This is a genomic window from Burkholderia sp. MSMB1072, from assembly GCF_001524725.1.
Lineage (GTDB): Bacteria > Pseudomonadota > Gammaproteobacteria > Burkholderiales > Burkholderiaceae > Burkholderia.
The window spans coordinates 1-57671 of the sequence record NZ_LOYC01000033.1 but is presented as its reverse complement, the minus strand read 5'-3'; the positions used below and the strand labels follow the sequence as shown (position 1 = coordinate 57671).

Here is a 57671-nt window from a genome sequence, read left to right as displayed (position 1 = left end):
TCAGGCGCTATGCCTATTAACCCTCAACGCACTCGTCAAGCCGGAGAACTCTCATGCAACTGAAAGGCATTCTGCCCGCCCTCGTCACGCCGTTCGATGCGTCGGGCGCGGTCGATCACGACACGCTCGCGTCGATCCTCGAATATCAGCTCGCCGCGGGCGTCAGCGGTTTCGTTCCGCTGGGGTCGACCGGCGAGTACTACGCGCTGACGAACGACGAGCGCCGCGCGGTGATGAAGACCGTGCGCGAAGTGGTCGGCAACCGCGGCACGCTGATCGCCGGCGCGAACGGCTCGTCGACGCGCGAGGTGATCGAGCAGGTTCGCCAGGCGCGCGACGCCGGCTACACGAACATCCTGATCGCGCCGCCGTACTATGCGCTGCCGTCGCAGGACGAACTGATCGGACACTACGACGCCATCCTCGCCGCGGTGACCGACGTGAACGTGATCCTGTACAACTATCCGGTACGCACGAACGTCGAGGTCGGCTTCGGCGTGCTCGACGCGTTCAAGGATCACCCGCGCGTAATCGGCATCAAGGAAAGCAGTGGCAATCTGCTGCGCGCGATCGAGATCGGCGGCAAGTACCGCGAGCACTATCAGCTGTCGTGCGGCTCGGACGACCAGGCGCTCGACTTCTTCCTGTGGGGCGCGACGAGCTGGATCTGCGGGCCCGCGAACTGCTTCGCGAAGCAGGTCGTGAGCTTCCACGACAAATTCTCGTCCGGTGACGTCGCAGGCGCGCAGAATGTGATGCGTTCGCTGTTCCCAGTGATGGCGAGCATGGAAGCGGGCAAGTTTATCCAGAAGGTCAAGTACGGGTGCGAACTGGCGGGCTTCAAGGTCGGCAACGCGCGCATGCCGCTGCAGCCGCTGACCGACCAGGAAAAGGCCGACTTCCGCGCGATCTTCGAAGCGTCGCAGGCGTGATGCGCGCACGTACCGGCGCCGCGCGGCGCCGGTACGCCGACCGAGGAAACCTGAACATGACGATGCACAGCTTCACCTGTATCGAAGGCCATACCGAAGGGATGCCGGTGCGCATGGTGATCGGCGGCGCGCCGGCGCTGCAGGGCGCGACGATGAATGCGCGCCGCGAGGATTTCGTCGCGCATCACGACTGGGTTCGCCGAACGCTGATGCTGGAGCCGCGCGGCCACGCCCATATGTCGGGCACGATCTTCTACCCGCCCATCAGCGACAACGCCGATTTCAGCCTGCTGTTCATCGAAACGTCGGGCTGCCTGCCGATGTGCGGTCATGCGACGATCGGCTCGATCGCGTTCGCGATCGAGGAGCGGCTCGTCGTGCCGAAGCAGCCGGGAACGATCACCGTCGACGTGCCGGCCGGGCAGATCGTCGCACGCTACGAGATGGACGGTGAGCGCGTGACGTCGGTACGCTTCACCAACGTGCCGAGCTTCCTGCTCGCGCGCGACGTCGAGATTGCCATTCCAGCGCTCGGCACGCTTGCGGTCGATATCGCGTACGGCGGCAACTTCTATCCGATCGTCGAGATTCAGCCGAACTTCCCCGGTTGCGAACACTTCACGCCGGACGAGCTGCTGGCGTGGGGGCGCGACGTGCAGCGCGCGGTCAACGACGCGATCGACGTCGTGCACCCCGACCATCCGGCCATTCGCGGCGTCCGGCACTGCATGTGGACGGGCAAGCCGCTCGCCGGCGACGCGCACGGCCGCGCCGTGGTGATCGCCGGCGACAGTCTGATCGACCGTTCGCCATGCGGTACCGGCAGCTCGGCACGCGTTGCGCAGCGCTTCGCGCGCGGCTGGCTGAAGGCCGGCGACACGTATTGCCACGAGAGCCTGATCGGCAGCCACTTCATCGGCCGCGTGGAATCAGCCACGCGCCTCGACAGCGGGCTCGACGCCGTGCGGCCGAGCATCGAAGGACGCGCGTGGGTCACCGGGCGCGCGCAGTATCGCGTCGATTCGTCCCAACCCTATGCGCACGGGTTCAGCCTGCAGGAGTTCGTCAATTGAACGCGATTGCGCAACACCATGCACCCGCCGCATCCGGCACCGCTCGCGAGGAAACGGCGGCCGTGATCGGCGGCGGAATCGTCGGCGTGTGCTGCGCGCTCTATCTGCAGCGCGACGGCCATGCCGTCACGCTGATCGATCCGGCCGCCCCCGGCGACAGCACCGCAAAATGGAGCTGCGGGCAGATGGCCGTCAGCGAGGTCATTCCGCTGTCGAAACCGGGCATCCTGATGAAGGTGCCGCGCTGGCTGATGGACCAGAAGGGGCCGCTTGCGCTACGGCCCGGCGCGCTGCCCGGCATCCTGCCGTGGTTTTTCCGGTTCGTCGCGTCGGCCCGTCACGCGAAGATCGTGTCGATCGCGCAGGCGATGGCCACGCTCACGCACGACGTCTACCCCGACTACGCGCCGCTGCTCGACGCGTGCGGCGACCGTGCGCTGCTGGGCCAGCGCCCCGTGCTTGAAGTGTTCGACGACCCAGCCGGCATCGCGCACGAACAGCAGCATCTCGACCTGCGGCAGTCGCTCGGCTTCGCATCGCAGCGGCTGACGGCCGCGGAGATCAGCGATCTGGAACCAGCGCTCGCCGGCCGGTTCCGGCACGGGCTGCTATTTCCGGACTGGCGCGCGGTCAGCGATACAGAAGGGTTCATCGCGGCGCTGACGGCCAGCTTCGAGGCGCAAGGCGGGCGCCGCATCCGTGCGAACGCCACGCGCATCGACGAGGCATCCGGGCGCGCGACGGGCGTAACGCTCGCCGGCGGCGAGCGCATCGCGGCCGATCACGTGGTGGTCGCGGCCGGCACCGGCTCGCGGCCATTCTTCAACCAGCTCGGCGTGCACGTTCCGCTTGAAGGCATCGCCGGCTACCAGGCGCTGCTCGCCGACCCGGGCGTCGAGTTTCGCCATTCCGTGATCTACGCGGACGGCGGCTTCTGCTTCACGCCGATGACGCGCGGCCTGCAGATCGGCGGCACCATCGAGTTCGCGGGCCGCAATGCGCAGCCGAATTTCCGGCGCGCGGACATCATCCTGGAAAAAGCCCGACGTATCCTGCCCGAGCTGCGGACCGCGCGCGTCGAATACGGCGTCGGCTACCGGCCGTTCCTGCCCGACACCAAACCGGTGATCGACCGCTCGCGGCGCCTGCCCAACACGTACATGGCATTCGGCCACGGTCAGCTCGGCCTCACGCTCGGCGCGACGACCGGCCGCCTGATCGGCGACCTCGTCGCCGGCCGGCCGACGCGGCAGGACCTGTCGCCGTTCAGCGCATATCGCTTCGCCTGACATTCGAGACCCTTCATGCAATCCTACGAACGACTTTTCATCGACGGCCGCTGGGTAGCACCCGTTCGCGGACACACCTTCGACACGATCGACCCCAGCGACGAAACCGTGATCGCGAAAGTGGCGGCCGCCTCCGCCGAAGACATCGACCTCGCCGTCGACGCGGCGCGCCGCGCATTCGACGACGGCCCCTGGCCGCGCATGACCGGCGCGGCGCGCGCCGCCGTGTTGCGCGCGATCGCGCAAGGTATCCGCGATCGCCTGCCGGAGCTGGCAGCGCTCGAAGTGCGCGACAACGGCAAGCCACTGCCCGAAGCAATGTGGGATCTCGGTGATGCCGCCGGCTGCTTCGATTTCTATGCGGGGCTTGCCGAGCAGCTCGACGGCAATGCCGAAGCACCCGTGCCGCTGGCCGACGAGCGCTTCAGCACGGTGGTCCGTAAAGAGCCGATCGGCGTGGCCGGCGCGATCATTCCGTGGAATTTTCCGCTGCTGATGGCCGCGTGGAAGGTCGCGCCCGCACTCGCGGCAGGCTGCACGATGGTGCTCAAACCGTCCGAGCTGACGCCGCTCACGGCGCTGGAACTGGCCGGCATCGCCGAGTCGGCCGGGCTGCCGGCCGGCGTGCTGAACGTGGTGACGGGCCTCGGCGCGGACGCCGGCGCGCCGCTCGCCGAGCATCCGGGCGTCGACAAGCTCGCGTTCACCGGCAGCGTGCCCACCGGCAGCCGGATCATGCAGGCCGCCGCGCACGACATCAAGAACGTGAGCCTCGAACTCGGCGGCAAGTCGCCGTTCATCGTGTTCGGCGACAGCGACCTCGAAGCGGCCGTCGAATGGATCCTGTTCGGCATCTTCTGGAACCAGGGCGAAGTGTGTTCAGCCACGTCGCGCGTGCTCGTCGAGCGCTCGCTGTACGCGCCGCTCGTCGAGCGGCTGGCGCAGGAAGCGCGCAAAATCACGATCGGCAACGGCCGTGACGACGGCGTGCTGCTCGGCCCGCTGGTCAGCCGCGGGCAGTACGACAAGGTCCGGGCGGCAATCGCGCGCGGCCGCGAGGAGGGCGCGCGGCTCGTGACGGGCGGCGGCCGGCCGGCGCATCTCGACCGCGGCTACTTCATCGAGCCGGCCGTGTTCGCCGACGTGCCGGAAGACAGCTGGATCTGGCGCGAGGAGATCTTCGGGCCCGTCGTATGCATCCGGTCGTTCGATACGGAAGAGGAAGCGATCCGGTCGGCCAACGATTCGCGCTTCGGCCTCGCGGCGGCGGTCATGTCAGCCGACCTGCCGCGCTGCGAGCGCGTCGCACGCGCGATGCGCGCCGGCATCGTGTGGATCAACTGCTCGCAGCCGACGTTCACCGAAGCGCCGTGGGGTGGTTACAAACAGAGCGGGATCGGTCGCGAACTCGGCGAGTGGGGTCTGAACAACTACCTCGAGATCAAGCAGATCACGCGCTACGACAGCGACAAACCCTGGGGCTGGTACATCAAGTAGGAAGGCGAATCGATCATGCGATGGAACAAAACGCTGCAGCTCGTCGACGTGCATTGCGAGGGCGAGATCGGCAAGGTCATCACCGGCGGCGTCCTCGACGTGCCGGGCAAGACCATGCTCGACAAGATGAACTATCTCAACGAGACCGACGATAGCTTGCGGCGCCTGGTCGTGCTCGAACCGCGCGGCTGCCTGCAGATGTCCGTCAATCTGCTGCTGCCACCGACGCGGCCGGAAGCGCATGCCGGGTTCATCGTGCTGCAGGCCGACAAGGCGCATCCGATGTCGGGCAGCAACTGCATCTGCGTGGTGACGGCATTGCTCGAACTCGGGATGGTGCCGATGCAGGAACCGGAGACCACGGTCGTGCTCGACACGCCGGCCGGGCTCGTCACGGCGCGGGCTGCATGCCGCGACGGCCGCTGCGTCGGCGTCTCGCTCGACATGGTGCCGGCATTCGTCGAACACCTCGACGTCGCCGTCGAAACGGACGCGTTCGGCACGATCAGGGCCGACATCGCGTTCGGCGGCGTCTACTACGCACTCGTCGACGTCGACCAGATCGCGCTCAAGATCGCACCGGGCAACGCGCGGCAGCTCGCGACGCACGGCGTGCGGCTCAAGGAGATCATCAACCGGCAGGTTACCGTCCAGCATCCGCTGTACCCCGAGATCAACGAAGTCGCGTACGTGATGTTCCGCAACCGTCTCGACGACACGGTCTACCAGACCTGTACGACGCTGCCGCCCGGCCGCGTCGACCGCTCGCCGTGCGGGACCGGCAGCTCGGCCAATCTCGCGACGCTCGCGGCACGCGGGCGCGTGAAGGTCGGCGACCGCCTCACGTCGCGCTCGACGATCGGTGGGGAATTCGGTGTCGAACTGCTGGGTATGACCGAGGTCGGCGGCCGGCCGGCCGTGCTGCCGCGCGTGACCGGGCGCGCATGGGTGTTCGGGTTCCAGCAGCTCGGCGTCGATCCCGACGATCCGCTGGCCGCCGGATTCATGCTGAGCGATACCTGGGGCGATGGATTCGGGCCCTCGGCGCCGTCCGGCACGTGAGGACGCGATGCTAAACTCCAGAGCGCGCCCGGCGACCCGGGCCGATTACAGGAAGGGTAGCGAGATGAGCAAAGAGGCCGTTGAAACCGAAGGTGGCGGCCGCCGGCACGGCGGGCGGTATGTGTATGAGGAATTGCGCAAGCAGATCCTGACGCTCAAGCTGAAACCCGGCGTGCAGCTCGACGAAATCTCGCTGGCCGCGCAGTTCGGGCTGTCGCGTTCGCCGGTGCGCGACGCCATCGCGCGGCTGAGCAGCGAAGGGCTCGTCACGATCCTGCCGAACCGTACGACGCTCGTCACGCCGTTCGAGATCGAGGAATTCCCGAAGTACATCTCGGCGCTCGACCTGATCCAGCGCGCGGTCACGCGGCTCGCGGCCACGCAGCGTACCGACGCGGATCTCGCGAAAATCCGCAAGGCCGACGACGTCTACATGGAGGCCGTCGCGGGCGGCGATTTTCAAGCGATGTCGGAGACCAACAAGGCGCTGCACATGGTGATCGCGCACGCAGCAAACAACCCGTATTTCGTCGGCTACTACGAACGGCTGCTCGGCGAAGGGCAGCGTCTGCTCCATCTGCACTTCGACTTCACCGTGAGTTCACCGACGGCCGCAAAGCTCGGGCGCGACCACGACGAACTGATCGACGCGATCGCACGACGCGACGCCGAAGCTGCCGAACGGGCCGCGCACGAGCACACGATGCTGTTCCAGAAGCGCTTCCTCGACTACATGAAGCAGAACATGACGGAATCGATGGCGGTGCTGTAACGCATCGGCATCGGCGCGCTGCAGGCCGGAACGCGCGCCCCCATCCAGCTAAAATACCGGCCTGCCGCGCGTCCCGCCGCGGCCGGAGGATTTCAATCATGACCGCACGTCGCGGTGCCGCGGTCGCCATCGCGCCCGGCCACGAGACAGCCAGCCTGTCGAAAGCCCAGAAAACGTTCAATACGCTCGTCGAGCACATCGAAAGGCGCCGCGAGCGGCTCCGCGCGTGGGAAGCCGTGATGCCGGCGTTCCAGAAGAAGTTCGTCGACGCTCTGTTGCCGCTCGAACAGGAAGCGACGGCGCTGCGCATCCGGCTGATCCATCTGCTCGACGACGCGTTTCTGCAGAAGGGCTTGAGCAAGGCCGAGCAACGCACGCTGTCCGGGTTGATCGCCGATATGGCGGGCGATTTGCCGAACCTGAGTGACGACCCGGCGTTGAAGGTGATTTACAACCGGCATGTCGAATCCGACCACGTCGGCCACGCAACGGCCGCTCCCGAGCCGACGAAACCGAAACGGGAACCTGAATCGCAACCGCCCGAGGATCTCGACTCGCTGTCCGCCGACGAACTTGCCGAGCGGATGCAAGCCGAACTCGACGCCCAGTTCGAACGCGACATGGCCGCTCACGCGGCCCGCGAGGCGCAGCGCGCGAAGCGCAAGAAAGCACCGAAGCAATCGGCCGCGCAAGCCCGGATCGAAGCGGACCGGGCCGAATCGAGCAAGTCGATCCGCGAGATCTATCGCAAGCTCGCGAGCGCGCTGCATCCCGACCGCGAAACCGATCCGCACGAGCAGCAACGCAAAACCGTGCTGATGCAACGGGTCAACCGTGCCTACGAAAAGGGCAACCTGCTGCAATTGCTGGAACTGCAGCTGGAAATCGAACAGATCGACCGGCATGCGATCGACGGCCTCGGCGAAGCGCGGCTCACGCGCTACAACGGCATCCTGGAGGAACAGTTGCGCGAGCTCGATCGGGAGATCGTGCACGTCGAGAACGATTTCAGGGGCACGTATGGCATCGCGCCGTCCACCAAGGTCGCGCCCGATACCGTGCTGCGCATGCTGACGCGCGACATCGCCGGCATGCAGCGCAGCAACCAGGACCTGGCCGTCGCGCTGCGCGAATTCGAGGATCCGGATCAGGTCAGGCGCTGGCTAAAGGACATGAAGCGCCGGCCGGCGTCGTCGCGCTTCGACGACGAGCCGTGCTGACGAAACGACGGCACGCACCTGCACGGCGCTCCCTCACCGCCCCTCCTCCATCCCGCCCATCAGCGTCATCAATTGCTCGCGCAACCACCGGCTGCCCTGATCCTGATCGGCGCTGCGATGCCAGTAGCAGAAGTAGTCGAGCCCCGGCATCTCGAACGGCAGTTCGAGAATCCGCGCCGGATAGCGCCGCAGCAGCCGCAGCGGCGCCGTCAGCGCGAGATCGCCGCGCATCGCGATCAGCGGCGCGACCATGTAATGCTGCACGCGCATCTGGATGTTGCGGCGCAGCCCGAGTCGCGTCAGTTCCGCGTCGACGTGCCCGCTGCCCTTGCGGCGGCTCGATACGTGGATGTGGCCCATCGACAGGTAGTCGTCCATGGTCAGCGTGTCGCCCTTGAACGGGTGATCGTCGCGGATCATGCACGCGTAGCGGTCCTGCACGAGCAGCGCCTGGTGCAGGTGCGGATCGCCGATCAGCGGCGCGTCGATCGCGAGGTCGACCGACCCGTTCGCGAGCGCGGTCGCGACTTCGCGTCGATCCATCGTGTAGCTGCGCACGTGCATGCCGGGCGCATGCGTCTGCAGCAACTCGCCGAGCGCCGGCAGCAGCAGCGCTTCGGTCAGGTCGCTCATGCTGAGCCGGAATACGCGCTCGGACGAAGCCGGATCGAACACGTCGCCTTCGTGCGCGCTCGAATCGAGCAGTTGCAGCGCCTCGCGCACGCGGCCGACGATGTTCTCGGCCATCGGCGTCGGCATCATCCCGGCCGGCGTGCTGACGAACAGCGGATCGTTCAGCGTCTTGCGCAGCCGCGCCAGCGCGTTGCTGACGGCCGGCTGCGTGAGGTTCAGCACCTCGGCCGCGCGCGTCAGGTTGCGCTTGTTGTAGATCGCCTCGAATACGACGAACAGGTTCAGATCAATCTTCGAAAGGCGCATCGCCGGATCTCCTTGCCGAGATCTTACGGCGGGCGCCATTCGTTCGTCCACGTCGCCCCGCTCAGCCGCGCGGCGGCGGCGTCAGGTACGGCGTCGTCGCACCGGGCTCGCCGTCCTTGATCTCCATCCGCGCGATCGCCTGCAGGTGCACCTCGTCCGGGCCGTCGGCGAAGCGCAGCGCGCGGCCCCAGGTCCACAGGTCGGCCAGCGGCGTATCCGGGCTCAAGCCCGCTGCGCCGAATACCTGCATCGCGCGGTCGCACACGTCCGTATAAACGGTCGGCACGAGCGCCTTGATCATCGAGATTTCCTTGCGCGCGGCCTTGGCACCGACCTTGTCGATCATCCACGCGGCCTTCAGCACCAGCAGGCGCGCCTGGTCGATCTCGATGCGCGAGCGCGCGATCCATTCGCCGACGGTGCCGTGCCGGTTCAGCGGCTTGCCGAACGCGACGCGCGACTGCGCGCGGTCGATCATCAGCTCCAGCGCCAGCTCGGCCGCGCCGATCGAACGCATGCAGTGGTGGATGCGGCCCGGCCCGAGGCGCGCCTGCGCAAGCGCGAAGCCGCTGCCCTCCTCGCCGAGCAGGTTGCGCGCCGGTACGCGCACGTTGTCGAACGTGATCTCGCAGTGCCCTTCCGGCGCGTGGTGATTGACCACCGTGATGTTGCGCACGACCGTCACGCCCGGCGTGTCGCGCGGCACGAGGATCATGCTTTGCTGCTGGTGCGATTCGGCATCGGGATCGGTCTTGCCCATCACGATGAAGATCTTGCAGTTCGGATGCGCGGCGTTCGTGATGAACCATTTGCGGCCATTGATCACGTACTCGTCGCCCACGCGCTCGATACGCGTCGTGATGTTGGTCGCATCCGACGACGCGACGTCGGGCTCCGTCATCGCGAACGCCGAGCGGATCTCGCCGCGCAGCAGCGGCAGCAGCCACTGTTCGCGCTGCTCGGGCGTCGCGAACATGTGCAGCAGCTCCATGTTGCCGGTGTCCGGCGCGTTGCAGTTGAACACTTCCGACGCCCAGCTCACGCGCCCCATGATCTCGGCAAGCGGTGCGTATTCGAGGTTCGTCAGGCCCGTGCCCGGCTCGTCGTCCTTCAGGTGCGGCAGGAACAGGTTCCACAGCCCTTCCGCTTTCGCGCGCTCCTTCAGCTCCTCCATGAACGACACCGGATACCGGCCCGCGTGCACTTCGTCGTTCCACTGGCGGATGCGCGGCACGATGTGCGCGTCCATGAACGCGCGCACACGTTCGCGCAGCGCTTCCACTTTCGGGGTGTAGCCAAAGTCCATGATCGACTCCTCGAGATTGTCGTGATCCGTTCGTCCGGTTCAGAAGGCCGAGACGCCGCCGTCGACGGCGACGGCCTGCCCGGTCAGATAGGTGTTTTCCTTCGCGCACAGCATCAGCATCGCCGCGACGACTTCGTCGGGCCGGCCGAGCCGCTTCATCGGCGAGCCCTTTGCGAGAAAATCCTGGCGATCGCCGATATCGCCGTCGGTGACCATCGGCGTCGTGCTGTAGAACGGGCACACCGCATTCACGCGGATACCATGGCGCGCGTATTCGAGCGCGGCCGTCTTCGTGAGCCCGACCACCGCATGCTTCGACGCCGCATACGCGGCCAGCTTCGGCGCACCGCCGAGCCCGGCCATCGACGCGACGTTCAGGATCACGCCTTCGCGCTGCGCGAGCATCTGGCGGATCTGATGCTTCATCCCGAAGAACACGCCTTTCGCGTTCACCGCGAAGCTCAGGTCGAGATCGGCTTCGTCGGTGTCGATCAGTGCCTTCATCGGCGGTGCGATGCCCGCGTTGTTGATGCCGACGTCGAGCCGCCCGAAACGCGCGACGGCGTCATGCACCAGCACAGCGACGTCCGTTTCGACACGCACGTCGCAGCGCTGCGCGAGCACGTCGGCGCCGGCCGCGCGCAGCGGTGCGGCCACGCGTTCGAGCGCCTCGCCGTTCAGGTCGCCGAGCGCGAGCCGCGCGCCCATCGCGGCGAGTTCGCTCGCGAGCAGCGCGCCGAAGCCGCTCGCGGCGCCGGTGATCATCACGGTCTGGCCGGCATAGCTGTCGAGTTTCATCGCGTGCTCAGATCGTCAGGCCGCCGTCGACGACGATGCATTCGCCGTTCGTGTAGCTCGCCGCGTCCGACACCAGATACAGCACGGTGCCGGCCATTTCTCGCGGCTCCGCGTGGCGACGCAGCGGAATCTTCGCCTTCCACGTCTCGTAGATGTCCTTGTCGGCGAACAGCGCGCCCGCGAACTTCGTCTTCGTGAGGCCCGGCAGCAGCGCGTTCACGCGGATGCCGAGCGGCCCGCATTCCTTCGCGAACGCCTTCGTCATGTTGACGACGGCCGCCTTCGTGATCGAGTAGATGCCTTGCCGGTCGCCCGGTTGCAACGCATTCACCGACGCCGTGTTGACGATCGCGCCGCCGCCGTGCGTCTTCATCAGCTTGCCGGCCTCGACCGACATGAAGAAGTAGCCGCGAATGTTCACGTCGACGGTCTTCTCGTACGCGGCGAGATCGGTATCGAGGATGTGCCCGAAATACGGGTTCGCGGCCGCGTTGTTCACGAGGATGTCGAGGCGGCCGTGCTTGCCGCGGATGTGGTCGAACGTCGCGGCGATGTCCTCCAGACGCCCGACGTGGCACGCCAGCGCCTCGGCGCGGCCGCCCGCGGCGACGATCGCATCGGCCACGGCCCGGCAGTCGTCGAGCTTGCGGCTGGATACGATCACGTGCGCGCCCTGCGCCGCGAGCAGCTTCGCGATTTCCTCGCCGATGCCGCGGCTCGCGCCCGTCACCAGTGCGATCTTGCCCGTCAGGTCGAACAGGTTCGTTGCCATGTTGCTGTGCTCCTCCATTGATTGGAATGTCGTGCCGCCGCGCGGCGATGTCAGCGATGCGCGTCTATCACGCCGACGGCCATGTCGGCCAGCCGGCCGGCCATTTCGCCGACACGCAGCGCCTGCTCGCTCGATGCGTTTCCCTGCAGCGCGCGCGCCTTCACGCCCTGCGCGATCGCCGCGAGCCGGAAGAAACTGAAGGCGAGGTAGAAGTGCCAGTCGCGGATCGGCGCGATGCCGCGCAGCTCGCAGTAGCGCGCGACGAGCGCCGCTTCGTCCGGAATGCCGAGCGCCGCGCGATCCTGGCCCGCCAGCCCGCGCACCTGCCCGCCGGACGGCAGCCGCAGGCACATGCAGAAATACGCGAGGTCGGCGAGCGGGTTGCCGAGCGTCGACAGTTCCCAGTCGAGCACGGCCTGCACGCGATAGTCGTCACGCGCGAACATCAGGTTGTCGATCCGGAAATCGCCGTGCACCAGCGCCGGCCGGCCCGTGTCCTCGGGGCACGCTTTGGGCAGCCAGTCGATCAGCGTCTCCATCGCGTCGAGGCGCCCGGTTTCGGCCGCGCGATACTGCTTCGTCCACACGCCGATCTGGCGTTCGAAGTAGTTGCCCGGGCGGCCGTAGTCGGCGAGGCCCACCGCGTCGACATCGACGTCGTGCAGCGCGGCCATCGTCTGCAGCAGCGCGTCGTAGCAGGTCGCGCGCTCGGCCTTCGGCAGTTCCGGCAGTGCGGGATCCCAGAAAATCCGGCCATCCTCGAAACTCATCACGTAGAACAGGCTGCCGATCACGTCGCGGTCTTCGCAGAGGTGATACGGATGCGCGACCGGCACCGCGGTACCCGACAGCGCGCTCAGCACGCGGAATTCGCGGTCGACCGCGTGCGCGGATTTCAGCAGTTCGCCCGGCGGCTGGCGGCGCAGCACGTAGCGGCCGCTCTTCGCCTTCAGCAGGAAAGTCGGATTCGACTGGCCGCCGGCAAACTTCTCCATGTCGACCGGGCCTTCGAAGCCCGGCACGTGCGTTTCCAGATAACGCGTGAGGCGGGCTACGTCGAGTTGCGGGGAAGGGTTCGTCATCGTCGCGATCGTTCGTGGGTCAGCCGTAGGTCCGCAGCGCATGTCGTTCGGGATCCTCCAGATGCGGGATGCCGTTGAACGACGCGAGGTGGAACGCGTCGGCGTTGAAGAAAAACTGCGAAAGACTGCTGTTGCGGATCTGCAGGTTCAGCGCGATCGCGCTCGACGGCGGCGCCGCGAGCACCTGCTGCACGGTGACCGCGATCGGGCCGCCGGAGCTCACCGCCAGCACGCGCTGGCCGCCGCCGTGGCGGATCGCGGCGCGCGCGTCGGCCACGCGCTGCTGGAAACTGGCCCAGGTTTCGGGGGCCGCATCGCCGAGCTTGTCTTCGGTCCACAGGTGCAGCACCTGCCGCAGCGCGCGAAAGTGTTCCTTCATCGAGCCGGCCGCGAGCCGCGCGATCTCCGGGTAGTCGCTGGCGGCTGCCGCGAACAGCCCGTGGAAATCGTATTCGTTCAGGCCCGGATGGCGGTCGACCGCGACGCCTTCGCGGCCCATCCCGCGCAGGATCGCGGCGACCGTCTGCGCATGGCGGTTCATCGTGCCGCAGATCACGCGGTCGAACGTCAGGCCCTGCCGCGCGAAGTATTCGCCGAGCCAGACGCCCTGCTGGTCGCCCGCAGCGGAAAGCCGGTCGTAGTCGTCGGTGCCGAACGACGCCTGCCCGTGCCGTACCAGAAAGAGTTCAGCCATTGCGCTCGCCTGAGGAAAACCGAAGGCCCAGCATAGCGACCGGGCATACATTTTTGAAATTTATTTTCTGAATCGATCGGTATTCATCGCATGAATTCGCGGAATTCGAACAATGCGCTTGCACCGACTTTCACCGGCACCCGCGTCGCGGCACGCGAATTGCGTCGGCGCATACCGTGTCGAATAAATCCAGGAGGGATGCGATGCTCGGTACGATCCTCATCATCGTTCTGATTCTGCTGCTCATCGGAGCATTTCCTTCATGGCCGCATAGCCGAAGCTGGGGTTATTGGCCATCGGGGACCGTCGGGCTGATCGTCGTCATTGTCGTGATACTTGTGCTGCTCGGTCGCATCTGAGTACGGACGCGCGTGCCGCTGGATGGGCACGCGCGTTCCGTCCCGGCGTGTCGATCCGGCCGCCGTAACGTCCGCCGTGTCTTCTTTACACGCGAAAGTAAGCCGTAACGGAAAGCCCGGCCGCACGGCCCGTTTGGCCTGTTTGGCCCGCGCTTATTCGCGCGTCCACCCGTTCTCGTAAAGCTGGCCCGCCAGCACGCCGAGGCGCGACGCGAGGATGTAGTTCTCGCCATCCTCGATCAAGGCCGAGCGCACGTCGCGGAACAGCTTCTCGATCGGGAATTCACGCGTGGTGCCGTTGCCGCCGAACAGCTGGAATGCCTCGTGCGTGATCTTCATCGCCTCCTCGGTCACGCTCACCTTTGCTTGCGCGGTCGCATACGGATGGCTTTGCGGCGACATCCGCGAGAACGCGAGGCTGCGGCGCGCGATCGCGCGCGCCATCTCGAGCCGGCGCAGCATCTCGCCGATGCGCAGGTGCGTCATCTGGTGATCCATCAGCAGCGCGCCGCCCTGCTTGCGCTCGTGGCAATACGCGAGCGCCAGTTCGAACGCGGCCCGCGCCGCGCCGACGAACACCTGGCACATGTGCGTGCCCGCATACGACCACGTCGATGCGAGGTTGCCGAGATAGTCGTCCTTCAGCGCGATCGCGAAGCGCTTCGGTACCTTCACGTTGTCGAAATAGATCTCGCCCTGCGGCAGCGAGCGCTGGCCGATCTTGTCGAGCGGCTTGCCGCGCGACACGCCGGGCAGATCGAGCGGCAGGATCATCGCGATGCCGTTCGTGAACGCGCTGCGCTCGCCTTCGCCGTAGAAGCCGTCGCCGTAGTCGGCCGCCATGTACGCGAGCGCGACCTGCGCGACCGAGCCGTTCGAGATCCACGCCGAGCTTTGCCCGTTGATCACGATCTCGTCGGCGCCGACCTTCGCGGTCACGTTGCCGACCGGTTGCCGGCCGTTCCCGGCGAGCTCCTGCCGATACAGGATCGCCGCATCCGACCCGCGATCGGGCTGCGTGTTCATCCAGCAGCCGACCTTGCCCGCGCACATCTCGATCAGTTCGGCGTTGCCGACCGTGTGCGCCATCATCAGCGGCATCGTGGCCGCGCCGATCGACACGGCGAGGCCCGAATCGCCCCAGCCGAGTTCCTCGCCGATCAACGACTCGATGCGCACGGCCGTCTCCGGCGGAAACTGCGCGATCAGTTGCGGATCGAGCCCGAGCTTCGCGCTCTCGACGATCGCGGCCCAGTACGGCGAGCCCGGGGCGATCACGTCCTCCGCCGTCATCCGGTCGAGCTCGCGGCCGATCGGCCGCAATACGTCGCGCGCAAAACGATGAACCGTGTGCTGGATTGCGCGTTCCTCTTCGCTCAGCGGCGTCTCGAAGCCGGTCATGCCGACCGCGGGCAGCGCCGCGGACTTGTTCAGACGAATCATCTCCGTTCTCCTCCTGGACTCGAATCATGTCGGCCCGGCAGCGGACGCGCCCGGCCATCCCACATCTAGTAATACATACCAAACATAGGTCATCATGACAAACACAGGAAGCAAAAAAAAGACAGGGTATTCCCCTGTCCCGGTTCGCTTGGCCGCTGCAGGCTCGTGCGGTTACTTGCCGGCCGGAACCATCAGCGTGCCGTAGGCGATCGCGCGCGACGTCGCAAGGAAATACGCTTCGAGCGCCGGCGTCTGCCGCCCGGTGCCGTACTGCATCGCGAGGCCGTCGGCCAGCGCGATCAGCATCGTCGCCGCATGCCGGCTATCGGCCGCGCTGAACGCCGGATTGACGGCGCGCAGCAGTTGCGCGAGGTCGCGCGTCAGCGTCGTGTACCACTCGTCGTAGAGTTTGAAACACTCGGCATCGGTAGCCGCAAACGACAGCAAATGCCGGAACAGTGCGTTGTACTTGGCATCCTTCGCGTCGGCGATCGAGCGCTGCATGATCTCTTCGAACACGTCGCGCGGGGACGCTTCGCTGCTCATCGCGCGCTTCATGTCGTCGAGATAGGTGTCGATGACCGGCTCGATGACGGCCCGCAACACGGCGATGCGGGTCGGGAAGTAGTACTGCAGATTGCTGACGCTGATGCCTGCGGCCGCGGCAACCGCGCGCTGCGAGAATTCCAGCGGGCCGCCGTCGAGCAGCAGCTTGCGTGCGACGCGAATGATCGTGTTGCGCGTGCGCAGACCCTGCGCCCGCAAGCCGTCGGTGTTGCCCGTTGCGGCGGTGGGAGTCGAGGTGCGTCGCTTTCTCGTGCTGCGCGGCTCGTTGGACACTGTCATCGTGCTCGTCGTGAAGATGGCGTTTCGGCTTCGTCGAATGGACGCTCCGTCCCTTACGGAGCGCCAACGACTATACCCGATGCGAGCTGCATTTTCCATCGAGCCGCCCCTTCCGTCGGGGGGCCCGGCCGGATGCGCGTTTTCGCGTCGCGACGATCGCATGCGCCGCTACATCGTCCGCACCTTGCGATTCACGCGTTCGTCGAGCAGGTTCGCGACGCCGAGCATCGCGGTCATCGCACACCACCGCAGCGGCTCGGGCGGCACCGAAGGCGTCTTGTGCGTCAATGCGTCGAGCAGCGGCGATCGCCCGTCGTGAATGCGCTCGGCCAGCACGCGGCCGATCAGCGATTGCGTGCCGACGCCGTGCCCCGAGCACCCGGCCGTGTAGAACACGTTGCCGTGCGCGCCGGCCGCGCCGACCACCGGCAACGCATCGCCCGCGAACGAGATGTAGCCGCTCCAGCATGCGCGCACCGGCACGTCGCCGAGTTGCGGAAAGCGCGCGTGCAGCGTCTTCAGAAGCGCGCGATACGTGTCGCCGTCCGGCACGTTCGGCGTCTGCGAGCCGTAGACGTAATGCAGCCGCTTGGTCGTCAGCAACAGCGTGTTGCGCGCGGTCAGGCGATGGCTCTCCATCGTCAGATGCGGCGTGACGATGCCCTCGCGATTCGGCCAGCCGAGCGCCTCGAGCTGCGCGTCGGACAGCGGCTCGGTCTCGAGCGCCGATACGCGCAGCGGCATCACCTTGTCGGCGAGCAAGCCGAGTTGCGGCGTGTACGCGTTGGTCGCGAGCACCAGCACCGGCGCACTCGCGCTGCCGCGTGCGGTGCGCACGCGCACCGTCTCGCCGGCGTCGAATTCGAGCAGCGCGGTGTTCTCGTAAAGTCTCACGCCGGCCGCGAGCGCAGCCCGCCGCAAGCCCGTCACATACTTGCCGGGATCGAGCGTGCCGCCGCCCGGCACGTACGCGCCGAACAGGAACGCCGGCGGAATCCCGCGCTCGCGCATCGCCGCGCCATCGAGAAACTCCGCAGGCGAGCCGAGTTCGATCCCGATGGCCATGCTCTCGCGCAGGCGCTTCCCCTGCGACGGATGCACGCCCGCGCGAATGATGCCCGACGCGCGGTAGTCGCAGTCGATCGCGTATTCGGCGAGCTTGCGTTCGACGTACGCGACGCCTTCGTCGTAGAAGCCGACGATCCGCTTCGCCTGTTCGTGGCCGACCCGCTTGAGAAACAGCTCGTATTCGAGCCCCTGGCCGCCGGCGAGATAGCCGGCGTTGCGCCCGCTCGCGCCGAAGCCCGCGAACTCGCGTTCGAGCACGACGACGCTCGCGCCGCGCGCGGCCAGTTCCAGCGCGGTCGACAGGCCGGCAAAGCCCGCGCCGACGACGATCGCGTCCGCCTGCACGTCGCCTTCGAGCGCCGGTTGCGCACGCTCGGGCGGCTCGATCCAGCCGCCGACGGGGCGATATTTCCGCAACGCGGCGTCGGCGCGAATGCCCTCGCCCCAGCGCGCGAGCGGCCCGCCCGCATCGGTGCCCGCCGCCTGCATCGCCGCTGCCGAACCGACCCCGCCCGACGCCGGTCGCGTTGCCTGCCCTGCCTGCGCTACTTGCCCGAGCGCCATTGCGCCGTGTGCGTCGCCCATGTCCGTCTCCGTCAATCCCTGCTGAGAATGTGAATCGCCAGTGCCGCCTCTTCGACGCCCTGCAAGCCACCGCCGTTTTCCTGGATCGCATGACGCGCGCCGTCCACCTGCCGTGCGCCCGCTTCGCCGCGCAACTGCGTGACCAGTTCGTATAACTGACCGATGCCGGTCGCGCCGAGCGGATGCCCCTTCGATTCGAGGCCGCCGGACGTGTTGATCGGGATGCGCCCGCCGAGCGTGAACTCGCCGCGCTCGGCGGCCGGACCGCCTTCGCCGAGCGGCACGAAGCCGAGGTTCTCGGCCTGGATGATTTCACCCATCGCCGACGCGTCGTGCACTTCGGCCACGTCCATGTCCTCCGGCCCCACGCCGGCCTGCTCGTACGCCTGGAATGCGGCGAGCCGGCCGATGTGCTTGTGCGGCTCGTCGATGCGCCGCCGCGTGAAGCTGCGGATCACGCTCGCGGCGATCCGGATGCAGCGGCTGCGGTCGGCGCCGATGCGTTCCAGCCCTTCTTCCGTACAGAGGATCGCGGCCGCCGCGCCATCCGACAGCGGTGCGCACATCGGCAGCGTGATCGGGTACGTGATCGGTGCGGCCGCCAGCACCTCGTCGATCGTGAACGGCTGTCGGAACTGCGAGTACGGGTTGTGCACCGAATGCCCGTGGTTCTTCGCCGACACGGCGGCGATCTGCCGCTGCGTCGTGCCGTACGTGCGCATGTGATGCCGGCACAGCGCCGCGTAGATCTTCATGAAGCGGCTGTACGGGCGGTCGGATTCCGAGCCGGGCGGCGGCTCGATTCCTTCGCCGAGCCGCGCGAGCATCGCGAAATTCTCGTCGACGCGCGACACGTCCCAGCCGGCCTCGAACAGCGCGAACGATTTCGCCTTGTCCGCGACGTTCATCTTTTCCGCGCCGAGCGCGAGCGCGACGTCGCATGCGCCCGACTGCAACTGCCGCACGGCGAGGTGCACGGCCGTACTGCCCGACGCGCACGCATTCTCGACGTTGAACACCGGAATGCCTTCGAGGCCGATCTTGCTGAACACGACCTGGCCGGGAATCGACAGCTGCCCCTGCAGCGCGCCGTTGGTGATGCCCGCGTAGAACGCGGCGCGGATCGCATCGGCGTGGCAGCCGGCGTCCCGCAATGCGCGCTGCAGCGCCTCTCTCGCCAGATCGTCGAGGCTGCGCTCGAGATGCCGGCCGAACACGGTCATCGCGATGCCGGCGATGTAGATGTTGCTCATCGTATGGAATCCGTATGAATCAGGTTCAGATCCTGCGTTGCTGGCCTTGCCAGTACCGTTCGCGCAGGTCCTTCTTCAGCACCTTGCCGGCCGTGCTGCGCGGCAGCGCGGCGACGAAGTCCACGCTCTTCGGCGCCTTCACCGAGCCGAGCTTCTCCTTGCACAGCGCGACGAGTTCTTCGGCGCTCACCTGCTGCCCGGCGTTGAGCTCCACCACGGCCTTCACCGCCTCGCCCCACTTGTCGTCGGGCACGCCGATCACCGCGCAGTCCTGCACGGCCGGATGCGCCCAGATCACCTGCTCGATCTCGCTCGGATAGACGTTGAAGCCGCCGCTGATGATCATGTCCTTCTTGCGGTCGGTGATGTGCAGATAGCCGTCGCGATCGAGATGGCCGATATCGCCGGTGTGCAGCCAGCCGTCGACGATCGTCTCGGCCGTCTTGTCCGGCGCGCGGTAGTAGCCCTTCATCACGAGATCGCCGCGCACGCAGATCTCGCCGGTCTCGCCCTGCTTCAGCAACTCGCCGCGCTCGCCGACGATCTCGACGCGCACCAGCGGATTCGGGCGGCCGACCGACGCGAGTCGCGTGTCGGGCGCCAGCTTGCCGTCGACGAAATGCTCGGCCGGCGTCAGGTACGAAATCGACGCGGGCGCCTCGGTCTGCCCGTAGCCGCCCGTCATCACGGGGCCGAACACGTCGATCGCGCGCTTGAGCTTCTCGACCGACATCGGCGCGGCGCCGTACAGGAAGTAGCGCAGCGACGAGAAATCGACCTGCTCGATGCCGGGGATATCGAGGAGCCGATAGATCACGGTCGGCGGCAGGAAGAATTCGGTCACGCGATGCTTGACGATCGCGCCGAGCAGCAACGCCGGGTCGGGCTTCGGCAGCACGACCACCGTGCCGCCGCGCGCGGTGCACGGCAGCGACATCATGCCGGCCGTATGCGTCATCGGCGCCGCGGCAAGATTCACGGGGCGCACATCGTCGTACGTCATCGCGATCATGAATTGGGCGAAGTACGTCTGCAGCGAACGATGCGTGTTCATCACGCCCTTCGGCGCACCCGTCGTGCCGCCCGTGGCCGACAGCGCGACGACGTCGTCCATCGCGTAATCGACGGCTGGCTGCGTCGCCGGCTGGCGCTCGCTCCACGCGGCCAGCGACGGCGCCCACGGCAGGTCGGCGTCGAGACACACCCACAGCCGGATCTTCGGCAGGCTCGGCCGCAGCGCATCGATCGCGTCCGCGAACGCGCGATGGAAAAACAGCACTTCGCAGTCGAACGCATCGAGCACGTATTGGTTCTCGGCCACCGCGTTGCGGCCGTTCACCGGGATGTACGCGAGCCCGGCGCGCCACATCCCGAGCGCGCAGCTCCAGCCGATCACGTCGTTGTCGGCCCACACCGCCGCCTTCGCCTCCTTCGCGAAGCCGGCGGCGAGCAGCCCGTTGGCGATGCGGCACGACAGCTCGCCGATCTCCTGGAACGTGTAGTTGCGCTCGTCCTGGATGTACGCGATGCCGTCGGGATTGAGCCGCCACCCGCGGTCGTAGAAATCGATAATGGCCATGTCACAAGTTCCGTTGGATCTGTACCGATGCGGCGGCGGCCGTCACAGTTGCGTGACCGTCGCGCGAGCGAGCCCGCGCTGTTCGAGGAAGCCGAGCAGGTAGCGATGGCCGAATGCCTTCGAGCCGGACGCGAAGCCCGTGCGCGCGATATCGCCGTCGAGCAGCTTCAGCACGCCGGCCGCATGAATCGCGCCCGTCGAGATGTACGGCGTGACGCCGTGCACGGTCGCGCGCACCGCCGCGAGTTGGCCGCGGCCGATCGCGAAATCGACGCTGCGCTGGATCGTCGTGCGCTCGCGCGGCGGCATCGTCGGCGTGGTCGACGCGACGACCTGCTTCAGCACCTCGTCCTGCTGCTCGCGCGGCAAGTGCTTGTATTCGGCTTCCCACTTCTGCCCGAACTGGTGCACCAGCTTCATCACGTTGTTGTCGTAGAAGCCCACGCACGAGATGCAGCTGCGCACGCGCGCATCGTGCTCGAAATAGACGGGCAGCGACGTGCCGCCCCACGGCAGGCAGAACACCGGCTGCATCAGCTCGGGCGTCGCGACGGTGAACGACGCGTCCGCGGCGTGCGGCACGAGCGCCTTCTCCCACAGGTAGCAGGACTCGTGGCGGGCGCCGTCGAAGATCGTCGCGGTCGAGCCGATGCTCACGCCGGCCGCACCGCGCGGGCCGCGCGTCAGCGTGGCCGTCTCCAGCGCATCGATGCCCGGCGTTTCGAGCGCGAGCTCGGCGGCGATCTCGGCGAACGTGTACATGTAGGCGTTCGACGACGACACCAGCAGGCCGGCCTGGCGATACTGCTCGCCGAATTCGTCGCGCACCGCACGGATGTACGACTGCTCGCCGGTCGTATCGAGGTGGTGGCAGCCGGCCTTCAGCGCGGCCTCGACGCCGACGAGCCCGAAGCTCGAGAACGGTCCGACCGTGTTGCACACCACCTTCGCACCGCGGAAAGCCTTCACGAGCGCATCGACGTCGTGCTCCGCTTCGATGATTTCGTATTGCGCGGATTCGAGCCGCACGACGCGCTGCGCCATCATTTCCTTCGCGCGGCCCGCATTGCGCGCGACCGCCGTGAACGGGATGTTCTGGTCGATCAGCCAGTCCATGATCAACATGCCGGTGTAACCGCTTGCGCCATAAACGACGACGGGGTGCTTAGCCATGGTTGTCTCCTGAAACGTGAGTTGTCGAGAACCGGTTCGGTTCGAGGTCGGGTACTGCTGCTTCGTATCCGGCGCGTCCTTTTGTAGAACACATTACCAATCTTAGGTCACTATGACAAAGTAAAAGGCAAAGAAAAAGGCAGGGTATTCCCGGCCCCGACGCGTTTTGCGCATCATTTCGCCGCTCCGCCCGGCGACAGACCGGCCAGATAATGCGCAACGGCACGCGTGTCGTCGCCCGACAACGTCGCGGCCAACGCGTTCATCGCACCGGTCGGATCGTGCCGCTCGCCCGAGCGGAACGCCGCCAGTTGCGCTTCCAGGTAAAACTGCCCCTGGCCGGCGAGGCGCGGGGCCGAATCCTTACCCGTCAGCGCCGCGCCGTGACACGCGCGGCAGCTTCGCGCGTCGACCAGCGCCATCCCGCGCTTGTCGAGCGCTGAGTCGGCCGGCACGGGTTCGTTGCGCGCCGGTGCCTGTCGCGCGAAGTAGGTCGCCAGCGCGTCGATCTTCGCGTCGTCGAGTTCGCGCGAAAGCGGCCCCATGTACGCGTTGCTGCGCTGGTCCGTGGCGAACGCGCGCAATTGCGCGGCGATATACGGGGCCGGCTGGCCGGACAGCGACGGATACCACGCGTTCTGCGACTGTCCGTGCGCGCCGTGGCAGAAGAAGCACGTCTCCTGAGGCTGCGGCCACGCGCCGCCGTTGGCCTTGTCGGCTTCGCCGATCGCGGCCATCGCCTTCTGGTAACGCATGCCGTCGACGAGGTCCGGTCCGTACAGCACGCCGGCCGCCACGCCGCCCGCCAACAGCAGCGCCGCGCCGATCATCCAGGTTCGTTTCACTCAGGCCTCCCCGCCGCGGCCGGCCAGCTTGCCGAGCGCCTGCAACGCCGCGCGATGCCCGGAGCGCACCGCGCCGTCCATCGCGCCGGGCCACAGGTCGGCCGTCTCGGTGCCCGACCAGATCAGCCGGCCGGCCTCCGGCCGCAGGAACTTGCCCCATTTCGTCCAGAAGCCGGGCGGCAGCGGGTGGATGCACTGCAGCGTCCACGGATCGACGCGGCCCCAGTCGTAGTCGTGGAACTGCGTCGGATGCAGCGCCTTGTCGCCGAGCGCACGCGCAAAGATGGCCGACAGCGTTCGCTCGGCCGCCTTCGGTTCGGCCGGCAGCGCGCCCGGCGCGACGAACGCGGCGAGCACGCCCACCGAGCCGTCCGGCGGCGAGTTGTCGTACGCCATGAACACCGGGCCGCCGACCTCGAAGATCTGTCCGTTGTAGCCGTCGTCGCGCCAGAACGGCCGGTCGTACACGTGCACCGTCTTGCGCATCGGCGCATTCGCCGGCCAGTTCCGCTGCAACTGCGCGCGCCCCTCCGGCAGCGGCGGATCGAACACGATCTGCTGACACAGCGCCGGATTGAGCGCGACGATCACGCGCCGCGCGCGCAGCACGCCGCGATCGGTCTGCACGTCGACCACGTCGCGATCCCAGCCCGAGATCTTGCGCACCGGGCAGGACAGTCGCACCTTCGCGCCGAGTTCGCTCGCCATCCGGAGGCTCAACACCTGCGAGCCGCCGACGAAGCGCGTTTCCTGTGCGCCGCCCGTGGTCGATTCGAGCTTCGCGTAGTCGCAATCGGCGCTGTTGATCATCGACAGGTAGTGCAGCAACCCGAGCTGCGCCGGTGCGCCGCCGAGCGACAGCTTTGCCGCGAGGCCGAGGAAGTAGCCGTCCTCGTAGGTCACGCCCTGCTTGAGCAGCCAGTCGCCGTAGGTGAGCTTGTCGAACTCCGCCGCGCGCTGCGCGGTCCACGGTTCGCGCGACGGCACGCCGCGTGCGAGTGCGCCGAGCTTCGCGCCGATCGCGTCGTCGCCGCCCGAGCCGCCGTGGAAATCCTGGGCGACGCGCGTGTCGCCCGCCAACACGACGGTCTTGCCCGCGTAATACGTCGGGAACGTATCGACCCCGAGTTCGCGCGCGAGATCGGCGATCGCCGTCTGCCCCGGGCCAATCCACTGGCCGCCGGCTTCGGACACCACGCCACGGCCGAGGTCGTGGTTGTAGGTCCGTCCGCCGACGCGATCGCGCGCCTCGACCACGACGAACGATTCGCATCCGGCGCGCTTCAGGTCGCGCGCGGCGGTCAGCCCCGCGAGCCCTGCACCGATGACGACGACATCGAACACGCCGCGATCGGCCGATGCCGACGCCGCGCCTTCGGCGAACGACACCTCGCCGGCGGCGAGCGACGCAGCGCCCGCGGCTGCGCCCGCGGCCGCAGCGCGCAATATCCGCCGCCGGGCCTGCATGTCCGGCTTGTGCTTGCGATTCATTTCAACGGCTCCATGTTTCCTCGTTTTTCTCGATCGATTCGACTCATGGCGCGGCCAGCACGCCATCCTGCGAAAACAGCACCGGCTTGCCGCGCGCGTCGATCAGCGCGGCGGTCAGCGTCGCGCGATCCGCGCGCTGCGCGACGTCGAACGGGCCGCCTGCCACGCGCTGCGTCAACACGAGGCCGTCCAGCCCGACGCCGGTCAGGCCGCCACCGGTCGCGACGAGATCGGTGATCGAGCTGCGCGTGCCGGTGTGCTGCGCCGCCCACGTCGCGCCGCCGTCGCGGCTCTCGAACAGGCTGCCGAGCAGCCCGCCCACCACGATCCGCCCGTCCGGCATCGCGACGCCAGACCACAACGTGCCCTTGCCGCCCGTCGGCAGATAGGTCCAGTTCGCGCCGCCGTCGGCCGACTTGAGCACCATTCCCTGTTCGGAGACGATGTAGAGCGCCTGCGCGGCGTCGGCGAACACGTGATAGAGGTTGCGGTCGGCCTTGCCGCCGCCCGGCGGCTTCGGCAGCGTCGTGCGCGCCCACGTCTTGCCGCCGTCGTGCGTCTGCAGCATCAGCGACCACAGGCCGACGGCAACGCCGTCCCGCGCGTTCGTGAACAGCACCGAGAACAGCGGCTGATCGACCGACGTATCGAGCCGTTGTGTGACCCACGTGTCGCCGCCGTCGTCGGTCGCGAGAATCGCCCCCCACTGGCCGACGGCCCAGCCGTGCTTCGCGTCGGCGAACGACACGGCCGACAGCGTCGCCGATACCGGCACGCGTCGCGCTTGCCGCCAGGTCTTGCCGTCGTCGTCGGACAGCAGCACGATGCCGTGCTCGCCGACCGCGACGATCCGCGCGCCGGCGCGCGCCGCGTCCATCAGCATCCGGTGCGTCGGCGCGGCCCATGCATGCGCGGGCTTCGCGGCCCAGGCCGCCACCGTTCCGTCCTGCGGTTGCGCAAGGGCCGCGGCGGCCGCGCAGAGCGCGGTACAGGCAACGAGTGTCTTGATCATCGATGAACCTCCGTGGTGGTATGCGCGGGCATCAGTGGCTGAACAGCGCCGACCAGCCGGCATGCGCGACGCCGAGCGCGACGACGGGGGGCTTGTCGGCACCCTGCTCGGCCGCCGTCTGACGTCCGGCGTCGCCGTCATTCGACGACGGAGCCGCAGCCGTTTCGTCACCCGTCGCGTGACGCACGCTGACGCGTTTCACGTCGGTCGAGAACGCGTGGGCCGGCGCAGGCTGCTGCGCGGCCGTTTCATGAAAGCGTGCGAAGGCGGCCGCCGCGAGGCAAAGCGTGCCGCAAACAGCGAAGGTCTTGACCATGACCGTATCTCCGTCGGAATGTTCGTCGGCTTCAGTGGCTGAACAGGCCCGGCGCGCGAGCCGGCTTGCGGCGCGGGAACCAGCGCTCGAGCAGCGACGCGAGCGCGGGCAGCGCGGTCATCGCCATCACCAGGTTCACGATGAACATGAACGCGAGCAGCTTGCCCATGTCGGCCTGGAACTTGAGCGCCGAGAAGCTCCACGTCGCGACGCCGATCGCCAGCGTGATCGCAGTGAAGATCGTGGCCACGCCCACTTCGAGCATCGCGTGCTGCACGGCCTTCACGATGTCCTGCCCGCCTGCGAGATGCACCTGCAGCCGGTTGTAGATGTAGAACGCGTAATCGACGCCGATCCCCACCGCCAGCACCATCACCGGCAACGTCGCGACCGTCAGCCCGATCTGCAGTTCCTTCATGAACCAGTAGCCGATGAAGGTCGCGACCGACAGCGGTACGCAACAGGCGAGCATCGCGCGCCAGTCGCGATAGGCGAGGAACACCAGCACCAGGATCGCCGCATACACGTAGAGCATCATCGGCAGCTCGCTCTTCTCGACTTCGTCGTTCGTCGCGGCGAGCACGCCCGCGTTGCCCGCGGCCAGCCGCACCGTGATGCCCGGGAACGGATGCGATGCGCGGTATTGCTTCACGTCGTCGAGGATGCGGTTGATCGTCGTCGCCTTGTGGTCGGTCAGGAACAGGTGCACGGCCGTCATCCCGCAGTCGCGGCTCATGAAGCCCTTCACGCGCGACACGTCGACCGACACCGCGCCGTAGTTCTCGGGCGCGATCGGCACGACGTTCATCTTCGGGAAGTCCTCGTTGTAGCCCTGGTTGTACGCGCGCAGCATCGCCGAGTACGACTGCACCGACACGACGCCCGGCTCGGTCTTCATCGCCGCCGAAAAGTCGTCCTCGTACAGCCCGACCGCCGGGTTGTCGCACGCGTTGCCGGTCGATTCGATCGCCACCGTCAGCCAGTCGAGGCCCATGTCGTAGTTGCCGGCGATCGACGTCGCGTCGCGGTTGAAGCGCGCGTCCGCGCGCAGCTCCGGCGCGCCCGGCTGCAGCGTGCCGATCACGCGGTCGCGGCTCTGCCACGCGGCGAGCGCGAAGATCGCCACCGTCAGCGCGACGGCGACGCCTGCGACCTTCGGCTCCGCCACGCGGGCGAGCACACGCAGCGGCTTCGCACGTTGCTGCGCGCGCTTCAGCGAAGCGTCCGCATAGGTTTTCGTGAAGTTGAAGCACGATGCCGCGACGGGCAGCAGGATCAGGTTCGTCACGATCTTGTACGCGACGCCGAGCGACGCGGTGATCGCCAGTTCGCGCACCATCGGGATCGGGATCAGCAGCAGCGTGATGAACGACACGAACGCAGTAATCAGCGCGAGCACGCCGGGGACCAGCAGGCCGCTGAAGCTGTGGCGCGCCGCATCGAACGAACTCCGCCCGTGCGCGATCTCGCGGACGATGAAGTTCACCTGTTGCACCCCATGCGACACGCCAATCGCGAACACGAGGAACGGCACGAGCACCGCGAGCGGATCGAGGCCGAAACCGAGCAGCTTCAACGTGCCGAACTGCCACACGAGCGACGTGAGCGAGCACGCGACCAGCAGCACCGTGAAGCGCACCGAATGGCAGTACCAGTACACCGCAAGCGTGGTCAGCAAGAGCGCGATCGCGCAGAAGCCGAGCACGGCCGTCGCGCCGTCGGCGATATCGCCGATCTGTTTCGCGAAGCCGATGATCTGGATCTCGTAGCCGGCATCCTCGAATGGCTTGCGGATCTTGTCTTCGAGCAGGCGATTGAACGCGACGTAGTCGAGCACCTGGCCGGCGCTGTCGCGCTCGTTCAGCTCGGCCGTGATCATCGCGCTGTCCTCGCCGTGCGACACGAGCGTGCCGACGTAGCCGCCGAGCGTCGTGGCGCGGCGCACGCGCGCCACGATGTCGGGCGTCAACTGGTCGGGCGTGATCGTGCCCGGGATAATCGGCTCCGCACGAAACCCCTCGTCGGTCACTTCGTTGACGAACGCGTTCGGCGTCCACAGCGATCGCACACCGATCCGGTCGACGTTCGGCAGGTACGTGACGGCCTGCGTGACGTCGTACAGCCGCGTCAGCCCCTGCTTCGACCAGATCGAGCCGTGCTTCGCGCGCACGACCACCGTGATCCGGTTCGCGCCGAGCAGGTCGTTGCGGTATTGCTGGAACGTGCGGATGTACTCGTGCCCGATCGGCATCTGCTTGTCGAAGCCGGCATCCATGCGCAGTTGCACGGCGAACACGGCCATCGCGACGGTGAACAACGCGATCGCCGCGAGCACGATCGCGCGGTGACCGAAGAAAAGCCTTTCCAGGCGACTGACCAGACGATTGAGCACGACGTTACCCCTTCATGTATTCCGGTGGCGTACGCCACCTGCCGGTTGCTATCCGCCGCCGTCAGAAATTCCGCGTGACGAACAAGCCGACGAAATTGCGGTCCGCATAAGGCTGGCCCACCGTGTTGTGGCCGCCCCAGAACGCGGTGAAGTTGATGCCGGCCTGCCAGTTCGGCGGGTTCTGGTTGAACAGCACGTAGACGTTCAGCGACTTCGCGCCCTGCATGTAATTCGCGGTGAAGGTCGGCGTGTAGCCGTACAGGCCGGTCGAGAACGTCACGCCCGGCGTGACCTGCCAGCCGGGAATCAGCGAGCCGTCATAGGTCCAGTTGAAGTCGATCGTCGCGCCCACCGAGCTCGACGTACCCTGGCCCATCCCGATCGGATAGCCGGCCGCCGACCCGTTGTTCAGCCACGGCAGGTAGCCGGTCTGCGGCACCTGCGTGACGGTCTGCCCGCCGACCGTGCGGGTGACGCCGCTCGAGCTCAGCCCCGGGTAGTAGATCCACGTCAGTTCCCACGTCAGCGCGGCCGAATCGGCGCCGAGCAGTTTCAGGAACGGGTACTCGCTGCGCGTGAGCGCGAGCAGCCCGTTGATGTCGTACTGGAACTTCTTCTTGTCGACCCATTGCGGGCAGTCCACGCCCGCCACGCCGTTCGTGTTCAGGTCGAGCGGGCCGCCCGCGCCATAGCAGCTCGACAGCGCGACCGCGTCGCGCGGACGGTACGACAATTCGGTGCCGATTGCCCACGGCCCGACGCCGAAGTTCGCGCTGACGCCGAACAACTGGCGCCGGCCGAGATACGACCATTGCTCGGTGCCGTTCGCGAGCGACGCGAGCACCGGCGACTTGTCGGTGTAGTTCAGGTAGTAGAACGCGAAGTTCGCGTCGAACGCGCGCGGCGAATAGTTGAACTTCACGCCGAACTGCGGGCGGTATTTGGCCGGCAGAGTCGTCGTGCTCGGCAGGCCGATATCGTTGAACGGCGGCCCGGCGTAGGTGCCGTTCACGAGCCCGTTCCTGATCGCGTTGAGCGTGTCCTGGTTGCCGGCCGCGCCCGATCCGCCGATCGCGTTGGCGATCGTGCCCGCGCTCGGGCCGGTCACGTTCAGGTTGTTCGTGTTGATCGTGAACGGTTCCGCGCCGCGGCCGAAGCCGTTCGTCACCGACCAGTACGACCCGACCGGCGGGTAGCGGTTGCCGTTCCACTGGAACTGGTAATACGCTTCGGTACTGAACCCGTGCGAGAGGTCGGCCGCGAAGCTCGCCATCGGCGCGGGCAGCAGCGCCTGCTTGAGCTGCGAGCCGGGAATCAGCAGTTTCTGCGCATCGATCGAGTTCGTCGCGTTGATGCCGCTCTGCGCGAACATGCTCTCGCCCCAGTTGATCACCTGGTTGCCGAGCCGCACGTGCGCGTTGCGCCCGCCGATCGTGAAATCCTTCTGCGCCCACAGGTCGAGCAGCTGCGCGTTGTAGACGACCTGCGCGGCCGCCGTGCTCGACAACGGCGTGCGGTTCGTGTTCCGGGCCATGAAGTCGTACATGCCCGTGCCGCGCACCATGAACTTCAGCCCTTCGCCCGGCATCTTCAGCAGCAGCTCGCTGGTCGCGCTGACGTAAGTGCTGAACGGCTGGCCCTTGCGATAGTTCAGATCGCCGTCGTCCGCGTAGCCCCATTGGTTCGTGTTCGCACCCGCACCGCAGCCGAAGGCGTTCGGGTCGCCGGTGAGCGAGCAGCTCGGGTTTTTGGTCCGGATGCCGGCGCCCGCCGTCAGGTTCGTCACCCACGAGCCCTGCACGGCGCCGCCGCCCGCCGTGAAATCGTACGCATACGCGCTCGACGTCGCGGCGCCCGCCATCGCCAACGATACCGTAGTATTCCTGAACAATCGTGCCGGTTCCATGATACGCCTCCGCCCCTGTTCGATGCCGGCGCACGATCGTTGCGCGCGCCGGTCCTTGTATCCGTCAACCGGTTTACGTCACCGCTCGCTGACCGAGCGCAGCGATTCCGCCGTATAGAAATCCTGCTTGAAGCGAGGATCGTCCGCGTGCTCGAGCCAGCGCACGTCCTTGCCCTGGCCGATCGACGACGCATCGAACACGTAACGGCCGTTGATCATGTCGTATTGCGCGAGCGGTTCGTTGTCGCAGGTGCCGCCGAGCTCCCACACTGGAATCGGGTAACTTTCCCGCACCTTCCACAGCTTGCCCTGCGCGTCGTAGTCCTCGCCCACCAGCGCGAGCCAGCTGTCCTCGTCGAGATAGAACACCTTCTTCGACGCGACGTGCCGCGCGCTCGGCTTCAACGCCGCCTCGACCACCCACACGCGATGCGTCTCGTAGCGCCGGCTCGCGGCGGCGAGGCCGTCGGGCGTCGCGACGTCGTGCAGCTTGCTCTTGAACCGGTACAGGCCGAACGCGTTGTACGGAACGATCATTTCCTTCTTGCCGACCAGCTTCCAGTTGAAGCGGTCGAGCGAGCCGTTGATCATGTTCCCTTCGTCGATCAGGTACTGGTTCTCGAAGCCGATCAGCGGCGCGTCGTGCGTGTAGGCCGGCATGCGTCGCACGCGGCGCTGGCCCGGGAAGTAGTAGTACGTCTCCGACGGCTTGTTGAAGTACTGGCGCTGCACGAACGCCTGGCCGGCCAGCGCCGCCGGCGAATTCATCTGGAAGTAGACGGCCGTGCTGAGCTGGTCGACCTCCTGCGGCGACGTCTTGCCGAGCTTGCCGGACGGGAAGTAATACGTCTGCGGGCCGACTGCGTCGATCCATTCGCTGCTGCCCGGACGCGGTGAAATCGTCGTGGCGACCTGCGCCCAGTCGACGCCTTCGCCGCGATAACGCATCTCGTAGTTCAGGATCGCTTCGATGCCGCTTTTCGGTTGCGGAAACGGCACGCCGGGCAACGCGGCCGCGGCGAGGTTCTCGCCGCTCGCATCCAGCTTCGCGGCGGTAAGGTTCGCCTTCGAGTTCTGCTCGACGGCATCCGGCAACTGGCATTCGCGATGGGACGGATAGACGTCCATCCGGTAGCCCTTCTTCTGCTTGATCAGCGCCACCTGGCCGGGCGACAGCTTGTCCGCATACTTGTCGACGTTCGCAGCGTCGATCGAGTAGAGCGGTTTCTCGTTGCGATGCTTCCAGAAATCGCCGCGCACCTTGCCCCACTCCCAGCCGGCGTCGGGCGACTGCTTGCCCGCATAAGCCGGTACCGCGCCGTCCTTGCTCGCCGAGCGGTCGGCGCCGGCCGGCGTCAGGTCGTCCGCCGCGACGGCGGTGCCGATCGCGACACATGCAGCGGCCGCGATCGCGGACGTGGTCCAGAAACGATGCTTCTTCATCATGGTTCTCCTTGCTGCTCCGCCTTCGCTCGCCCATTCCGGACGAAACCCGTTTGCTTCGATCGTCGCCGTCAGTCGACGGCGACGTCGCACCTTGTCGCGCCGGCCGGAGTTTCTCCGGCCGACCGTTTGCCGCTCGACTGCCATTCCGGTATTTTTCGTCAGGACTGCGATTCGACTGGAACGCAGAATCGGCGAACAACCCTCGTGCCTTCCGTCAACCCTTGCCGGACCCGGCCACCGCCACCGCGCGAATCTCGACGCACAGCCCCGGCAGCGCCAGCTGCGTGACGCCCACCGCCGTCCACGACGGGTAACGGTCGGGGAAATACACGTCCTTGACCGCTGCGAAGCCTTCTGTCTCGCGCTGCAGATCCGTATGGAAGGTCGTCAGTTCGACGACGTCGGCGAGGCTCGCGCCGGCTTCCTCGAGAATCGCCTTCAGGCATTCGAACGCGATCCGCGCCTGCGCCTGCACGCCGTCGGCCGGCTGCATCTGCGCGTCGAGGCCGACCTGGCCCGACACCCAGATCGTGTCGCCGACGCGCGTCGCCGGCGAGAAGTGGTACGCGTCGTACCACGGCTGGAACGCTGCCGGCACGATCGATTGCCGCTTCGGAGTGGCTGTCATGATGAAAATCTCCCGGTTCAGACGAGTTGACGGAAACACGGCGCGCGGAACGGATCGCCGGCCTTCAGCGCGGCGAGTTCCTCGACGAACAGCACGCCGGCCGGCGTGAATCCCGAGCGGCTTTCGTCGGGCAGCGGACTGAACACCGCGTCGTCGCCGAAAAAGCGCAGCACGAGCGTGTGGCGATCGGGGAAATCGGCGTCGACCGCGCCGCCGCCGTGCAGCACGCCCGGATGAAGCAGCAGCACGTCGCCCGGTTTCGTTTCCCACGACAGGATGTCGTATGCATCCGGCGCCGCACGGCGCTCGGCCTCGATGTCCGGCAAGCGCGGCCACACGTCGCCGCCATGCAACGGGTCGGTCGGATCGTCGGCGTTCTGGAACGTCGTGCCGTCATGGCGCACACCGTGATGCGAGCCGCGCACGATCTCGAGCGCATTGCGCTTCGGGACGTGCTCGAAGCTGATCCACGCGTTGCCGAAATGCATCCCCTGCCACGGCAGGTACGACGTGTCCTGGTGCCACGGCGAGCGTGCGCTCTTGCCGCCGGCCTTCATGAACAGCTCCTCGGCGAAGTACCACACGTGCTTCGAGCCCCACAGATCGGCGAACAGTTGCCCGAACGGCAGCGTGCCGACCAGTGCGTCGAGCCGCGCCTTCGCGTACGGGTTCGCGTTGTCGTTGTGCGACTTGTATTCGGTGCCGTCGAACAGCGTCGTCGCCATCGGGCCCGGGTTCTCCATCCCCCAGTCGAACACCGCGCGGCATTGCGCGAGTTGTTCGTCGTTCAGCACGCCTTCGATGAGCACGGCTCCGTCCTCGAAGAACGCCTTGCGCGTCATTGCATCCATCGTCCATCTCCCGATTCGTTCAGCCACGACCGGCAGTTCGCCTTCATTGCCGGTCACCAGTAGAACACGATGACTATGTTAGGTCATCATGACAAAAATAATGAAAAGAAAAAGACGGGGTATTCCCTGTTTCGTCTGCATGATCGAACGTCCGTCGCCGTCCGCCGCCGGCCCGTCATGACAATCGGCTTTCGGCCTTCATACACGCACACGACAACGCACCGCCGCCGCTTCTTCGCGCGTTCATCCGCGCACGCGGTCGAACACCATGTGCGTGATGAAGCCGACCAACACCGCGTCGGCCAGCGCGTCGACCGTGCTCCGTGCATCGGCCGCGCTGTGCGACTGCATGCCGTCGCACAGCGCGGTCAGGCCGCGCGCCAGCACCGGCGCAGGCAACGGCAGCGACACGCCGGCCCGCGCCGCATACGCGTCGATGCACGCGACCGCGAGCGCCTGCCGTTCGCGCAGCAACGTGCCGAAGCGCGCGCGGAACCGCGTATCGCGCGCCGCCTGGAGCTGCGCGTCGAGCCACATCAGGCGCGATGCAGACCGGGTCGTGCCCCTTCGCCAGTACGCGAGCATCGCGCGCTGCGCGTCGTCGGCGGGGTCATGCGAACCGACGATCCGCTGCAATGCCGCGGCAGCCTCGCCCTGATCGCGTCGTAGCAACTCGAACAGCGCGTCGGCCTTGCCGCGGAAGTTCGAGTAGAACGCGCCGCGCGTAAGCCCGGCCGTCGCGGCAATGTCTTCCACGCTCGCGGCCGCATACCCCTTCTCCGCGAAGATCGCGCGCGCGGCATCGATCAGGCGTTCGCGCGTCGCATCGCGCCGCTCGGCGCGGGTCAGGCGAACCCGGTCCATCCGCGCGCTCCGCGATCGCCGCAGCCGGACCCGCGACTGGCGCGCGCCGTGTCCGCTTCCTCGATGGCGCGACTCATTTCGGATACGACAGGACGCTCGCGTTCACCTTGCCGGGCCCGGCGTCGCGCTCCAGCGCGCAATACGCGTAATAGAGCGTAGCGGTCAGGTACGACCAGGTCAGCAACGCCAGTACGTAGAAATTGAACACGACGTTGGTTTCCTCGCCGGGAATCTTGTAGAAATCGTAGATGCACGCGATCGCCTGCGAAGCGACGAGCGCGAGCGTCGTCGTCAGCGCGTGGACCGCGTGGCCGGCACGCACGAGCCGCCACACGAAACCGGCGAGATAGATCGACATCAGCGTCCACATCGCCACGTAAAAGTACGGCAGCGCATGCTGCAACGCGCCGGCCACGAGCGCGACCGTCCCGAGCGTCGCGAGCACGAACAGCGTCACGTCCTGCCGCATCGACGGCCGGTAGCCGTGCGTGACGGCCATCAGGCCCGCGACCGCGATCACCGGCATCCCGAACCCGCGCGAGAACGCGTCGAGGAAGTGCGAAACGAAGTACGACACCGGCGATTCCGTCGCGAAGAAGATCACTGCGTTGGACGCGGAGATCGTCACGATCCACCATTCGAAGCCGAGCAGGAAGTTGCGCTTGCGCACGAACTTGAAGCCGTAGACGCCGGTCGTCATCGCGAGCGTCGCGCTGGCAAGACAAAGGACAAGTGATCTGTGATCCATGGTTCGAACTCCCGAAGTCGATTGCTGCCGTTGATTCACTGCCTGGCGGGGCCAAGGCTTGCAAGATAGGTCGCCACCGCCGCCCGATCGTCCGCCGACATCGCCTGCGCGACGCGCTGCATCGTGCCGGTCGCCTCGCTGCGCGAGCCCGTCGCGAACGCGTCGAGCTGCGCGAGCAGATAGTCGTAACCCTGGCCGGCCAGACGCGGGAACTGCGCCTGCCCCGTCAGCCGTGCGCCGTGGCAGGCCGCGCACGCGCCGGCCGTCACGAGTTGTTCGCCTTTCGCGCGCAGTCGTGCATCCGGCTTGAAATAGCGGTTGTCCAGCGGCGCCTGCTTCGCGTAATAGCCGGCCACACGCGTGATCTCGGCCTCGCTCATCGTCATCGCGAGCGGGCCCATCGTCGGGTTCGTGCGTTGCCCGCCCGCAAACGCGCGAAGCTGCGCGGCCACGTATTGCGCCGGCTGGCCGGCGAGGCTCGGATACGCCTGGCTGAGCGACGTGCCCTTCACGCCGTGGCAGCCCATGCACGCGTCGGTCACGCGCGGCCACGGGCCGCCGTCGGCGTCATCGGCTTGCGCGGCCGTATCGATATGGCGCTGCAGGCGATAGAAGCCGAGCAGCGTCGGGCCGTAGAGCGCCAGCAATGCACCGATCGCCACGAGCGCCACGACGAGCAGCATGCGTTTCTTCATTTTCGGTCTCCTAAGCACGACGCAGCGCATTGAGCGCCTGAAGCGCGCTTTGGTGACCGGAGCGCACGGCGCCGTCCATGTAGCCGGCCCAGATGTTCGCGGTCTCGGTGCCCGACCAGATCAGGTTGCCGCACGGCGCGCGCAACGCGTCGCCGTGCGCGCTCCAGAAGCCGGGCGGGATCGCCGACACGCACGTGATCGTCCACGGGTCGGCCAGCCCCCAGTCGCGATCGTGGTACGACACCGGCGCACGCGCTTCGTCGCCCCACGCCTGCGCATAGAGATCCATGTGCATCTGCTGCGCGGCCTGCGGATCCGACGGCATCAGCGCATTCCGGACGAATGCGTTGATCACGCCGATCTCGCCGCCCGGCGGCGAATTGTCGTAGGCCCAGAAGATCGGCCCGTCGGTCTGGAAGATGTGGCCGTTCAGTCCCTTGTCGCGCCAGAACGGGCGGCGATAGACCATCGCCGTCTTGCGCGCCGGCGAATGGGCCGGCCACGCGCGCTGCAGCGCGTGGCGCTTTTCAGGCAGCGGCGGATCGAACTGCACCTGGTGGCACAGCGCCGGGTGAAGCGCCATCACGACCTTTTTCGCGCGCACCGTGCCGCGATCGGTCTGCAACGTGACGACGTCGCGATCCCAGCCGACGATCCGCCGCACCGGCGACGACAATCGCACCTTGTCGCCCAGTTGCTGCGCCATCCGGATGCTCAGGCGCTGCGAGCCGCCGACGAACCGCGTTTCCTGTGCGCTGTGCTTGATCGAGTCGAGCTGCGCGTAATCGCAATCGGCGGAGTTGATCATCGACAGGAAGTGCAGCAGCCCCATCTTCGCCGGCGCGACGCCGCCCGACAGCGAGATCGATGCGTTCCAGCCCATCCGGTCTTCCGCCTTGATACCCTGTGTCGCGAGCCAGTCGCCGACCGACAGCCGGTCGAGCTCGCCGACCTTCGGCGACGTCCACGGCGCACCGGACGGCACGTCGCGCGACAACCTGCCGAGCTTCGCCGCGACGGCTTCGTCGGTGCCGAAGGTGCCCTCCAGGTCGATCTCGGCGCGCCCGTCGCCGCCGAGGATCACCGTCTTGCCCGCGTAGTAGCTCGGAAACGTGCCGACTTCCAGCTCGCGGGCAAGATCGGCGATCGCCGTCTGGCCCGGGCCGATCCACTGGCCGCCGACTTCGGTCACGAAGCCGCCGCCGACGTCGTAGTTCAGCGTGCGACCGCCCACACGGTCGCGCGCCTCCAGCACGACGAAGGATTCGCAGCCCGCGTAGCGCAGGTCGCGCGCGGCCGTCAGGCCGGCCAGCCCGGCGCCGACGATCGCGACATCGAGGACGTCGCCGCCCTGGCCGGCGGCTGACGCCGAATCGGCCTTCGCCCGCGCGGCGCCGAGTGCAAGACCGCTCGCCGCGACCGACGCGCCCGCGACCTTGAGCCACTGCCTGCGCTGCAGGTCGGCCGACCCGCTGATGGATGACTTCCTGGACATGATCGGTAAATGACGCCTGCAATGGGCGCGAACGCCGGCCGCCCTGCCGGGAGACAGCCATCGTTCGCGCGGAGTCTGACGACGGGATGCGATCCCGATCCGCTTCACCTGCCGCCGGCCCACCCGCCCCTCTGACGGGGCGCGCGAATCCGGTTCGCATTCCTGCCTGAACACGCGCCGGACTGCCCGTACCGATATGGATTTTCCGGCGCCGCTAATTAGTACATGTTGCAAAAGTTAGGTCATGATACATAAAACAAGATCGAAAAAAAAAGACAGGGTATTCCCCTGTCGGGCAATGCATCGCAGCGCTTCCGAAAGGTCGCGGAAAGCCGGCGCACGCGACGGCGATCGGCGCGGCTTCGCCTGTCTCCGTTCGGTTGCGCGGGCCGTGCGGTAGTATGGCGATTCGATGGAACCCCGATAGATCCGAACGAGTGGCCATGCCCGAATTTTCTTCATCTCCCGGCGCCGGCCAGCGCGCACAGGCGCTCGTCCTCATCGCCGAGGACGAACCCGAGATCGCCGAGATCCTGATCGCCTATTTCGCGCGCAACGGCCTGCGTACCGTGCACGCCGCCGACGGCCGCCGCGCGCTCGAACTCCACCTGTCGCTGAAGCCCGATCTCGTGCTGCTCGACGTGCAGATGCCGCACGTCGACGGCTGGAAGGTGCTCGCCGAGATCCGCCATCGCGGCGATACGCCGGTCATCATGCTGACCGCGCTCGACCAGGACATCGACAAGCTGACCGGGCTGCGCATCGGCGCCGACGACTACGTGGTCAAGCCGTTCAACCCGGCCGAAGTCGTCGCGCGCGCCCAGGCGGTGCTGCGCCGGTCGATGGGCGGCTCGCGCCAGGAAGAGCAGCGCGTGCTGCGCGCCGCGCCGTTCGAGATCGATCTCGAGCACCACGAAGCGACGGTCGAAATCGACGGCGCGCGCCACACGCTCGTGCTGACGCTCACCGAATTCAAGCTGCTCGCGCAGCTCGCGCGCGCGCCGCGCCGCGTGTTCAGCCGCGCCGAGCTGATGGCCACCTGCCTGCCGGAAGGCGACGCGCTGGAGCGCACGGTCGACAGCCACGTCAGCAAGCTGCGCAAGAAACTCGACGATCTCGGCGTCGCGGGCGTGCCGGCCAGCGTGCGCGGCGTCGGCTACAAACTGTGGAGCGGCGAGTGAGACTCGATGGCCTGAGCCGCCAGATCGCGCTGACGATGGGCGCTATCGCCTTCGGCGTCACGGTGCTGATCGTCGTGACGGCCTATGCGTTCTACTACCTGCTGTACCAGTACTCGCCGGAGTCGTTCCAGCCGCAGAGCTGGCTCCCGAGCGGGCCGGAGTGGGTATGGATCATCTCGACCACGCTGGTCGGCCTGCTGATCGCGATCGTCGTCGCGATCAACCTGTCGCGCCGCATCCTCGTGCCGCTGAATTCGGTGACGGACAGCATTCGCCGGGTCGCGCGCGGCGATCTCGGCGCACGCGCGGTTGCCGGCGACCGTTCGTTGAAGGAAGCGGCGCTGCTCGCCGACAACTTCAACGCGCTCGCGAGCGAGCTGCAGCGCGTGACCGACGAACAAACCTTCTGGAACGCGGCGATCGCGCACGAGCTGCGCACGCCCGTGACCGTGCTGCGCGGCCGACTGCAGGGGCTCGCCGAAGGCGTGTTCACGCCGAGCGAGGCGCTGTACCGCAGCCTGCTCGCGCAAGTCGAAGGGCTGACGCGGCTGATCGAGGATCTGCGCGTGGTCAGCCTCGCCGACAGCGGCCACCTGAGCATCGAGATCCGCGACACCGATCTCGGCGCCGAAGTGCGCGCCGTGGTCGACGTGTTCGCGCACGCGCTGCAGGCCGCCGGCCAGCATCCGGAACTCGACCTCGACCCGCGTCGCATGCGCTGCGACCCGGTCCGCGTCCGCCAGGCATTGCTCGCGCTGCTGGAGAACGCACGCCGCCATGCGGTGCCCGGCGCGATCCGGATCCAGACGCGCATCGAGAACGGAATGTGCCGGCTGCGCGTCGAGGACGACGGCCCGGGCATTCCCGCCGAGTTCGCGCCGCACGTGTTCCAGGCGTTCCGGCGCGTCGACGAGTCGCAACCCGGCGGCACCGGCCTCGGGCTCGCCGTCGTCGCGGCGATCGCGCATGCGCATCGCGGCGAAGCGCTGTGCGTGCCGACCGGCGCGGGCGGCACGCGGTTCGACGTGCAGTGGCCCGACGATCTCGTGCCGGCGCCCGACGGCGAGCGCTTCCCGGCGTAACGCGCGGGCCCCGGCGCTCACGCGCGCGGCTCGCGCCCGACCTGTTCGAGCGGCGGACCGAACCCGGCGTCGTATGCACCATCACGGGCACCGTCCCCTTCCCGGCCGCGCGCTGCACGCCCCCGCGCGCACGGCGCCGGCACGGTCGAATGCCGGCCGCGTGCGGATGGTCACGTAGCGCACCACCTCCAGTGCCTCGCTTCGCGCAATCGCCAGCTTGCGCACCGCGCCGGACACGTGCGGCTGAAGCGGAAATGAACACCTGGGGTTATCGATTGATCCCAAAGATTCATTGGACAGCGTCTCCGCCGCCGCGCGATGCTGGGCCGGCCCGTGAACGCAGCGTCATTGCAACGCCGCGCACGAACATGGAGTGAGACAGATGCCCACCGACCACCGTCAACGGCGCCACACGCTGTGGCTGCTGTGCGCGCTTTCGTTCATCCTCTACGTCGACCGCGTCAATCTCGCGACCGCAGCCGGCGCGATCAAGGCCGAACTCGGGCTGTCGAATACCGAGCTTGGCGTCGCCTTCTCCGCGTTCGCGTATTCGTATGCAATTTGCCAGATCGGCGGCGGCTGGATCGCCGACCGGTTCGGCGCCCGCATCACGCTGATCGGCTGCGGGCTGATCTGGGTCGTCTCCACGTTCGCGACCGGGCTCGTGCACAGCCTCGGGCTGCTGTTCGCCGCGCGCCTGCTGCTCGGCATCGGCGAAGGCGCGACGCTGCCGGCCCAGGCCCGGGCGATCACGCAGTGGTTCCCGCGCGAGCGGCGCGGCGTCGTGCAGGGCTTCACGCATTCGTTCTCCCGGCTCGGCAACGCGGTCACGCCGCCGATCGTCGCCGCGCTGATGACGTGGCTGTCGTGGCGCGCGGCGTTCTTCGTGATCGGCGCGGTCACGCTGGCGTGGCTCGCATGGTGGATCGCCGGTTTCCGCGAGCATCCGCTCGGCGACGACGATGGCCGCACGCGCACCCGCCGCCCCGCCGCACTCTCCGGGCCCACGCCGTGGGGCCCGCTGTTGCGCCGGATGGCGCCGACCATCTTCGTGTACTTCTGCTACGGCTGGACCGCGTGGCTGTTCTTCACGTGGCTGCCGACCTTTTTCTTGAACGGCCAGGGCCTCAACCTGAAATCGACCGCGTTGTTCGCGTCCGGCGTGTTCTTCGCGGGCGTCGTCGGCGACACGCTCGGCGGCTGGCTCTGCGACCGCATCTACCGGAAGACCGGCAACCTCGCGCTGTCGCGCCAGAGCGTGATCGTGACGAGCTTCGTCGGTGCGCTCGCCTGCCTGCTGCCGCTCGCCTTCGTGCACTCGACGGCCGGCGTCGCGCTGTGCCTGTCGGGCTCGTTCCTGTGCCTCGAACTGACGATCGGGCCGATCTGGGCCGTGCCGAGCGATATCGCGCCGGCCCATGCCGGCATCGCGAGCGGAATGATGAACGCCGGTTCCGCGATCTCGGGAATCCTGTCGCCGATCCTGTTCGGCTATCTCGTCGATCGCACCGGCAGTTGGACGGTGCCGTTCATCGGCTCGGTCGCGATGCTGCTGTTCGGCATCGTCGCCGCGCTGCGGATTCGGCCGGACCGCGCGCTGTCCGACTCGATGCCGGCGCTCGCCGACGCGCCCGCCGCGCCGTCGGCACACTGAAGCCGGTCTTCGCTGCCTCTGTCGTCCCTTCCGCGCCGTCGTCACGCATCGCCGCGTTCCGCGACACGTGACCGGCGCGGCGGCGCACCGCCGGATCAGGCGCCGCCGTCCGCGCCCACGGCGTCCTGGTGAAACAGCGCGAGAAACTGCCGGGCGGGAATGCTCAACGGCCGGTCGCGCCGCACGAGGCTGCCGTACGACGGCAGCTTCTGCTCCAGCGTGTAATCGATGATCGCGACGAGCCCGTGCGCCGCGTTGCGCTGCGCGACCGTCAGCGGAATCACGCCGAGCATCGACGAACGGTCGACGAGGTTCATCGTGGTCAGGATCGAGCCCGTTTCGACGAGCCCGCGCGGCATCGGCTGGTGACGCGCGCGGAATTCGCGCTCGACGACCTCGCGCGCCGGGCTGCCGGCCGGCTGCAGGATCCACGCGTACTCGAGCAACGCGTCGAATTCGACCGGCCCCGCGCCCGCGAGCGGATGGTCGCGGCCCGCGATGATCGCGAGCGCCTCGTCGTCGACCACGCGGAAGTCGCAGTCGGTCCCCACGTTGCGCCCGATCACCACTTCGAGCACGCCTTCGCGAAGCTGCGGCATCAGCCGGTCGCTCGTATCCACCGCGATGTCGATCGCAAGCAGCGGATAACGCGCCTTCAACCGCACCAGCGCCTCGGTCAGCCGCCCCGGCGACGCCGCCATGATGCTGCCGATCGCGAGCCGCCCCGCGCTGCCCAGTTGCAGCTCGCCGAGTTCGCGGTTCAGTGCCTCCATGCTGCCGCGGATGCCGCGGAAATAGCCGAGCACGCGCTCGCCGGCCGGATTCAGCACGAGCCCGCGCCCGATGCGATCGAACAGCCGCTGGCCGAGCGCGCTCTCCAGTTCGGCCAGCATCTTCGTCGCGGCCGGTTGCGTGAGGCCCATCTGCTCGGCCGCCGCGCGCAGCGTCGAGCATTCGTCCACGGCGAGCAGCAGCGCGATCTGGCGCATGCGCAGCCGGTTCAGCAATTGCGGGGTCGAATCTCGTCGGTCGATCGAGCCCATCTTCGATTACTCCTGGTTATCGATTCATCAAGAGTTTTCAATTTACCGACTCATTCCGTCTACCTAGCATCAACCCCATAGACCAACGGCCGTGCGCCGCCACCGGAGACACCGCATGCACACCCCCTCGACCGACGCCGCCCTGCCCGTCGTCGCGCTGACGCTCGGCGACCCCGCCGGCATCGGCGCCGAACTGATCGCGAAACTGCTCGCCCGCCCCGATGCGACCGCCCGCGCGAACCTCGTACTGATCGGCGATCGCTGGCTGTGGGAAGCCGGCCAGCGTGTCGCCGGCGTCGAGGTCGACGTCGAACCCGTCGCGTCGCTCGCCGCCGTGCGCGGCCGGCCGTCCACCGAGCGCGCCGCGTTCGTCGCGGTCGATACGATCGATCCCGCGCTGGTCACGGTCGGCGAGGCGGGCGCTGCCGGCGGCCGCTCGGCGCTGACCGTGCTCGACCGTTGCCTCGACGCCGCGCGCGCCGGCGACGTCGATGCGATCTGCTTCGCACCCCTGAACAAGTACGCGATGAAGCTCGGCGGCCTGCGTCACGACGACGAACTGCACCACTTCGCCGAAGCGCTCGGCGTGACCGGCTACTTCTGCGAATTCAACACGCTTGGCGAACTGTGGACGGCGCGGATCTCGTCGCACATTCCGCTCAAGGATGCGGCCGCCCAGCTGAGCATCGAACGGATCGAACAGGCGTCGGAGCTGATCTACCGGTCGCTGCTCGCGAACGGCGTCGCCGCGCCGAAGGTCGCGATCGCCGCGTTCAACCCGCACGGCGGCGACGGCGGCAGTTGCGGCCGCGAGGAAGTCGACGTCATCGAGCCGGCCGTGCGCCGGTTGCAGGCACGCGACTGGCCGACCGACGCGCCGTTCCACGGCCCGTTCCCGGCCGACACGATCTTCCTGAAGGCACAGGCCGGCGATTACCAGGCGGTCGTCACGATGTATCACGACCAGGGGCAGATCGCGATCAAGCTGCTCGGCTTCTCGCGCGGCGTGACCGTGCAGGGCGGGCTGCCCGTGCCGATCACGACGCCCGCGCACGGCACCGCGTACGACATCGCGGGCCGCGGCACGGCCGACGTCGGCGCATCCTGGCAGGCGCTGCAGATCGCGTGCCGAATGGGCGCCGCGCGGCGCTCGCCCACCGTTTCGGCGTGACGCTCGCACGCCCTCTACACCGACGACATCGATTCCGGAGACACCACCATGAAGATTCGCTCCGTACGCGCCCGCGTATTCCAGTGGAAAGGCAAGACCGTCCCGCCGCAAGGCAACTTCTGCTCGAACGCGATGGACCTGCTGTATGCGCCGCAGGAAACGATGAGCACGTTCCGCTTCCATGCGTGGACGGTCGTCGAAGTCGAAACCGACGACGGCATCGTCGGCCTCGGCAACGTCGCGCTCGCGCCGCACGTCGCGAAGGCGATCGTCGACCAGTACCTCGCGCCGCTCGTGATCGGCCAGGACCCGTGGGACTACGAGTACCTGAGCCAGCGCATGTACCGCGCGACGCACGCCTGGGGCCGCAAGGGCATCGGCATGGCCGCGATCTCGGCGGTCGACATCGCGATCTGGGACATCCTCGGCAAGAGCGTCGGCAAGCCTGTGTTCAAGCTGCTCGGCGGCCGCACCAAGGAACGGATCCCGTGCTACTACTCGAAGCTCTACCGCACCGACCTGAGGGCAATGCAGGAGGAAGCGCAGCAGTACCTGAAGGAAGGCTTTCGCGCGTTCAAGATGCGCTTCGGCTACGGGCCCGCGCACGGGCAGCAGGGCGTGGTCGAGAACCTGAAGTCGGTCGCGGCGATCCGCGAGGTGATCGGCTACGACAACGACCTGATGCTCGAGTGCTACATGGGCTGGAACCTCGAGTATGCGAAGCGCATCCTGCCGAAGCTGGAGAAGTACCAGCCGCGCTGGCTGGAAGAGCCGGTGATCGCCGACGACATCGACGGCTACGCGGAACTGAACCGGCTCACGACCATCCCGATCTCCGGCGGCGAGCACGAATTCACGCTGTACGGCTTCAAGCAGTTGCTCGACCGCAAGGCCGTGTCGGTCGTCCAGTACGACACGAACCGCGTCGGCGGGATCACGATGGCGCACAAGATCAACGCGCTGTGCGAGGCGTACAGCGTGCCGGTGATTCCGCACGCGGGCCAGATGCACAACTACCATCTGACGATGAGCACGCTCGCGTCGCCGATGAGCGAGTACTTCCCGATGTTCGACGTCGAGGTCGGCAACGAGCTGTTCTATTACATCTTCGACGGCGAGCCGGTGGCCGAGAACGGCTTCCTGCAACTGCGCGACGACGTGCCGGGCCTCGGCCTCACGTTGAAGACCGAATTCCTCGACCAGTTCGACATCGTCGAGTGAGGCCGGCCATGAGCACACGCTACCAGGGCGTCTTTCCCGTCGTGCCGACGATTTTCGACGCGCACGGCGCGCTCGATCTCGACGGCCAGCGCCGCTGCATCGATTTCATGATCGATGCCGGCTCGCACGGCCTTTGCATCCACGCGAACTATTCCGAGCAGTTCGCGCTCGGCGACGACGAACGCGATCTGCTCACGCGCACCACGCTCGAGCACGTCGCGGCCCGCGTGCCGGTGATCGTCACGACGTCGCACTTCAGCGCGCGGATCTGCGCGCAACGCAACCGGCACGCCCAGGCGCTCGGCGCCGCGATGGTGATGGCGATGCCGCCGTACCACGGCGCGACGTTCCGCGTCTCCGACGCGCAGATCCGCGCGTACTTCCGCGAAATCGCCGACGGCCTCGCCATTCCGCTGATGATCCAGGACGCACCGGCCAGCGGCGTCGCACTGCCCGCGTCGCTGCTCGCGGCGCTCGCGCGCGAGATCGACGCGGTGTCGTACTTCAAGATCGAGACCGCCGGCGCCGCGTCGAAGCTGCGCGAGCTGATCGCGCTCGGCGGCGACGCGATCGAAGGGCCGTGGGACGGCGAGGAAGGCATCACGTTGCTCGCCGACCTCGATGCCGGCGCGACCGGCGCGATGACGGGCGGCGGCTATCCGGACGGGATTCGCCGGATCACCGACGCGTATTTCGCCGGGCGTCGCGACGACGCGTACGACGAATACGCGCGCTGGCTGCCGCTGATCAACTACGAGAACCGCCAGTCGGGCTTCCTCACCGCGAAGGCGCTGATGAAGGAAGGCGGCGTGATCGCGTGCGACCGGCCGCGCGCGCCGTGGCCCGAGCTGCATCCGCAGGTACGTGCCGGCCTGCTCGACACGGCGCGGCGGCTCGACCCGCTCGTGCTGCGCTGGGGGCGCTAGACATCGTTTTTTCACTCGCAACGCGCGTGCGTTGCGCATCGGCGTGACAGCGGCCCGACAGAAAGCCGCCGCCGCTCATCGGATGGACGGAGACACCATGAATCTGCTGAACCCCGCGACCCCGGCATACGAAGCCGGCGAAGCCATTCCGCGCCGCCGCTGGCTGCGCGTGATCCCGCCGCTGCTGCTCGCCTGCATCATTTCCTACATGGACCGCGTGAACATCGCGTTCGCGATGCCGGGCGGAATGAACGCCGATCTCGGCATGGACGCGACGATGGCCGGCCTCGCCGGCGGCATCTTCTTCTTCGGCTACCTGTTCCTGCAGATTCCCGGTGGCCGGCATGCGGCGCTCGGCAGCGGCAAGACCTTCATCGCGTGGTCGCTCGTGAGCTGGGCCGTGCTGTCGGCACTGACCGGGCTCGTCACCCATACGTGGCAACTGTTGACGCTACGCTTCCTGCTCGGCGTGGCCGAGGGCGGGATGCTGCCCGTCGTGCTGACGATGGTCAGCCACTGGTTTCCCGATCGCGAACGCGGCCGCGCGAATGCGATGGTCATCCTGTTCGTGCCGCTCGCCGGCATGATCACCGCGCCGCTGTCCGGCTTCATTCTCGCCGCGTACGACTGGCATCACCTGTTCTTCAGCGCGGGCGCGCTTTCGCTGCTGTGCCTGGTCGTGTGGATGCTGTTCGCCGACGACGGTCCGCAGACCGCACGCTGGGTGTCGCCGCGCGAGAAGGCGTACATCCTCGACGCGCTGCGCGACGAGCAGGAACGCAAGCGCGCGGCCGGCACGCCGGCTGCCGCCTCGTTCGGCGCGCTGCTGCGCCACCCGACGATCTGGCTGCTCATCGCGATCAACTTCTGCTATCAGGCCGGTATCTACGGCTATACGATGTGGCTGCCGACCCTGCTGAAAAACCTCACGCACAGCGGGATGGGCAGGATCGGCCTGCTCGCGATGCTGCCGTACGTCGCGATGGTGATCGGGATGCTCGTCACGTCGTATTGGTCCGACCGGACCGGCAAGCGGCGGCTGTTCGTGCTGCTGCCGCTCGTCGGCTTCGCCGCGTGCCTCGCGCTGTCGGTGCTCACGCATGCGTCGATGGTCGTGTCGTTCGCGTTCCTGATCGGCTGCGGCTTCTTCCTGCAGGCGGCGGCCGGCGTGTTCTGGGCGATTCCGCCGAAGCTCTGCAGCGTCGAGGCGGCCGGCAGTGCACGCGGCCTGATCAACGCGCTCGGCAACCTCGGCGGCTTCTGCGGCCCGTATGCGGTCGGCGTGCTGACGCAGCACGTGAGCGCGGCGGCCGGCGTGTACAGCCTCGCCGTCACGCTGGCCGTGGCAGGCTTGCTCGCGTTGACGCTGCCCCGCCGCTGCGAAGACTGACGCGCGCGCCGACACACGGCGGGCACGCGAACGAAACAACGGAGACACACCATGAACGACATCCTGTTGCTGGTGCAGAAATGCGCCCACACCTTCAGCTTCTACGATCTCGAAACCAAAGCCGCGCTCAAGCACATCGTGTTGCCGAACTTTCCGCACGAGTTCACCGTCGACGTGAACGACCGCTACGCGTACGTCGGCATTTTCGGGATCGAGACCGCATGGTCGCGCGGCCATGAAGGCGATCACCGGATCGCCGAGATCGATCTCGTCGAGCGCACGCACACGCGCATGCTCGACCTGTGGCCGTACTACCGGCCGCACGGGATGGCGAGCGACCGCGACGGCCGGCTGTACGCGATGAGCGAGGCGCACGACATGCTGCTCGTATTCGACGAGCCGACCCGGCAGCCGGTACCGAACATGGCCGTGCCGTCCGGCGGCGTGAAAACGCACCTCGTGACGCTCACGCGCGACGCGAGCCGCGCGTACGGCGTGCATCTGCTGTCGAACACGGTCACGCAATTCCATCCGCGCGACGCGACGGTCGCGCCGCGCGCGGTGATGCCCGGCCCGCGCCCCGAAGGCAATGCACTGTCGAGCGACGAGCGCACGCTGTTCGTCGCGAATCGCGGCGACGACACGCTGGTCGAGATCGACATCGAAACGATGACCTGCCGCCGTCGCGTCAAAACCCGCAGCGATCCGAACCGCATCTACCGGGCGAGCGCGCCCGACGGTCGCGACCTGCTGCTGTTGACCAATTCGGGCGAGCAGTCGATCTCGGTATTCGATGCGCGGCAGCTCGAGGAGATCGAGCGCATCGCGCTGCCCGCGAACCCGACCGCGCTGTCGTTTCATCCGTCGCGGCGCGTCGCATACGTATCGTTCCAGGACGACCACGTGCGCGAACTCGACCTCGACGCATGGCGCTTCGTCGGTGCGCTGCCGACGCTGCGCGAGCCCGATGCGTCGTACGTGCTCGCCGGCGCGCTCTGACATGTGCGACGAAGCGCCGCCCGACGGCATGCCCGACGCGCTCGTCGACGCGCATCATCATCTGTGGCGACTCGATGCGGGCGCGCACTACCCGTGGCTGCAGACGCACTACGACCCGGCGCGCTTCATGTTCGGCGACTACGCGGCGCTGTGCCGCAACTTCGGCGTCGACGATTTCCGGCGCACGGCGCAGTGTGCACCGCTCGTCGCCAGCGTGCACGTCGAAGCCGAACGTGCGCGCGATGAGGCGCTCGCGGAAACGCGCTGGCTGCACGAGGTCGCGGCCGCGCACGCGCTGCCGTCGGCGCTCGTCGCGTGGGTCGATCTGCTGGCGGGCGATGCGGACGAACGGCTCGCCGAACAGGCCGCATGGCCGCGTGTGCGCGGCGTCCGTTTCAAGCCGCGCACCGCGGCAGCGCCCGATGCATCGATCGACGAACCGGGCGCTCTGCACGATCCGCGCTGGCCGGCGGCGCTCAAACGTCTCGCCGCGCACGGCCTGAGCTGGGATCTGCGCGTGCCGTTCTGGCATCTCGGCGACGCGGCCGCGATGCTGGCCGATGCGCCCGAAGTCGACGTCGTGCTCGAACACGCGGGGCTGCCGTGGGATCGTTCCGAAGCCGGGGTCGCGCGCTGGCGCCGCGGCATGGAAGCGCTTGCCGCATTGCCGCGCGTGGTCGTGAAGATTTCCGAACTCGGCTTGCGCGATGCCGTGTGGAACGACGCGGACAACGCGCGAATCATCCGCGACACGATCGCGATCTTCGGCTGGCGGCGCTGCCTGTTCGCCAGCAATTTCCCGGTGGCCGGGCTGCGCGTGTCCTATCCCGCGCTGCTGCGCACGTTCGCCGGCGCGATCGCGCACCTCGACTGCCCCGCGCGCCGCGCGATCTGGCATGACAACGCGCTGCGCGTGTACCGGATCGCGCTCGACGATGCAGCGCAGCGTCCGGCGCGCGGGTAACGCCGCATTTCCTCCGTGCCGCCCCGTCGGTGGAGCGCCGCGCCCGCCCCGACCACCACATTTTGTGCATCGCACGACCGACCCTGAGCAAAAAGTATCGGTTCGCGAACTTTTTTGATGTGGTGATCGCATCGCCCGCGTCACACCATTGTCCCTGCCGTCATCGGCGGCATTCGAACAAGCAGAATCAAGGAGACACGGGTGAACAAGATGCGAATCGTCGCAGCCGGCGTGCTGCTCGGCGCCTGTCTGCCGGGCGTCGCGACCGCGCAGGTCTGCAAGGTGCCGACCCTTCGGGTGCTCGCGCAGAAGAGCCTCGGCTTGTCGGTGATGGAGAAATCGCTGGCCGACTACGAGAAGAAGAGCGGCACGAAGGTCGAGATCAGCTATTTCGGCGAGAACGACCGCCGCGCGAAATCGCGGCTCGACGCGTCGACCGGCGCGGGTTCGTACCAGATCTACTACGTCGACGAGGCGAACGTCGCCGAATTCGCGTCGGCCAACTGGATCGTGCCGCTCCTCAAGTACTACCCGAAGGAATACGACTACGACGACTTCCTGCCCGGCCGCCGCGCAGTCGCGAGCTACAACGGCGTCGCGTACTTCGCGCCGCTGATCGGCGGCGGCGACTTCCTGTTCTACCGCCGCGACCTGCTCGATGCCGCGCACATCCCCGTGCCGAAGACGCTCGACCAGCTCGTCGCCGCGATCAAGAAGCTCAACGCGCCGCCGAAGCTGTACGGCTGGGTCGCGCGCGGCCAGCGCGGCTCGGGGATGAACGTGTGGCGCTGGTCGCCGTTCATGCTCGGCATGGGCGGCGCGTGGACCGACAAGGGCGGCCAGCCCGCGTTCAATTCGCCGGCCGCCGTGAAGGCCACGCAGCTCTACGGCGACCTGTTCAAGTACGCGCCGCCGGGCGCCGCCACCTACGACTGGAGCAACGCGCTCGAAGCGTTCCGCTCCGGCAAGGTCGCGTTCATGATCGAATCGACGCCGTTCGCGGACTGGATGGAAGATGCGAGCAAGTCGAGCGTGGCCGGCAAGGTCGGCTACACGCGGCCGCCCGCGCCGCTGCCGTCGGCCGCGTACGGCCACGGCTTCGCGATCTCGGCCGTCGGCGCGAAGGACGACTGCACGCGCATGGCCGCCGGCCGCTTCATCGCGTGGGCGACCAGCAAGGACCAGGAGCAGGCACGGCTGCGCAACGGCGTATTCAGCGACTACAACCGTACGAGCACGATCGGCAGTCCATACTTCAAGCAGCACGTCGCGCCGCAGATTCAGGCCGGGCTGAACGACACCAACCCCGTCACGCAGGTGACGATCTGGCGCACGCCGCAGTGGCCGGATATCGGCGACAACCTCGGCATCGCGCTCGAACAGGTCTTCACCGGCACGCAGACGGACATCCGCGGCACGCTCGACGACGCGGACCAGTACGCGAAGGACGCGCTCGAACATGTCGCTCGCAAATGACGGCGCCGGCGGACGCGCGCTCGGCGTCCGCCCTGCCCCTTCCCAGCCTTCGGCCCGGCGCGCCAGCGCGCGCCGCGACCGCACGAGCCTGCCGTGGGTGTTCCTCGCGCCGACGCTCGCGCTGCTCGCGGTCCTGAGCCTCGTCCCGACGATCGCCGCGATCAACCTCGCGTTGCGCAACCGCGTGCTGCGCTACCCGGACAGCGAATACGTCGGCCTGCGCAATTTCGTCCGGCTCGCGTCGGACCGGCGCTTCCTGAACGCGATCGAGGTGTCGGTGCTGTGGGAAGTCGTCACGGTCGCCGGCGCGGTGCTGGTCGGCATCGCGCTCGCGGTGTTCCTGTTCGAGCGCGTGCACGGTCGCTGGCGCCGCGTCGCGTCGCTGGTGCTGATCATGCCGGTGCTGCTGCCGCGCGTGTCGGCCGCGTTCATCTGGAAGTTCATGTACGCGCCGCTCACCGGGATCCTGAGCTGGCTGCTCGGCATGCTCGGCGTCGAGCACACCGCGTTTCTCGCCGATCCGCATCTCGCGCTGTATGCGGTCGCGCTCGTCGACGTGTGGCAGTGGGGGCTGTTCTTCGCGGTCGTGATCCTGAAGCTGCTGGAGACGCTGCCGCCCGAGCCGCTCGAAGCCGCGCGGCTCGACTACGCGACGACGTGGCAGGTGCATGCGTACATCGCGCTGCCGATGCTGAAGGCGCCGCTCGTGAGCCTCGTGTTCATCAAGATGGTCGAATCGCTGCGCTCGTTCGACCTGATCTACGTGATGACCAAGGGCGGCCCCGGCATCGCGACCGAAACGCTCGATCTCTACGCGTACCAGCAGGGCATCGGCCTCGCCGGCAAGGTGTCGTATGCGTCGGGCATGGCCGTGCTGATGATGGTCGCGACCACGCTCGTCTTCACGCTCATCTGGAAGAGGGTCAACAAATGGGACGACTGACGGCTCGCCGAATGGCTCGCCGCGGCTCCGCCGCCACCGTGTCCACCGTCGCGATCGCCGGCGCGATCCTGATCGTCGCCGCGTTCCCGCTGTTCTGGGCCGTGCTCAATTCGCTCAAGCACCTGCTCGACATCGTCACGCCGACGCCGCGCTTCTTCTTCACGCCGACGCTCGCGAACTACGAACAGGTGCTGTCGAGCCCCGAAGTATTGATCGGGCTCGGCAACAGCATCGCGATCGTCGGCGCGGCCGTGCTGATCGGCGCGGTGCTCGGCGTGCCGGCCGCGTACGCGATCGCGCGCTACCCGGTGCGCGGCAAGCGCGACATCCAGTTCTTCCTGCTGTCGCTGCGCTTTTTGCCGCCCGTCGCGGTCGCGCTGCCGCTGATCGCGATCTGGGTCGATCTCGGGCTGTACGACACGAAGCTGTCGATGATCGTCACGTATCTGCTGGTCACGCTGTCGACCATCACGTGGCTGTCGATTCCCGTATTTCACCGGCTGCCGCGCGAGATCGAGGAAGCCGCCGCGCTCGACGGCTACGGCCCGTACGCGGTGTTCTGGCACATCGCGCTGCCGGTGTGCGCGAGCACGCTGCTCGGCGGGATCGTGTTCAGCTTCGTGCTGGTGTGGAACGAACTGATGATCGCGCTCGCCCTCACGTCGTCGCGCAGCGCGACGCTGCCGGTGGTCGCGTCCGCGTTCACGTCGCTCGGCCAGGAAGTGCCATGGGGCGTGATCAACGCGTCGACGGTGCTGCTCGCGCTGCCGCCGCTCGTATTCGTCGGCATGCTGAGCCGGCTGCTCAATTCGATCGTCAAGGGAAAATGAGGAGAACACGTTGAAAGCGCTCGTACTCGAACGCACGCGCGAGCTCGCGCTGCGCGACATCGACCTGCCGCAAGAGGTCGGCCCCGGCGACGTCCGGATCAAGGTTCATACGGTCGGCGTCTGCGGCAGCGACGTGCATTACTACGTTCACGGCGGAATCGGCCCGTTCCGCGTCGATGCGCCGATGGTGCTCGGTCACGAAGCGTCCGGCACCGTCGTCGAGATCGGCGCCGGTGTCACGCACCTGCGCGTCGGCGACCGCGTGTGCATGGAGCCCGGCGTGCCGCGCCTCGATTCGCCCGCCACGCTGCGCGGGCTGTACAACCTCGATCCCGACGTGCGCTTCTGGGCGACGCCGCCGATCCACGGCTGCCTGACGCCGTTCGTCGTGCATCCGGCCGCGTTCACGTACCGGCTGCCCGACAACGTGTCGTTCGCCGAAGGCGCGATCGTCGAGCCGCTGTCGATCGGCCTGCAGGCCGCGAAGAAGGCGGCGATGAAGCCAGGCGACCTCGCGGTCGTGATCGGCGCCGGCACGATCGGTGCGATGACGGCGCTCGCCGCACTTGCCGGCGGCGCCGCGCGCGTGATCCTCGCCGACGTCGTGCCGGACAAGCTCGCGCTGTTCGCCGGCAACCCGGCCGTCACGACCGTCGACGTGCGCACGCAGCCGCTCGCCGACGCGGTGGCCGGCGCATCGGGCGGCTGGGGCGCGGACGTCGTGTTCGAGGCAAGCGGCAGCGCGAACGCGTATGCGGGCCTCGTCGATCTGATGTGCCCGGGCGGCTGCGCGGTGCTGATCGGGATGCCGGTCGCGCCGGTGCCGCTCGACGTGGTCGCGCTGCAGGCGAAGGAAGGCCGCATCGAATCGGTGTTCCGCTACGCGAACATCTTCCCGCGCGCGCTCGCGCTGATCGCGTCCGGCGCGATCGACGTGAAGCCGTTCATCTCGCGCACGTTCCCGTTTTCCGAAGGCGTGCGCGCGTTCGAGGAAGCGGCGAGCGGGCACCCGCGCGACGTCAAGATTCAGATCGAAATGGATTGAGCCATGGCCCAGATCACCTGCAAGGCTTTGTCGAAGCACTACGACGGTGGCCCCGCCGTGCTGCATCCGCTCGACCTCGAGATCGCCGACGGCGAATTCATCGTGCTGCTCGGCCCGTCCGGCTGCGGCAAGTCGACGATGTTGCGGATGATCGCGGGCCTCGAGGCGATCACCGGCGGCGAGCTCGCGATCGGCGACGCAGTCGTCAACGACCTGCCGCCGCGCGAGCGCAATGTCGCGATGGTGTTCCAGAACTACGCGCTGTATCCGCACATGACGGTGTACGACAACATCGCGTTCGGCCTGCGGCGCCTGAAGGTGCCGGCCGACGAGATCGACCGCCGCGTGCGCGAGGTCGCGCGCATCCTGAGCCTCGACGCGCTGCTCGAGCGCCGTCCGCGCGCGATGTCGGGCGGCCAGCAGCAGCGCGCGGCGATCGCGCGCGCGATGATCAAGACGCCCGACGTGTTCCTGTTCGACGAGCCGTTGTCGAATCTCGACGCGAAGCTGCGCACGCAGTTGCGCGGCGACATCAAGCGGCTGCACCGGCAGTTGAGGACGACCACGCTGTACGTCACGCACGACCAGCTCGAAGCGATGACGCTCGCCGACCGCGTCGTGCTGATGCGCGGCGGCCGCATCGAGCAGATCGGCACGCCGGCCGAGCTGTACGGCCAGCCGCACACCGTGTTCGCGGCCGGGTTCGTCGGCACGCCCGCGATGAACTTCGCGGACGGCACGATCGCCCGCGTCGGCACGAACGTGCTGCTCGACTGCAACGGCACGCGCTGGCCGCTCGTGTCCTCACGCTTCGCGCGGCTGCAGGACGGCCAGCAGGTGAAGGCCGCGATTCGCCCGAACCACCTGCGGCTCGTCGCCGAAGGCGATCCGACCCCGGGCGCGCTCACGCTGACCGGCACGGTCGAACTCGTCGAATTGCTCGGCGCCGAGGCGCTCGTCACGCTGGACTGGCGCGGCCAGCCGTGTGCGACCCTCGTGCCGGCCCCGATGGCTCCGGCGCCGGGCGCCGTGGTAGCGTTGCGCTTCGACGAAGAAGCCCTGCATCTGTTCGACGCCGGCACCGAGCGCAACGTCGCGCTGCCGGAGGCGAACCCGATCGCGCACGCGGCGGCGCCGGCGGCCGCGACGCGCGCCGCGCCGCCTGCCGCGACGGGCTGGTCGATGTCCCGTTCGTAGCACGCCGGCATGCCCCGACGGAGCACACGATGAACCCGGATCTCGAGATCGTTCCCACCCACCGCGACGAATCGTTCCGCGCGTGGGTCCACGACTATCCGCATTCGGTCGCGAAGTGGCACTTTCATCCCGAGTACGAGATTCACCTGATCCAGGCGTCGCGCGGCAAGGTATTCGTCGGCGACCACATCGGCGATTTCGGCCCCGGCAACCTGATCGTCACCGGGCCGAATCTGCCGCACAACTGGGTCAGCGAGCTCGCCGACGGCGAACGCGTGCCGTCGCGCGACGTCGTGCTGCAGTTCTCGCGCGATGCGATCGAGAAGATGGTCGGCGCGTTCAGCGAATTGCAGCCGGTGATCGACCTGATCGACGACGCGGCGCGCGGCGTGCAGTTTCCCGACCGCGTGGGCATCGAGGTCGCGCCGCTGATGCTCGAACTCGCGAACGCGCACGGCTGCCGCCGCGTCGAGATCCTGATGTCGCTGTTCGACCGGCTGTCGTCGTGCCGCGAGCGGCGCGTGCTCGCGGGGCCCGGCTACCGCAGCGACGCGCAGCACTACATGTCGTCGACCATCAACCAGGTGCTGTCGTACCTGCAGCAGAACCTGCCCGGCATGCTGCGCGAAACCGACGTCGCCGCGTTCGCCGGCATGAGCGTCAGCACTTTCACGCGGTTTTTCCGGCGTCACACCGGCTCGTCGTTCGTGCGCTACCTGAACCGGCTGCGCATCAACGAGGCCTGCGAGCTGCTGATGTTTTCCGACCTGACGGTGACCGACATCTGCTACCGGGTGGGCTTCAACAACCTGTCGAACTTCAACCGTCAGTTTCTCGCGATGAAGCAGGTGCCGCCGTCGAAGTTCCGCGCGCTGCACCGGCTCAACGAACCGCACGGCCGCGACGACGCGCCGCCCCCGCGACGCGCGCCGCCGCGCGCCCCAGACAGGACGCTTCATACGTGACATATCTCGGCATCGATCTCGGCACGTCCGAGGTCAAGGTTCTCCTCACCGATTCCCGATCGGTCCCCCTCGCGACCGGCTCGGCCACGCTGTCGATCAGCCGGCCGCATCCGCACTGGTCCGAACAAAGCCCGCAAGCGTGGTGGCACGCGATGCTCGACGCGATCGCGTCGGTGCGCGCCGCGCACCCGGCCGGCTTCGCCGCGCTGCGCGGCATCGCGCTGTCCGGCCAGATGCACGGCGCGACGCTGATCGACCGCGCGGACCAGGTGCTGCGCCCCGCGATCCTGTGGAACGACACGCGCGCCGGCACCGAATGCGTCGAGCTCGAGGCGCTGGTGCCGGAATCGCGCGCGATCACCGGCAACATGGCGATGCCCGGCTTCACCGCGCCGAAGCTGCTCTGGCTCGCGAAATACGAGCCGGCCGTGTTTCGCGCGGTGCACAAGGTGCTGCTGCCGAAGGACTACCTGATCTGGCGCCTGTCCGGCGAATTCGTGTCCGACCTGTCCGACGCGTCGGGCACGCTGTGGCTCGACTGTGCGCGCCGCGACTGGTCCGACCGGATGCTCGCCGCGACCGACCTGTCGCGCGAGCAGATGCCGCGCCTCGTCGAAGGCAACGCAGCCGCCGCGCAGTTGCGCGACGCCTTGCGGCGCGATTGGGGCATCGCCGGACCCGTGACGATCGCCGGCGGCGCCGGCGACAACGCGGCGTCCGCGATCGGCATGGGCGTCACGGGCGCCGGCAGCGGCTTCCTGTCGCTCGGCACGTCGGGCGTGCTGTTCGCCGGCAACGACCGCTTCGCGCCGAACCCGGACGCCGCCGTGCACGCGTTCTGTCACTGCGTCGACGGGCGCTGGCACCAGATGAGCGTGATCCTGTCGGCCGCCGCGAGCCTCGACTGGCTCGCGCGCGCGCAGGGCACGACCGCCGGCGCGCTGGCGGCGCGCGCCGAACGCGCCGATCCGGCTCGCGCGCCGCTGTTCCTGCCGTATCTCGGCGGCGAACGCACGCCGCACAACGACGCGCATGCGCGCGGCGTGTTCTTCGGGCTGTCGAACGAACACGATGCCGACGATCTCGCGTATGCGGTGATGGAAGGCGTCGCGTTCGCGATGGCCGACGGCTACGACGCGCTGCGCGCGGCCGGCACGACGCTCGACGCGGTGTCGTTCATCGGCGGCGGCTCGAAGAGCGCGTTCTGGGCGCGGCTGTGCGCGAATGCGACCGGGCTCGCGATGCAGCGCCATGCGGACGGTGCGGTCGGTGCGGCGCTCGGCGCGGCGCGGCTTGCGCGTCTCGCGGCGACGGGCGACACGCTGGAGGACGTCTGTGTCGCGCCGCCCGTCGCGGAGACGGTCGTGCCCGATGCCGCATCGGCCGATCTGCTGACGGGGCGACTCGCGCGCTATCGGCGGTTGTATCGCGCGCTGCGGGACGAGTTCAAGGACGCCGACTGAACGCTCGGGCGACGTACCGCTTCGCCGTTCGGAGCGTTTTATCGGTCAGGCGCGCTTGACCCGGCCCTTGGGATCGCCTTTATGCTGAGCGCAACGAATCGACGGCAAGGAGGTGACGGATGGGTACCGACACACCCCGTTTGAACGCATCGGCCGCCGCCGCGCGGCTCGGCGTCTCGATCAAGGCGCTGCGGCTGTACGAGCGGCAGGGCCTCGTCACGCCGGCACGCACGCCGGCCGGATACCGCACGTACGGCCCGGAAGACCTCGCGCGTGCCGCCGACATCGCGGCGCTGCGCAAGCTCGGCCTCGGGCTCGCGCAAGTGGCGAGCGTCCTCGACGGCGACGCGCGCCATCTCGATGCCGCGCTGGCTGCTCACGAAGCGGCGCTCGATCACGGGATTCGCGCGCTCGTGAGCAAGCTCGACGGCGTGCGCGCGATGCGCGCCAACCTCACGCGCGGCCGGATGCCGGCCGATGGCGACCTGACGCGGCTGCTCGGCGAAACGGACGCGGGGGTCGCGTTCAGCCTGCCGTGGCCGTGGGGCGGCGAACGGTTCGAGTGTCGCGATATCCGGCCGTTGAACTACATCATCGGTTCGCTGGGGAGCGGCAAGACGCGGCTCGCGCTTCGGCTGGCCGATGCGTTGCCCGGCGCCGTGTTCGTCGGCCTCGATCGGCTGGACGACGATTGCGCCGCGGCATCCGACGCATTGCGCGCCGATCCGGAACTGAAGTCGCGCGTCAACCGCACGTCGGCAGTGCTCGCCGGCAACGGCGCGACGCCGTCGGCGGCGCTGACCGCACTGCTCGTCAGCCTCGAAGCGGAAAGCCCGCGCGTGCGGATCGTCGACATGATCGAACAAGGCCTCGACCGCGCCACGCAACTGGCATTGATCGCGCATCTGCGCGAATGCGCAGCCGCCGGCATGCGGCCGCTGTTCCTGCTGACCCGCTCGACGGCGATCCTGGATCTGTCAGCGGTCGGCCCCGACGAAACCATCCTGTTGTGCCCGGCCAATCACAGTCCGCCCGCGCGCGTGGCGCCTTACCCGGGCGCGCCGGGGTATGAAGCCGTGGCCACGTGCCTCGCGACGCCGGAGGTGCGGGAGCGGATTGCGCGGCGGCCGGAAGCGCGCGCCGTCATGCTTCGTGCGGAGCAGGAAATGAATACTTCGCGACCTGCCCGTCGGAGAACGTGATGGCGCGCGACGAAAGGGTAGAAATCGAACTCGGCGATATCGAATCGACCGAACAGTTTCTACGTGCGCAACGCTTCAAACCGATTCATGGTCGCAGTAACCCGACATGGATTCGCATCCGGATCGACACCATCGGACGAGTTCGTTGCTTGCCGGCCGCTGTCGGGACACGTCGACAAGTCGTCTTGTCCGGATGGCCAAAATCGCGCGCAAACGGTCATTCGCGTTCAACATGAAGGACATCCGAAAGCGTTCGTTTCGGATATCGTCCACCTTTCCTGCCAGCACGCCACATGACCGCAAATGGAAACAGTACCGGCCCGGCCGATATCGGCCCCTGCGACGCGATGAGCCGATTTCGCGTCACCTACGACGGGCCCGCGCTCGAATCGTCCGAGATGGACGTGCGCGAACTCGCGCCCGCGCTGCTCGCCTTCGGCGATTTGCTCGATGCGTCGACGCGCGCGCTGTGCGGCGATCAGGTCCGG

At 67.8% G+C, this 57671-nt stretch carries 53 protein-coding genes (1 of these 53 running past the window's edge); 27 read left to right on the top strand and 26 right to left on the bottom strand.

Annotated features, from left to right (window positions below; all coding sequences use genetic code 11):
• From WS89_RS17170 to WS89_RS17135, 8 genes are all read left to right on the top strand, one after another.
• Positions 1 to 20, top strand: the 3' portion of a protein-coding gene (locus tag WS89_RS17170) for an amino acid ABC transporter permease (protein WP_059792180.1). It extends 646 nt beyond the left edge of the window; only the last 20 of its 666 coding nucleotides appear in the window; its start codon lies beyond the left edge, outside the window; it ends in the stop codon at positions 18 to 20.
• A 33-nt stretch (positions 21 to 53) separates the two neighbouring features.
• Positions 54 to 932 carry a dihydrodipicolinate synthase family protein gene (locus WS89_RS17165; protein WP_059792178.1) on the top strand — a complete coding sequence of 293 codons (879 nt, stop codon included), beginning with the start codon at positions 54 to 56 and terminating at the stop codon, positions 930 to 932.
• A gap of 56 nt (positions 933 to 988) precedes the next feature.
• Entirely contained in the window at positions 989 to 2005 is a 1017-nt protein-coding gene (locus WS89_RS17160) for a 4-hydroxyproline epimerase (RefSeq protein ID WP_059792294.1), read from the top strand.
• Positions 2006 to 2010: 5 nt separating this feature from the next.
• The gene (locus tag WS89_RS17155; RefSeq protein ID WP_059792296.1) at positions 2011 to 3294 is read left to right on the top strand and encodes an NAD(P)/FAD-dependent oxidoreductase; all 1284 of its coding nucleotides are present in this window, start codon (positions 2011 to 2013) and stop codon (positions 3292 to 3294) included.
• A 15-nt stretch (positions 3295 to 3309) separates the two neighbouring features.
• A complete protein-coding gene (locus WS89_RS17150; protein WP_059792176.1) occupies positions 3310 to 4791 on the top strand; it encodes an aldehyde dehydrogenase family protein in 1482 nt (493 codons plus the stop codon).
• Between the two features lie 15 nt (positions 4792 to 4806).
• Positions 4807 to 5853: a proline racemase family protein gene (locus tag WS89_RS17145; protein WP_059792174.1), complete on the top strand. Its 1047-nt coding sequence runs from the start codon at positions 4807 to 4809 to the stop codon at positions 5851 to 5853.
• Positions 5854 to 5917: 64 nt separating this feature from the next.
• Complete coding sequence (locus WS89_RS17140; RefSeq protein ID WP_179949868.1) at positions 5918 to 6625, top strand: GntR family transcriptional regulator; 708 nt, start codon at positions 5918 to 5920, stop codon at positions 6623 to 6625.
• A gap of 98 nt (positions 6626 to 6723) precedes the next feature.
• Positions 6724 to 7845 (top strand): J domain-containing protein, encoded by a 1122-nt coding sequence (locus WS89_RS17135; RefSeq protein ID WP_059792172.1) that lies wholly within the window; start codon positions 6724 to 6726, stop codon positions 7843 to 7845.
• A 33-nt stretch (positions 7846 to 7878) separates the two neighbouring features.
• Here WS89_RS17135 and WS89_RS17130 read toward each other — a convergent pair whose 3' ends face one another.
• The 6 genes from WS89_RS17130 to WS89_RS17105 form a co-directional block, all read right to left on the bottom strand.
• Positions 7879 to 8784: a LysR family transcriptional regulator gene (locus tag WS89_RS17130; RefSeq protein ID WP_059792169.1), complete on the bottom strand. Its 906-nt coding sequence runs from the start codon at positions 8782 to 8784 to the stop codon at positions 7879 to 7881.
• 61 nt (positions 8785 to 8845) lie between these two features.
• Positions 8846 to 10090 (bottom strand): acyl-CoA dehydrogenase family protein, encoded by a 1245-nt coding sequence (locus WS89_RS17125; protein WP_059792168.1) that lies wholly within the window; start codon positions 10088 to 10090, stop codon positions 8846 to 8848.
• 39 nt (positions 10091 to 10129) lie between these two features.
• Complete coding sequence (locus WS89_RS17120; RefSeq protein WP_059792166.1) at positions 10130 to 10888, bottom strand: SDR family NAD(P)-dependent oxidoreductase; 759 nt, start codon at positions 10886 to 10888, stop codon at positions 10130 to 10132.
• 7 nt (positions 10889 to 10895) lie between these two features.
• On the bottom strand, positions 10896 to 11660 hold the full coding sequence (locus WS89_RS17115) for an SDR family oxidoreductase (RefSeq protein ID WP_059792290.1): 765 nt from the start codon (positions 11658 to 11660) through the stop codon (positions 10896 to 10898).
• Between the two features lie 50 nt (positions 11661 to 11710).
• Positions 11711 to 12742 (bottom strand): phosphotransferase, encoded by a 1032-nt coding sequence (locus WS89_RS17110; RefSeq protein WP_059792164.1) that lies wholly within the window; start codon positions 12740 to 12742, stop codon positions 11711 to 11713.
• Between the two features lie 19 nt (positions 12743 to 12761).
• Positions 12762 to 13436: a histidine phosphatase family protein gene (locus WS89_RS17105; RefSeq protein WP_059792161.1), complete on the bottom strand. Its 675-nt coding sequence runs from the start codon at positions 13434 to 13436 to the stop codon at positions 12762 to 12764.
• Positions 13437 to 13639: 203 nt separating this feature from the next.
• Here WS89_RS17105 and WS89_RS32600 point away from each other — a divergent pair, with 203 nt between their 5' ends.
• The gene (locus WS89_RS32600) at positions 13640 to 13795 is read left to right on the top strand and encodes a DUF3309 family protein (RefSeq protein ID WP_034185249.1); all 156 of its coding nucleotides are present in this window, start codon (positions 13640 to 13642) and stop codon (positions 13793 to 13795) included.
• Between the two features lie 153 nt (positions 13796 to 13948).
• Here the strand turns inward: WS89_RS32600 and WS89_RS17100 are convergent, their stop codons facing one another.
• The 19 genes from WS89_RS17100 to WS89_RS17010 all read right to left on the bottom strand — a co-directional run bounded on the left by WS89_RS17100 (position 13949) and on the right by WS89_RS17010 (position 36431).
• On the bottom strand, positions 13949 to 15238 hold the full coding sequence (locus WS89_RS17100) for an acyl-CoA dehydrogenase family protein (protein ID WP_059792159.1): 1290 nt from the start codon (positions 15236 to 15238) through the stop codon (positions 13949 to 13951).
• 171 nt (positions 15239 to 15409) lie between these two features.
• Positions 15410 to 16084: a TetR/AcrR family transcriptional regulator gene (locus WS89_RS17095; RefSeq protein ID WP_257128178.1), complete on the bottom strand. Its 675-nt coding sequence runs from the start codon at positions 16082 to 16084 to the stop codon at positions 15410 to 15412.
• Between the two features lie 168 nt (positions 16085 to 16252).
• Positions 16253 to 17737, bottom strand: a complete 1485-nt coding sequence (locus tag WS89_RS17090; RefSeq protein ID WP_059792156.1) for an NAD(P)/FAD-dependent oxidoreductase — start codon at positions 17735 to 17737, stop codon at positions 16253 to 16255.
• Between the two features lie 11 nt (positions 17738 to 17748).
• Entirely contained in the window at positions 17749 to 18990 is a 1242-nt protein-coding gene (locus WS89_RS17085) for a thiolase family protein (protein WP_059503644.1), read from the bottom strand.
• Positions 18991 to 19015: 25 nt separating this feature from the next.
• A complete protein-coding gene (locus WS89_RS17080; RefSeq protein ID WP_059792154.1) occupies positions 19016 to 20569 on the bottom strand; it encodes an AMP-binding protein in 1554 nt (517 codons plus the stop codon).
• Positions 20570 to 20611: 42 nt separating this feature from the next.
• Positions 20612 to 21742 carry a saccharopine dehydrogenase family protein gene (locus WS89_RS17075; protein WP_059792152.1) on the bottom strand — a complete coding sequence of 377 codons (1131 nt, stop codon included), beginning with the start codon at positions 21740 to 21742 and terminating at the stop codon, positions 20612 to 20614.
• A 173-nt stretch (positions 21743 to 21915) separates the two neighbouring features.
• Entirely contained in the window at positions 21916 to 22587 is a 672-nt protein-coding gene (locus WS89_RS17070; protein WP_059792150.1) for a c-type cytochrome, read from the bottom strand.
• Positions 22588 to 24078, bottom strand: coding sequence for a flavin monoamine oxidase family protein (locus WS89_RS17065; RefSeq protein ID WP_059792148.1), 1491 nt, complete (start codon positions 24076 to 24078; stop codon positions 22588 to 22590).
• 43 nt (positions 24079 to 24121) lie between these two features.
• Positions 24122 to 25090 carry a WD40/YVTN/BNR-like repeat-containing protein gene (locus WS89_RS17060; protein WP_059792146.1) on the bottom strand — a complete coding sequence of 323 codons (969 nt, stop codon included), beginning with the start codon at positions 25088 to 25090 and terminating at the stop codon, positions 24122 to 24124.
• A gap of 31 nt (positions 25091 to 25121) precedes the next feature.
• Positions 25122 to 25406 carry a hypothetical protein gene (locus WS89_RS17055; protein WP_059792144.1) on the bottom strand — a complete coding sequence of 95 codons (285 nt, stop codon included), beginning with the start codon at positions 25404 to 25406 and terminating at the stop codon, positions 25122 to 25124.
• Positions 25407 to 25437: 31 nt separating this feature from the next.
• On the bottom strand, positions 25438 to 27798 hold the full coding sequence (locus tag WS89_RS17050) for an efflux RND transporter permease subunit (RefSeq protein ID WP_059792142.1): 2361 nt from the start codon (positions 27796 to 27798) through the stop codon (positions 25438 to 25440).
• 61 nt (positions 27799 to 27859) lie between these two features.
• Positions 27860 to 29704: a DUF1302 domain-containing protein gene (locus tag WS89_RS17045; protein ID WP_059792141.1), complete on the bottom strand. Its 1845-nt coding sequence runs from the start codon at positions 29702 to 29704 to the stop codon at positions 27860 to 27862.
• Between the two features lie 78 nt (positions 29705 to 29782).
• On the bottom strand, positions 29783 to 31150 hold the full coding sequence (locus WS89_RS17040; protein ID WP_059503628.1) for a DUF1329 domain-containing protein: 1368 nt from the start codon (positions 31148 to 31150) through the stop codon (positions 29783 to 29785).
• A gap of 214 nt (positions 31151 to 31364) precedes the next feature.
• Entirely contained in the window at positions 31365 to 31778 is a 414-nt protein-coding gene (locus WS89_RS17035) for a RidA family protein (RefSeq protein WP_006480052.1), read from the bottom strand.
• Between the two features lie 17 nt (positions 31779 to 31795).
• The gene (locus WS89_RS17030; protein WP_059792139.1) at positions 31796 to 32629 is read right to left on the bottom strand and encodes a phytanoyl-CoA dioxygenase family protein; all 834 of its coding nucleotides are present in this window, start codon (positions 32627 to 32629) and stop codon (positions 31796 to 31798) included.
• Positions 32630 to 32872: 243 nt separating this feature from the next.
• The gene (locus WS89_RS17025; protein WP_059792137.1) at positions 32873 to 33493 is read right to left on the bottom strand and encodes a TetR/AcrR family transcriptional regulator; all 621 of its coding nucleotides are present in this window, start codon (positions 33491 to 33493) and stop codon (positions 32873 to 32875) included.
• A 73-nt stretch (positions 33494 to 33566) separates the two neighbouring features.
• Entirely contained in the window at positions 33567 to 34241 is a 675-nt protein-coding gene (locus WS89_RS17020) for a hypothetical protein (RefSeq protein ID WP_059792135.1), read from the bottom strand.
• 35 nt (positions 34242 to 34276) lie between these two features.
• Positions 34277 to 34936 carry a c-type cytochrome gene (locus tag WS89_RS17015; protein WP_059792132.1) on the bottom strand — a complete coding sequence of 220 codons (660 nt, stop codon included), beginning with the start codon at positions 34934 to 34936 and terminating at the stop codon, positions 34277 to 34279.
• 10 nt (positions 34937 to 34946) lie between these two features.
• Positions 34947 to 36431, bottom strand: coding sequence for a flavin monoamine oxidase family protein (locus WS89_RS17010; RefSeq protein WP_059792130.1), 1485 nt, complete (start codon positions 36429 to 36431; stop codon positions 34947 to 34949).
• A gap of 443 nt (positions 36432 to 36874) precedes the next feature.
• On the opposite strand from WS89_RS17010, the gene WS89_RS17005 reads away from it, so the two are divergent.
• The 3 genes from WS89_RS17005 (at position 36875) to WS89_RS16995 (ending at position 40348) form a co-directional block, all read left to right on the top strand.
• Positions 36875 to 37612 carry a response regulator gene (locus WS89_RS17005; RefSeq protein WP_059792128.1) on the top strand — a complete coding sequence of 246 codons (738 nt, stop codon included), beginning with the start codon at positions 36875 to 36877 and terminating at the stop codon, positions 37610 to 37612.
• Positions 37609 to 38694 (top strand): ATP-binding protein, encoded by a 1086-nt coding sequence (locus tag WS89_RS17000; protein WP_059792126.1) that lies wholly within the window; start codon positions 37609 to 37611, stop codon positions 38692 to 38694. The genes WS89_RS17005 and WS89_RS17000 overlap by 4 nt, the downstream gene beginning before the upstream one ends.
• A 382-nt stretch (positions 38695 to 39076) precedes the next feature.
• On the top strand, positions 39077 to 40348 hold the full coding sequence (locus tag WS89_RS16995) for an MFS transporter (protein WP_059792124.1): 1272 nt from the start codon (positions 39077 to 39079) through the stop codon (positions 40346 to 40348).
• Between the two features lie 95 nt (positions 40349 to 40443).
• Here WS89_RS16995 and WS89_RS16990 read toward each other — a convergent pair whose 3' ends face one another.
• On the bottom strand, positions 40444 to 41391 hold the full coding sequence (locus tag WS89_RS16990; RefSeq protein ID WP_059792122.1) for a LysR family transcriptional regulator: 948 nt from the start codon (positions 41389 to 41391) through the stop codon (positions 40444 to 40446).
• Between the two features lie 115 nt (positions 41392 to 41506).
• Here WS89_RS16990 and WS89_RS16985 point away from each other — a divergent pair, with 115 nt between their 5' ends.
• The 15 genes from WS89_RS16985 to WS89_RS33805 all read left to right on the top strand — a co-directional run bounded on the left by WS89_RS16985 (position 41507) and on the right by WS89_RS33805 (position 57419).
• The gene (locus WS89_RS16985) at positions 41507 to 42562 is read left to right on the top strand and encodes a 4-hydroxythreonine-4-phosphate dehydrogenase PdxA (RefSeq protein ID WP_059792120.1); all 1056 of its coding nucleotides are present in this window, start codon (positions 41507 to 41509) and stop codon (positions 42560 to 42562) included.
• 48 nt (positions 42563 to 42610) lie between these two features.
• Positions 42611 to 43783, top strand: a complete 1173-nt coding sequence (locus WS89_RS16980; protein ID WP_059792118.1) for an L-rhamnonate dehydratase — start codon at positions 42611 to 42613, stop codon at positions 43781 to 43783.
• An 8-nt stretch (positions 43784 to 43791) separates the two neighbouring features.
• Complete coding sequence (locus WS89_RS16975) at positions 43792 to 44709, top strand: dihydrodipicolinate synthase family protein (protein ID WP_059792115.1); 918 nt, start codon at positions 43792 to 43794, stop codon at positions 44707 to 44709.
• A gap of 97 nt (positions 44710 to 44806) precedes the next feature.
• Entirely contained in the window at positions 44807 to 46099 is a 1293-nt protein-coding gene (locus WS89_RS16970) for an MFS transporter (protein ID WP_059792113.1), read from the top strand.
• A 51-nt stretch (positions 46100 to 46150) separates the two neighbouring features.
• The gene (locus tag WS89_RS16965) at positions 46151 to 47098 is read left to right on the top strand and encodes a YncE family protein (protein WP_059792111.1); all 948 of its coding nucleotides are present in this window, start codon (positions 46151 to 46153) and stop codon (positions 47096 to 47098) included.
• Position 47099: 1 nt separating this feature from the next.
• Complete coding sequence (locus WS89_RS16960) at positions 47100 to 48062, top strand: amidohydrolase family protein (RefSeq protein ID WP_059792109.1); 963 nt, start codon at positions 47100 to 47102, stop codon at positions 48060 to 48062.
• Positions 48063 to 48272: 210 nt separating this feature from the next.
• A complete protein-coding gene (locus WS89_RS16955; RefSeq protein WP_373558391.1) occupies positions 48273 to 49538 on the top strand; it encodes an ABC transporter substrate-binding protein in 1266 nt (421 codons plus the stop codon).
• Positions 49522 to 50481: a carbohydrate ABC transporter permease gene (locus WS89_RS16950; protein WP_257128177.1), complete on the top strand. Its 960-nt coding sequence runs from the start codon at positions 49522 to 49524 to the stop codon at positions 50479 to 50481. The genes WS89_RS16955 and WS89_RS16950 overlap by 17 nt, the downstream gene beginning before the upstream one ends.
• 11 nt (positions 50482 to 50492) lie before the next feature.
• Complete coding sequence (locus tag WS89_RS16945) at positions 50493 to 51311, top strand: carbohydrate ABC transporter permease (protein ID WP_373558390.1); 819 nt, start codon at positions 50493 to 50495, stop codon at positions 51309 to 51311.
• 10 nt (positions 51312 to 51321) lie between these two features.
• Entirely contained in the window at positions 51322 to 52356 is a 1035-nt protein-coding gene (locus WS89_RS16940; protein ID WP_059792104.1) for an NAD(P)-dependent alcohol dehydrogenase, read from the top strand.
• A 3-nt stretch (positions 52357 to 52359) separates the two neighbouring features.
• Complete coding sequence (locus WS89_RS16935; protein ID WP_059792102.1) at positions 52360 to 53553, top strand: ABC transporter ATP-binding protein; 1194 nt, start codon at positions 52360 to 52362, stop codon at positions 53551 to 53553.
• A gap of 29 nt (positions 53554 to 53582) precedes the next feature.
• Entirely contained in the window at positions 53583 to 54518 is a 936-nt protein-coding gene (locus WS89_RS16930; protein WP_034205746.1) for an AraC family transcriptional regulator, read from the top strand.
• Positions 54515 to 55981 (top strand): xylulokinase, encoded by a 1467-nt coding sequence (gene xylB, locus WS89_RS16925; RefSeq protein ID WP_059792100.1) that lies wholly within the window; start codon positions 54515 to 54517, stop codon positions 55979 to 55981. The genes WS89_RS16930 and xylB overlap by 4 nt, the downstream gene beginning before the upstream one ends.
• A 119-nt stretch (positions 55982 to 56100) precedes the next feature.
• Positions 56101 to 57183: a MerR family transcriptional regulator gene (locus WS89_RS16920; RefSeq protein WP_059792098.1), complete on the top strand. Its 1083-nt coding sequence runs from the start codon at positions 56101 to 56103 to the stop codon at positions 57181 to 57183.
• Complete coding sequence (locus WS89_RS33805) at positions 57183 to 57419, top strand: hypothetical protein (RefSeq protein WP_156440563.1); 237 nt, start codon at positions 57183 to 57185, stop codon at positions 57417 to 57419. Before WS89_RS16920 ends, WS89_RS33805 begins: the two co-directional genes overlap by 1 nt.
• Positions 57420 to 57671: the final 252 nt, after the last annotated feature.

Coding starts and splice junctions, on each gene's coding strand:
- WS89_RS17165 (WP_059792178.1), top strand. CDS start 54: ATGCAACTGAAAGGCATTCTGCCCGCCCTCGTCACGCCGTTCGATGCG.
- WS89_RS17160 (WP_059792294.1), top strand. CDS start 989: ATGACGATGCACAGCTTCACCTGTATCGAAGGCCATACCGAAGGGATG.
- WS89_RS17150 (WP_059792176.1), top strand. CDS start 3,310: ATGCAATCCTACGAACGACTTTTCATCGACGGCCGCTGGGTAGCACCC.
- WS89_RS17145 (WP_059792174.1), top strand. CDS start 4,807: ATGCGATGGAACAAAACGCTGCAGCTCGTCGACGTGCATTGCGAGGGC.
- WS89_RS17140 (WP_179949868.1), top strand. CDS start 5,918: ATGAGCAAAGAGGCCGTTGAAACCGAAGGTGGCGGCCGCCGGCACGGC.
- WS89_RS17135 (WP_059792172.1), top strand. CDS start 6,724: ATGACCGCACGTCGCGGTGCCGCGGTCGCCATCGCGCCCGGCCACGAG.
- WS89_RS17130 (WP_059792169.1), bottom strand. CDS start 8,784: ATGCGCCTTTCGAAGATTGATCTGAACCTGTTCGTCGTATTCGAGGCG.
- WS89_RS17125 (WP_059792168.1), bottom strand. CDS start 10,090: ATGGACTTTGGCTACACCCCGAAAGTGGAAGCGCTGCGCGAACGTGTG.
- WS89_RS17120 (WP_059792166.1), bottom strand. CDS start 10,888: ATGAAACTCGACAGCTATGCCGGCCAGACCGTGATGATCACCGGCGCC.
- WS89_RS17115 (WP_059792290.1), bottom strand. CDS start 11,660: ATGGCAACGAACCTGTTCGACCTGACGGGCAAGATCGCACTGGTGACG.
- WS89_RS17110 (WP_059792164.1), bottom strand. CDS start 12,742: ATGACGAACCCTTCCCCGCAACTCGACGTAGCCCGCCTCACGCGTTAT.
- WS89_RS17105 (WP_059792161.1), bottom strand. CDS start 13,436: ATGGCTGAACTCTTTCTGGTACGGCACGGGCAGGCGTCGTTCGGCACC.
- WS89_RS32600 (WP_034185249.1), top strand. CDS start 13,640: ATGCTCGGTACGATCCTCATCATCGTTCTGATTCTGCTGCTCATCGGA.
- WS89_RS17100 (WP_059792159.1), bottom strand. CDS start 15,238: ATGATTCGTCTGAACAAGTCCGCGGCGCTGCCCGCGGTCGGCATGACC.
- WS89_RS17095 (WP_257128178.1), bottom strand. CDS start 16,084: ATGACAGTGTCCAACGAGCCGCGCAGCACGAGAAAGCGACGCACCTCG.
- WS89_RS17090 (WP_059792156.1), bottom strand. CDS start 17,737: ATGGGCGACGCACACGGCGCAATGGCGCTCGGGCAAGTAGCGCAGGCA.
- WS89_RS17085 (WP_059503644.1), bottom strand. CDS start 18,990: ATGAGCAACATCTACATCGCCGGCATCGCGATGACCGTGTTCGGCCGG.
- WS89_RS17080 (WP_059792154.1), bottom strand. CDS start 20,569: ATGGCCATTATCGATTTCTACGACCGCGGGTGGCGGCTCAATCCCGAC.
- WS89_RS17075 (WP_059792152.1), bottom strand. CDS start 21,742: ATGGCTAAGCACCCCGTCGTCGTTTATGGCGCAAGCGGTTACACCGGC.
- WS89_RS17065 (WP_059792148.1), bottom strand. CDS start 24,078: ATGAATCGCAAGCACAAGCCGGACATGCAGGCCCGGCGGCGGATATTG.
- WS89_RS17060 (WP_059792146.1), bottom strand. CDS start 25,090: ATGATCAAGACACTCGTTGCCTGTACCGCGCTCTGCGCGGCCGCCGCG.
- WS89_RS17055 (WP_059792144.1), bottom strand. CDS start 25,406: ATGGTCAAGACCTTCGCTGTTTGCGGCACGCTTTGCCTCGCGGCGGCC.
- WS89_RS17045 (WP_059792141.1), bottom strand. CDS start 29,704: ATGGAACCGGCACGATTGTTCAGGAATACTACGGTATCGTTGGCGATG.
- WS89_RS17040 (WP_059503628.1), bottom strand. CDS start 31,150: ATGATGAAGAAGCATCGTTTCTGGACCACGTCCGCGATCGCGGCCGCT.
- WS89_RS17035 (WP_006480052.1), bottom strand. CDS start 31,778: ATGACAGCCACTCCGAAGCGGCAATCGATCGTGCCGGCAGCGTTCCAG.
- WS89_RS17030 (WP_059792139.1), bottom strand. CDS start 32,629: ATGGATGCAATGACGCGCAAGGCGTTCTTCGAGGACGGAGCCGTGCTC.
- WS89_RS17025 (WP_059792137.1), bottom strand. CDS start 33,493: ATGGACCGGGTTCGCCTGACCCGCGCCGAGCGGCGCGATGCGACGCGC.
- WS89_RS17020 (WP_059792135.1), bottom strand. CDS start 34,241: ATGGATCACAGATCACTTGTCCTTTGTCTTGCCAGCGCGACGCTCGCG.
- WS89_RS17015 (WP_059792132.1), bottom strand. CDS start 34,936: ATGAAGAAACGCATGCTGCTCGTCGTGGCGCTCGTGGCGATCGGTGCA.
- WS89_RS17010 (WP_059792130.1), bottom strand. CDS start 36,431: ATGTCCAGGAAGTCATCCATCAGCGGGTCGGCCGACCTGCAGCGCAGG.
- WS89_RS17005 (WP_059792128.1), top strand. CDS start 36,875: ATGCCCGAATTTTCTTCATCTCCCGGCGCCGGCCAGCGCGCACAGGCG.
- WS89_RS16995 (WP_059792124.1), top strand. CDS start 39,077: ATGCCCACCGACCACCGTCAACGGCGCCACACGCTGTGGCTGCTGTGC.
- WS89_RS16990 (WP_059792122.1), bottom strand. CDS start 41,391: ATGGGCTCGATCGACCGACGAGATTCGACCCCGCAATTGCTGAACCGG.
- WS89_RS16985 (WP_059792120.1), top strand. CDS start 41,507: ATGCACACCCCCTCGACCGACGCCGCCCTGCCCGTCGTCGCGCTGACG.
- WS89_RS16980 (WP_059792118.1), top strand. CDS start 42,611: ATGAAGATTCGCTCCGTACGCGCCCGCGTATTCCAGTGGAAAGGCAAG.
- WS89_RS16975 (WP_059792115.1), top strand. CDS start 43,792: ATGAGCACACGCTACCAGGGCGTCTTTCCCGTCGTGCCGACGATTTTC.
- WS89_RS16970 (WP_059792113.1), top strand. CDS start 44,807: ATGAATCTGCTGAACCCCGCGACCCCGGCATACGAAGCCGGCGAAGCC.
- WS89_RS16965 (WP_059792111.1), top strand. CDS start 46,151: ATGAACGACATCCTGTTGCTGGTGCAGAAATGCGCCCACACCTTCAGC.
- WS89_RS16960 (WP_059792109.1), top strand. CDS start 47,100: ATGTGCGACGAAGCGCCGCCCGACGGCATGCCCGACGCGCTCGTCGAC.
- WS89_RS16955 (WP_373558391.1), top strand. CDS start 48,273: ATGCGAATCGTCGCAGCCGGCGTGCTGCTCGGCGCCTGTCTGCCGGGC.
- WS89_RS16950 (WP_257128177.1), top strand. CDS start 49,522: ATGTCGCTCGCAAATGACGGCGCCGGCGGACGCGCGCTCGGCGTCCGC.
- WS89_RS16945 (WP_373558390.1), top strand. CDS start 50,493: ATGGCTCGCCGCGGCTCCGCCGCCACCGTGTCCACCGTCGCGATCGCC.
- WS89_RS16935 (WP_059792102.1), top strand. CDS start 52,360: ATGGCCCAGATCACCTGCAAGGCTTTGTCGAAGCACTACGACGGTGGC.
- WS89_RS16930 (WP_034205746.1), top strand. CDS start 53,583: ATGAACCCGGATCTCGAGATCGTTCCCACCCACCGCGACGAATCGTTC.
- WS89_RS16920 (WP_059792098.1), top strand. CDS start 56,101: ATGGGTACCGACACACCCCGTTTGAACGCATCGGCCGCCGCCGCGCGG.
- WS89_RS33805 (WP_156440563.1), top strand. CDS start 57,183: ATGGCGCGCGACGAAAGGGTAGAAATCGAACTCGGCGATATCGAATCG.